General features: G+C 70.5%; 47 protein-coding genes and 2 tRNA genes (1 of these 49 cut by a window edge). 38 read left to right on the top strand and 11 right to left on the bottom strand.

Annotation, left to right across the window (positions count from 1 at the left end):
* The 9 genes from hisS to D7X30_RS38405 form a co-directional block, all read left to right on the top strand.
* Positions 1 to 230, top strand: the end of a protein-coding gene (gene hisS / locus D7X30_RS38440; protein ID WP_233592074.1) for a histidine--tRNA ligase. 1,033 nt of this gene lie to the left of the window's left edge; the window shows 230 of its 1,263 coding nt (coding positions 1,034-1,263); its start codon lies beyond the left edge, outside the window; its stop codon occupies positions 228 to 230.
* 173 nt (positions 231 to 403) lie between these two features.
* Positions 404 to 814, top strand: coding sequence for a S24/S26 family peptidase (locus D7X30_RS38435; RefSeq protein WP_255424227.1), 411 nt, complete (start codon positions 404 to 406; stop codon positions 812 to 814).
* Positions 811 to 1,125 carry a PqqD family protein gene (locus D7X30_RS38430; RefSeq protein WP_120567955.1) on the top strand — a complete coding sequence of 105 codons (315 nt, stop codon included), beginning with the start codon at positions 811 to 813 and terminating at the stop codon, positions 1,123 to 1,125. Before D7X30_RS38435 ends, D7X30_RS38430 begins: the two co-directional genes overlap by 4 nt.
* Positions 1,122 to 1,697, top strand: coding sequence for a hypothetical protein (locus D7X30_RS38425; protein WP_120567954.1), 576 nt, complete (start codon positions 1,122 to 1,124; stop codon positions 1,695 to 1,697). The genes D7X30_RS38430 and D7X30_RS38425 overlap by 4 nt, the downstream gene beginning before the upstream one ends.
* A 13-nt stretch (positions 1,698 to 1,710) precedes the next feature.
* Positions 1,711 to 4,761: a PQQ-binding-like beta-propeller repeat protein gene (locus D7X30_RS38420; RefSeq protein WP_120567976.1), complete on the top strand. Its 3,051-nt coding sequence runs from the start codon at positions 1,711 to 1,713 to the stop codon at positions 4,759 to 4,761.
* A 12-nt stretch (positions 4,762 to 4,773) separates the two neighbouring features.
* The gene (locus D7X30_RS42120) at positions 4,774 to 4,938 is read left to right on the top strand and encodes a hypothetical protein (RefSeq protein WP_158616729.1); all 165 of its coding nucleotides are present in this window, start codon (positions 4,774 to 4,776) and stop codon (positions 4,936 to 4,938) included.
* On the top strand, positions 4,926 to 5,771 hold the full coding sequence (locus D7X30_RS38415) for a hypothetical protein (RefSeq protein ID WP_120567953.1): 846 nt from the start codon (positions 4,926 to 4,928) through the stop codon (positions 5,769 to 5,771). Before D7X30_RS42120 ends, D7X30_RS38415 begins: the two co-directional genes overlap by 13 nt.
* A gap of 75 nt (positions 5,772 to 5,846) precedes the next feature.
* Complete coding sequence (miaA, locus tag D7X30_RS38410) at positions 5,847 to 6,728, top strand: tRNA (adenosine(37)-N6)-dimethylallyltransferase MiaA (protein ID WP_233592073.1); 882 nt, start codon at positions 5,847 to 5,849, stop codon at positions 6,726 to 6,728.
* 181 nt (positions 6,729 to 6,909) lie between these two features.
* Positions 6,910 to 7,503 carry an HdeD family acid-resistance protein gene (locus D7X30_RS38405; RefSeq protein ID WP_233592069.1) on the top strand — a complete coding sequence of 198 codons (594 nt, stop codon included), beginning with the start codon at positions 6,910 to 6,912 and terminating at the stop codon, positions 7,501 to 7,503.
* A gap of 229 nt (positions 7,504 to 7,732) precedes the next feature.
* Here the strand turns inward: D7X30_RS38405 and D7X30_RS38400 are convergent, their stop codons facing one another.
* The 3 genes from D7X30_RS38400 to D7X30_RS38390 form a co-directional block, all read right to left on the bottom strand.
* Positions 7,733 to 9,469 (bottom strand): two-component system response regulator, encoded by a 1,737-nt coding sequence (locus D7X30_RS38400; protein WP_120567950.1) that lies wholly within the window; start codon positions 9,467 to 9,469, stop codon positions 7,733 to 7,735.
* Between the two features lie 26 nt (positions 9,470 to 9,495).
* A complete protein-coding gene (locus D7X30_RS38395) occupies positions 9,496 to 10,452 on the bottom strand; it encodes a diguanylate cyclase (RefSeq protein WP_120567949.1) in 957 nt (318 codons plus the stop codon).
* A gap of 539 nt (positions 10,453 to 10,991) precedes the next feature.
* Positions 10,992 to 11,738, bottom strand: coding sequence for a M48 family metallopeptidase (locus tag D7X30_RS38390; protein WP_120567948.1), 747 nt, complete (start codon positions 11,736 to 11,738; stop codon positions 10,992 to 10,994).
* Positions 11,739 to 11,837: 99 nt separating this feature from the next.
* Here D7X30_RS38390 and D7X30_RS38385 point away from each other — a divergent pair.
* From D7X30_RS38385 to D7X30_RS38365, 5 genes are all read left to right on the top strand, one after another.
* A tRNA-Leu gene (locus tag D7X30_RS38385) sits at positions 11,838 to 11,923 on the top strand.
* Between the two features lie 92 nt (positions 11,924 to 12,015).
* The gene (locus D7X30_RS38380) at positions 12,016 to 12,681 is read left to right on the top strand and encodes a response regulator (RefSeq protein WP_120567947.1); all 666 of its coding nucleotides are present in this window, start codon (positions 12,016 to 12,018) and stop codon (positions 12,679 to 12,681) included.
* 15 nt (positions 12,682 to 12,696) lie between these two features.
* Positions 12,697 to 14,076: an RsmB/NOP family class I SAM-dependent RNA methyltransferase gene (locus D7X30_RS38375; protein ID WP_199724672.1), complete on the top strand. Its 1,380-nt coding sequence runs from the start codon at positions 12,697 to 12,699 to the stop codon at positions 14,074 to 14,076.
* 60 nt (positions 14,077 to 14,136) lie between these two features.
* Positions 14,137 to 14,535 carry a hypothetical protein gene (locus D7X30_RS38370; protein ID WP_120567946.1) on the top strand — a complete coding sequence of 133 codons (399 nt, stop codon included), beginning with the start codon at positions 14,137 to 14,139 and terminating at the stop codon, positions 14,533 to 14,535.
* Between the two features lie 69 nt (positions 14,536 to 14,604).
* A tRNA-Ala gene (locus D7X30_RS38365) sits at positions 14,605 to 14,677 on the top strand.
* An 83-nt stretch (positions 14,678 to 14,760) separates the two neighbouring features.
* On the opposite strand, the gene D7X30_RS38360 is transcribed toward D7X30_RS38365, so the two are convergent.
* Both D7X30_RS38360 and D7X30_RS38355 read right to left on the bottom strand, forming a co-directional pair.
* Entirely contained in the window at positions 14,761 to 18,567 is a 3,807-nt protein-coding gene (locus D7X30_RS38360; RefSeq protein WP_120567945.1) for an ATP-binding protein, read from the bottom strand.
* Positions 18,568 to 18,744: 177 nt separating this feature from the next.
* On the bottom strand, positions 18,745 to 19,665 hold the full coding sequence (locus D7X30_RS38355) for a class I fructose-bisphosphate aldolase (protein ID WP_120567944.1): 921 nt from the start codon (positions 19,663 to 19,665) through the stop codon (positions 18,745 to 18,747).
* A gap of 232 nt (positions 19,666 to 19,897) precedes the next feature.
* On the opposite strand from D7X30_RS38355, the gene D7X30_RS38350 reads away from it, so the two are divergent.
* Together D7X30_RS38350 and D7X30_RS38345 are read left to right on the top strand one after the other, a co-directional pair.
* Positions 19,898 to 21,697: a TolC family protein gene (locus D7X30_RS38350; RefSeq protein ID WP_120567943.1), complete on the top strand. Its 1,800-nt coding sequence runs from the start codon at positions 19,898 to 19,900 to the stop codon at positions 21,695 to 21,697.
* Positions 21,698 to 21,763: 66 nt separating this feature from the next.
* Positions 21,764 to 22,399, top strand: coding sequence for a phospholipid-binding protein MlaC (locus D7X30_RS38345; RefSeq protein WP_120567942.1), 636 nt, complete (start codon positions 21,764 to 21,766; stop codon positions 22,397 to 22,399).
* An 81-nt stretch (positions 22,400 to 22,480) separates the two neighbouring features.
* Here the strand turns inward: D7X30_RS38345 and D7X30_RS38340 are convergent, their stop codons facing one another.
* On the bottom strand, positions 22,481 to 23,659 hold the full coding sequence (locus tag D7X30_RS38340) for an N-acetyltransferase (RefSeq protein WP_120567941.1): 1,179 nt from the start codon (positions 23,657 to 23,659) through the stop codon (positions 22,481 to 22,483).
* 9 nt (positions 23,660 to 23,668) lie between these two features.
* Positions 23,669 to 25,222: an aminotransferase class I/II-fold pyridoxal phosphate-dependent enzyme gene (locus D7X30_RS38335; protein ID WP_120567940.1), complete on the bottom strand. Its 1,554-nt coding sequence runs from the start codon at positions 25,220 to 25,222 to the stop codon at positions 23,669 to 23,671.
* A 430-nt stretch (positions 25,223 to 25,652) separates the two neighbouring features.
* Here D7X30_RS38335 and D7X30_RS38330 point away from each other — a divergent pair, with 430 nt between their 5' ends.
* The 5 genes from D7X30_RS38330 (at position 25,653) to D7X30_RS38310 (ending at position 32,091) form a co-directional block, all read left to right on the top strand.
* Complete coding sequence (locus D7X30_RS38330; RefSeq protein ID WP_120567939.1) at positions 25,653 to 28,124, top strand: RND family transporter; 2,472 nt, start codon at positions 25,653 to 25,655, stop codon at positions 28,122 to 28,124.
* A complete protein-coding gene (locus tag D7X30_RS38325) occupies positions 28,121 to 29,101 on the top strand; it encodes a phosphatase PAP2 family protein (protein ID WP_199724671.1) in 981 nt (326 codons plus the stop codon). Before D7X30_RS38330 ends, D7X30_RS38325 begins: the two co-directional genes overlap by 4 nt.
* A 62-nt stretch (positions 29,102 to 29,163) precedes the next feature.
* Positions 29,164 to 30,363, top strand: a complete 1,200-nt coding sequence (locus D7X30_RS38320; RefSeq protein WP_120567938.1) for an aminotransferase class I/II-fold pyridoxal phosphate-dependent enzyme — start codon at positions 29,164 to 29,166, stop codon at positions 30,361 to 30,363.
* A gap of 13 nt (positions 30,364 to 30,376) precedes the next feature.
* On the top strand, positions 30,377 to 31,096 hold the full coding sequence (locus D7X30_RS38315) for a class I SAM-dependent methyltransferase (protein WP_120567937.1): 720 nt from the start codon (positions 30,377 to 30,379) through the stop codon (positions 31,094 to 31,096).
* 20 nt (positions 31,097 to 31,116) lie between these two features.
* Positions 31,117 to 32,091 carry a hydroxymethylglutaryl-CoA lyase gene (locus tag D7X30_RS38310; protein WP_120567936.1) on the top strand — a complete coding sequence of 325 codons (975 nt, stop codon included), beginning with the start codon at positions 31,117 to 31,119 and terminating at the stop codon, positions 32,089 to 32,091.
* A 24-nt stretch (positions 32,092 to 32,115) separates the two neighbouring features.
* On the opposite strand, the gene D7X30_RS38305 is transcribed toward D7X30_RS38310, so the two are convergent.
* Complete coding sequence (locus D7X30_RS38305; RefSeq protein WP_120567935.1) at positions 32,116 to 34,110, bottom strand: TIM44-like domain-containing protein; 1,995 nt, start codon at positions 34,108 to 34,110, stop codon at positions 32,116 to 32,118.
* A 104-nt stretch (positions 34,111 to 34,214) separates the two neighbouring features.
* Between D7X30_RS38305 and D7X30_RS38300 the strand changes: the two genes are divergently transcribed.
* Positions 34,215 to 34,991, top strand: coding sequence for an enoyl-CoA hydratase-related protein (locus tag D7X30_RS38300; RefSeq protein WP_014397059.1), 777 nt, complete (start codon positions 34,215 to 34,217; stop codon positions 34,989 to 34,991).
* Positions 34,992 to 35,083: 92 nt separating this feature from the next.
* Here the strand turns inward: D7X30_RS38300 and D7X30_RS38295 are convergent, their stop codons facing one another.
* Positions 35,084 to 35,464, bottom strand: coding sequence for a YtxH domain-containing protein (locus D7X30_RS38295; protein ID WP_014397058.1), 381 nt, complete (start codon positions 35,462 to 35,464; stop codon positions 35,084 to 35,086).
* 216 nt (positions 35,465 to 35,680) lie between these two features.
* Between D7X30_RS38295 and D7X30_RS38290 the strand changes: the two genes are divergently transcribed.
* From D7X30_RS38290 to D7X30_RS38225, 14 genes are all read left to right on the top strand, one after another.
* Positions 35,681 to 37,210: an acyl-CoA carboxylase subunit beta gene (locus D7X30_RS38290; RefSeq protein WP_120567934.1), complete on the top strand. Its 1,530-nt coding sequence runs from the start codon at positions 35,681 to 35,683 to the stop codon at positions 37,208 to 37,210.
* Positions 37,211 to 37,253: 43 nt separating this feature from the next.
* A complete protein-coding gene (locus D7X30_RS38285; protein ID WP_120567933.1) occupies positions 37,254 to 38,399 on the top strand; it encodes an acyl-CoA dehydrogenase family protein in 1,146 nt (381 codons plus the stop codon).
* Positions 38,399 to 39,262, top strand: coding sequence for a hypothetical protein (locus tag D7X30_RS38280; protein WP_199724670.1), 864 nt, complete (start codon positions 38,399 to 38,401; stop codon positions 39,260 to 39,262). Before D7X30_RS38285 ends, D7X30_RS38280 begins: the two co-directional genes overlap by 1 nt.
* Before the next feature lie 14 nt (positions 39,263 to 39,276).
* The gene (rnc, locus tag D7X30_RS38275) at positions 39,277 to 40,050 is read left to right on the top strand and encodes a ribonuclease III (protein ID WP_199724675.1); all 774 of its coding nucleotides are present in this window, start codon (positions 39,277 to 39,279) and stop codon (positions 40,048 to 40,050) included.
* A 67-nt stretch (positions 40,051 to 40,117) separates the two neighbouring features.
* Positions 40,118 to 40,786 (top strand): peptidylprolyl isomerase, encoded by a 669-nt coding sequence (locus D7X30_RS38270; protein ID WP_120567930.1) that lies wholly within the window; start codon positions 40,118 to 40,120, stop codon positions 40,784 to 40,786.
* Positions 40,783 to 41,340: a peptidylprolyl isomerase gene (locus D7X30_RS38265; protein WP_120567929.1), complete on the top strand. Its 558-nt coding sequence runs from the start codon at positions 40,783 to 40,785 to the stop codon at positions 41,338 to 41,340. The genes D7X30_RS38270 and D7X30_RS38265 overlap by 4 nt, the downstream gene beginning before the upstream one ends.
* 83 nt (positions 41,341 to 41,423) lie before the next feature.
* The gene (gene era / locus D7X30_RS38260) at positions 41,424 to 42,377 is read left to right on the top strand and encodes a GTPase Era (protein ID WP_120567928.1); all 954 of its coding nucleotides are present in this window, start codon (positions 41,424 to 41,426) and stop codon (positions 42,375 to 42,377) included.
* Positions 42,378 to 42,447: 70 nt separating this feature from the next.
* The gene (gene der, locus D7X30_RS38255) at positions 42,448 to 43,857 is read left to right on the top strand and encodes a ribosome biogenesis GTPase Der (protein ID WP_120567927.1); all 1,410 of its coding nucleotides are present in this window, start codon (positions 42,448 to 42,450) and stop codon (positions 43,855 to 43,857) included.
* 95 nt (positions 43,858 to 43,952) lie between these two features.
* Positions 43,953 to 44,762, top strand: a complete 810-nt coding sequence (locus D7X30_RS38250; protein ID WP_370052050.1) for a tol-pal system YbgF family protein — start codon at positions 43,953 to 43,955, stop codon at positions 44,760 to 44,762.
* A gap of 46 nt (positions 44,763 to 44,808) precedes the next feature.
* Complete coding sequence (locus D7X30_RS38245) at positions 44,809 to 45,948, top strand: PQQ-binding-like beta-propeller repeat protein (RefSeq protein WP_233592071.1); 1,140 nt, start codon at positions 44,809 to 44,811, stop codon at positions 45,946 to 45,948.
* Positions 45,945 to 46,382, top strand: coding sequence for a (deoxy)nucleoside triphosphate pyrophosphohydrolase (locus D7X30_RS38240; protein ID WP_120567925.1), 438 nt, complete (start codon positions 45,945 to 45,947; stop codon positions 46,380 to 46,382). The genes D7X30_RS38245 and D7X30_RS38240 overlap by 4 nt, the downstream gene beginning before the upstream one ends.
* Positions 46,382 to 47,257, top strand: coding sequence for a ribonuclease H-like domain-containing protein (locus D7X30_RS38235; RefSeq protein ID WP_120567924.1), 876 nt, complete (start codon positions 46,382 to 46,384; stop codon positions 47,255 to 47,257). The genes D7X30_RS38240 and D7X30_RS38235 overlap by 1 nt, the downstream gene beginning before the upstream one ends.
* Positions 47,258 to 47,277: 20 nt before the next feature.
* Positions 47,278 to 48,333, top strand: a complete 1,056-nt coding sequence (locus tag D7X30_RS38230) for a hypothetical protein (RefSeq protein WP_120567923.1) — start codon at positions 47,278 to 47,280, stop codon at positions 48,331 to 48,333.
* A gap of 69 nt (positions 48,334 to 48,402) precedes the next feature.
* A complete protein-coding gene (locus D7X30_RS38225; RefSeq protein WP_120567922.1) occupies positions 48,403 to 49,284 on the top strand; it encodes a DUF3014 domain-containing protein in 882 nt (293 codons plus the stop codon).
* Between the two features lie 3 nt (positions 49,285 to 49,287).
* Here the strand turns inward: D7X30_RS38225 and D7X30_RS38220 are convergent, their stop codons facing one another.
* Positions 49,288 to 49,845 carry a hypothetical protein gene (locus D7X30_RS38220; RefSeq protein WP_120567921.1) on the bottom strand — a complete coding sequence of 186 codons (558 nt, stop codon included), beginning with the start codon at positions 49,843 to 49,845 and terminating at the stop codon, positions 49,288 to 49,290.
* A gap of 738 nt (positions 49,846 to 50,583) precedes the next feature.
* Between D7X30_RS38220 and D7X30_RS38215 the strand changes: the two genes are divergently transcribed.
* Complete coding sequence (locus D7X30_RS38215; RefSeq protein ID WP_233592067.1) at positions 50,584 to 50,976, top strand: DsbA family protein; 393 nt, start codon at positions 50,584 to 50,586, stop codon at positions 50,974 to 50,976.
* A 103-nt stretch (positions 50,977 to 51,079) separates the two neighbouring features.
* Here D7X30_RS38215 and D7X30_RS38210 read toward each other — a convergent pair whose 3' ends face one another.
* Positions 51,080 to 53,443: a PKD domain-containing protein gene (locus tag D7X30_RS38210; protein WP_120567920.1), complete on the bottom strand. Its 2,364-nt coding sequence runs from the start codon at positions 53,441 to 53,443 to the stop codon at positions 51,080 to 51,082.
* A gap of 950 nt (positions 53,444 to 54,393) precedes the next feature.
* Here D7X30_RS38210 and D7X30_RS38205 point away from each other — a divergent pair.
* On the top strand, positions 54,394 to 56,769 hold the full coding sequence (locus D7X30_RS38205; RefSeq protein WP_147443420.1) for a kelch-like protein: 2,376 nt from the start codon (positions 54,394 to 54,396) through the stop codon (positions 56,767 to 56,769).
* Positions 56,770 to 57,010: the final 241 nt, after the last annotated feature.

Raw genomic sequence — 57,010 nt, 5'->3', positions numbered from 1 at the left:
GCCTCAAGGTGGACTTCGACACGCGCGGCGGCAGCCTCAAGAGCCAGATGAAGCGCGCGGACAAGTCTGGCGCCCGCTTCACGCTGGTGCTGGGCGAGCAGGAGCGCACCAGTGGCCAGGCGAAGCTCAAGCCCATGGCGGGCGGTGAGCCCATCCCCGTGGCGCTCGACAGCGTCGCCGCCACCGTGCGCGCGCAGCCGGATGCCCCGGCCCCGGCCCCCGCGGCCTGATCCAACTCCCCCTCCGGCGATGACGCGCCAGGCCGGAGGGGAGGGGGGCGGCCCGTCTTCCCTGAAAACCCAGGAGTAAAGGTGTTAAGCATCGTAAGTCCTGGGAATCGCTGGGGGATTGAGTCTTCGGAGATTCGCGGACATTGAGAGGGTGGAGTAGAATTCCCTCCGCGATGCCGAGCGCTCTCCAGCCCGTTTCCGTGATCGATGGCCCTCGTTGGATCCCTGTCGCCGGGGACAGCATGTGGCCGTCGTTGCGTGCGGGTGACGTGGCGGAGGTGGAGCCGCTGGTGGAGGCGCCGCGCCCGGGTGAGGTGGTGCTGGCGCGCTTCGAGTCCTCGCTGGTGTTGCACCGGGTGCGGTGGTGCGACGGCAGCTTCTGCGCGCTTCGCGGGGACAATGGCGCCATGGAAGATCCGCCGCTGCCTCTCGTCCGTATCCTGGGACGTGCGCGGCGTGTGCGCCGGGGTAGTGCGCTGCTGGAGATGGACCGTTGGGACGTGGGGCCCCGGCGGCTGGGCCGCTGGCGCGCGACGCTGAAGCGCCAGGTGGCCGCGTGGCTGGGAAGGACGGGCCGCGCATGAGCTTTCAGGAAGGCAGCGTTCCCCGGCGGCGTGCGGGGACCTCGGGGGAGGGCTTTGGCGCGGACTTCCTGGTGCTGGACGCGGAGGGGCGCACGCTGCGCGGGCTCAACCCGACGGCGGCGCGCATCTGGGCGCTGTGCGACGGACAGCGCACGGCCCGGGCGGTGGCGGAGCAGGTGGCTTCCGAGTTTTCGACCGACGTCGGTCCGGTGCTGACCGACACGCTGCGCTTCCTGGGGGAGCTTCAGCGGCGGGGTCTGTTGGACGAAGTGCGCGCGTCGGCCGGTGCCGCGCCTCTGGAGGAGACATGATGCGGGCGCTCGTGGCCGTGCTGGCGGGGGCGATGGTGCTGTCGGCGTGTTCGGAAGGGGTGTCCCCCCTGCCGCCGGCGGCCGTGAAGCCAGGGCAGGGCAGTGGCTCCGTCACCCCCGTGGATCCGACCGACGTGCTGGCCGGTGGCGGGAGCGTGGCCCGGCCGCCGCCTCCGGCCCCCGCGGGCGAGGAGCCGCCTCCGGAAGAGCCGCCTCCGGAAGAACCGCCTCCGGTGCCGCTGCCGCCCCCGACCGGGAGCGCGGAGGTGGTGGGCGTGGGCTCCGAGCCCACGGCCCTGTCCGAGGTGCAGCAGGTGGACGTGGACTTCGTGGTGAGCGGCGTGCGGAACAAGGGCCTGGTGGACGTGGAGTTCATCGCGCCGGGCGGGCGTCCGTACGAGAAGCGGAGCGCGACGGTGGAGGCGCCGCCGGAGGAGACGCGCACGCTGCGCTATTCGCTGCCGGTGGCGGGCACGCAGGTGTCCATGACGCGCATGACGGGCACCTGGCAGGTTCGCTTCTTCCTGGATGGGGTGCAGCTGGCCGCCACGTCCTTCACCCTGGAGCCGTGACGTGAGGCACGCCATGAACGTCCGCATCCTCGCGCTCGTCGCCGCGCTGCTGCCCGCGGTGGGCTTCGCGCAGAACGAGCCTCATACCTGGACCGTGCGCCTCATCCCCACCGCCGGAGAGACGGCCGCGCGGGTGGTGATGGGTGAAGCGTCCGAGCTCGTCGTGGAGGTGACCAACACGTCCACGTCCACGAACGACGCGCGCCTGTCGGAGGTGTCGTTCGTCCTCCCGACCGGCTACCAGCTCCTGGGTGGCCTGCCGGCGGAGGAGAACCCGAATTGGAAGATCGAGTACATCGACTCCACCCAGCGGCGCATCACCTTCCAGTCCACGCTGGGCTGCATCGATGAAGGACGCGGCCTGGCGCGGACCCAGTCCGCGCGCTTCGTGCTGAGCGTGGTGGCCCCAGCGGGCACCAGCGACGTCACCACCGAGCGCTTCGCGACGGGCACGAGCGGCCGCGACCAGTGCGATGGCACGAACTACGGCATCACCGTGGGCAACATGACCCCGTGGACGCGCAGCACCCTGTCCGCGAACGTGACGCTGTCGCCCCGGCTGCTGGCGGTCAATGGCACGACGGTGGCGCGCGTCGTGGTGGAGAACCGGGGCACGGCTTCGGCCTCGGTGCTCTTGGACAACCCCGCCACCACGAGCAGCGTGCCCCTCACCACCGTGAGCAAGAGCCCCACTGGCAACGCGACCGTCGCGGTGCGGTCCGCGGGCATCTTCGTGGCCAACCTGCGGCCCACCGCCGCGGGTGCCGTGGCCGCGCGCGTCCGGGCGCGCACGAGCAACAATGCCGTCAACGCGCCGCTGGCGGACTCGCCCGTGGCGGACGTGGGCAACCTGGTGGCGGCGGCGGACATGGACATCGTGGATGCGTTCGCCGGTGATCAGGTGGCGCTGCGCCTGACGGTGCTCAACACCTCCACCACGAACACGTACACCCAGGTGCGCCCGCGCGCGCCGGTGCTGCTGGGTCGCGCGACGGCGTCGCTCGTGGCCGGGCCGTCGCCGGAGAGCGTGGCGCAGCTGGCGCCGGGGGCCTCCGCGCAGTTCACCTGGCGCTACCAGGTGTCGGGCACGCCCGGCGCCCGCTACCAGTTCCAGGCGCAGGTGGACGGGACGCTCAACGGTTCGGCGGTGGCGGGGGATGTCGTCACCGCGCGCAAGGGCCGCATCGTGGAGCACCGCGTGCGGCTGAGCCAGGAGACGATGTCCACCGCGGCCACGGGCGTGACGGTGGCGTACACGGTGCAGAACCGGGGCACGCTTCCCATCTACGAGGTGAAGCTGTTCAGGCCCGCCGTGAACTACTTCTCGGTGGCCGCGTCGGGCCCGCAGGCATTCGGCGACTGGAACGTCACCACGGACACGGCCGGCTTCCTCTGGGAGTCGGAGACCGGCATCCCGGTGGGCGGCGAGGCCACCTTCCGCATCACCTATTCGGGCTTCACCGCCGTCACCGCGGACACGGCGTTCCGTCACCGGCTGGAGCTGAACCAGGGCTGGAACGATCCGCGCATCTACGTGGAGGGGACGATGACGCTGCTCTCGGTCGCCGCGTCCCCGGACGTGGGGCGCCTCACGGGCGTGGCCCGCGACGGCAGCGTGACGCTCACCTGGGACAACCCCTTCAACCACGGCGGCACCCTGGTGCTGCGCGCCGAAGGGACGAGCCCGCCCAACCCCGCGCCGACGAGCGGCGTGCGCTACGCGGTGGGCGACGTGCTGGGCAACGCGACGGTGGCCTACGTGGACGAGTTCAGCTCCGCGTCGTCCATGACGGACACGGCGGTGACGAACGGCACGACGTACACCTACCGCGTGTTCAACGTGGATGATCAGCTGCGGTACGGGCCGGGCAACCAGCCCACCTCGCAGGGGCTGTTGGCCACGCCCCGGGCTCGCGTGGCGGGCAACCCGCTGTGGTGCTACTCGGTGGGGTTGGACACGACGCTGCAGCCGGTGACGGAGCTGGGCGTGGGCATCTTCAGCTCCTTCAACGACTCGGTGGTGGCCACGCGCACGAACACCACGAACCCGTCCGAGGACGGCGCGGAGCGCTTCCGGCCGGTGAAGATGGCGGGAAAGATCGCCACGCGCTTCCCGGTGGTGCCGCTGCTGGGCCGGCCCGGGCAGCAGTGGATCGTCGTGGGGGATCAGACCGGCGTGCCGGCGGTGCTCAACGCGGCCACGGGCGAGTTCCTGTGGCGGAACACCACGCTGGGCCTGGGCAACATCAGCTCGTTCCCGGTGACGCAGCTGCTCGACTACGCGAACCCGGAGTACCGGACGACGTACTCGAACGTGGACCTGGCCATCTTCGCCACGCGCAACACGTCCGCGCAGAACCAGGTGGTCGCGCTGAACGCGGCCACGGGCGCGCTCATCTGGCGCTACCGGCCCGGGGACCTGGGCATGGTGAGTGGCGGCATGATGGTGGACTACACGACGAACCGGCTCTACGTGCCGACCCGGTCGGGCACGAGCGCGGCCACGCTGCGCGTGCTCAACAGCCTCACGGGCGCGGAGGTGGCGCGGCTGTCGCTGGGCGACCTGGAGTTCAGCGTGGTCCGCAACGCCACGACCAACCAGATCCTGATCACCGCCAATGACGGCCGGGTGCACGGTGTGAGTCCGGCCACGTACGAGATTGTGTGGACCGTCCAGGTCGCGGACGCCACGCAGCGGACGTTCACCCACTTCGTGCGGCCCCAGGGCCGGGGCTTCGTGGTGAGCCGGACCAATGACACGGTGGAGCACTACTCGGTCGATGCGGCGAACACGACCAACGTGCCGGCGTGGAAGTGGAAGACGCCCATCATGAACCCGTCCGGCCTCTTCACCCTCAACGTGAACGGCGTGCCGCGCGTCTACGTCGGCAGCGCGGACGGCAAGGTGCACCAACTGGAGCTGGAAAATAATGGGACGGACACCGGGCAGGTGACCGTGGGGCCGGCGCAGCTCATCGGCGTGCCGACCATCGATCACACCGTGGGCCGGTTGCATGTCGGTACCGCGGATGGTCGAATCTGTGCCTTTCCGGTGCCCTTCTAGGTGGGCCATCACGTGAGCCAACGTCCTTCACAGCCGCCCGCGGGGCCCGCCGTGCCAAAGCCGCCGGCTGCGTCCGCCGTGTACGTGCCGCCCGCCATCCTGTGGGAGCAGCCCTTCGTCGCGCTGGCGCAGCTGTCCATGTGCACCATCCCCGGCGAAGGGGAGTGCGTGCCTTGAACGGCGGGGACCCCCTGCCGGGTCCCCGTGACGGCGCGCTCCGGATCACCCTGGCCGGGTGGACCGTGGCGCTCGACGTGGAGGATGACGCGCTCGCCGGTCCGCTCCGGCGCGTGTTCGGCGCGTTCCTCGCTCCGGAGGCCGTGGCTCCCGATGCCCGGCTGGTGATGCGGAACCCCCCCAGCCCCCTTGCTCCGCCTGAGATGCAGGAGCTGCCCCGGCTTACGCCCGGTGACTCGGGGACGCTGCGCGTGGAGGGCGCCGGGTACTCCGCGGTGCTCTCTCCGGACCGGCGCCACGCGGACGTCATCGGGTCCGGGCGGTACCCGGTGGAGAACGTGATCAAGGTGATGCTCGCGTCCGCGCTCGCGAAGCGATGCGGGCTGCTCATCCACGGCGTGGGGCTGGTGCACGAGGGCCGGTCCGCGCTGTTCGTGGGGCACTCCGGCGCGGGCAAGAGCACCCTGGGCGGGCTGTGGCGCGAGGCCGGCGGGACGGTGCTCGCCGACGAGCTGGTGGCGGTGTGGCCCGTGGAGGGTGGAGGGTGGAGGGCGGCGGGAACGCCCTGGAACGTGCCGGTCCGGACGGCGGAGGCCGCGCTCGTCGCGGTGGGCACGCTGGGTTGGGACGCGGCTTCGCGGTGGGAGGCGCAGGGGGCGGGGGAGGTGGCCCGCGTGCTGCTGCTGAATGCGCTGTTGCCCGAGCCCACGCCCGCGGGCCGGGGAGCGCTGGTGGGCGCGGCCGGACGCGTGCTGTCGTCCGTGGAGACCGCCCGGCTCGTGTTCGCGCGGGATGCCAGCGCGGTGCGGGTGGTGCGGGCGCGGCTGGCGTAGCGGCGGGGGCTCGCGCTCGCCTCGCGTCTGCGTTACAGCGGGCGTGGGAGGCGGATGCTGGTGGCTGAGACGCGGGTGCCGTTGACGGTGATCGCTGGGCCCACGGCGTCGGGGAAGACGGCGTTGGCCATCGCCTGGGCTCGCGACGCGGGAGGGGAGATCGTCAGCGCGGACTCGCAGCAGGTGTACCGCGCCTTCGACATCGGCACCGCGAAGCCTTCCGCCGGGGAGCTGGCCGCCGTGCCGCACCACCTGGTCTCCTGCGTGGATCCGCTCGAGCCCTTCTCCGCCGCCGAGTACCAACGCCGCGCGGACGCGGCCATCGCGGACATCGCCTCGCGGGGGCGGCCGGTGTTCGTCGTCGGTGGCACCGGCCTGTACCTGCGCATCCTGCTGCACGGCGTGGTGGACGCGCCCGGCGCCCTGCCTTCGCTGCGCGCGGAGCTGGAGGCGCTCGCGGCGGAGCAGGGGAGGGAGGCCGTGCATCGCCGGCTGGCCGAGGTGGATCCGGAGACCGCGGCGAAGCTGCCCACCCAGGACCTGGTGCGCGTCGTCCGCGCCCTGGAGATCCACGCGCAGACGGGCGTGCCCGCGTCCGAGTTCCGCCGCGCCCATGCCTTCGCGCCGGACCGCTATCCCTTCCAGCTCAACGTGTTGGAGCCGCCGCGCGAGTCCCTCTACGCCGCCATCAACGCGCGCACGGAGGCGCTCTTCTCGCGGGGGCTCGTGGAGGAGACTCGGGCCCTGCTGGAGCAGGGCTACGCGGACGCGGCCCCCATGCGCAGCGTCGGCTACGTGCAGGCCCGCGCCGTGGTGGAGGGGCGGATGACCCGCGAAGAGGCCATCACCGACACCGCGCAGCAGACCCGGCGCTACGCCAAGCGGCAACTCACCTGGTTCCGCAAGGAGCCCGGCGCGGTGTTCCTGGCGCCGCCGTACACCCGTCCTGCCCTCTAGGCGTGGCAGGCCGCCCTGGCCCCTGCTTGGTGTTCCGCCTCATTTCGTCGGTCGGCGCCGATTGTTCGCGCCCGGTCGCGCTCCCATCTTCCACGAGGAAGCGCTACCCCCACCACGTCCACTCCCGGACCGACAGGCGGCCGAGGGCCCGAGGCGGGCAGCCATCACCGTGGAGATCGCCATGCGAACGAACGTTGAACGCGCGCCGGAGACCCGGCCGGACCGTCCCCCCCGGGGAGCCTCCGCCATGTGGGGCGGCCCCTTCATCCTGGGCCTGTTGACGGCGATCGCGGGGGTCGTGCTGCTGGGCGCCACGTTCTTCACCAGCATGGTCACCGTCTTCTTCGTGGGGATGATGCTGGTGATTGGCGGCGTCCTGGAGATCGCCGCGGCCGTCCGCTCACGCAGCGAAAGCCGGAGCGCCTTCTGGTCCTTCATGCTGGGAGGCGTCCTCACCACCGTGGTCGGCATCCTCACCGTCATGTACCCGGCCGCGGGGCTTGCCTCCCTCACGCTGCTGATCGCCGGCTACTTCTTCGCCAGCGGCCTCTTCCACGTCATCACCTCCGTCATGGACCGCTACTTCCAGTGGGGATGGGACCTGGCCTATGGCCTCATCTCCCTGGTCCTGGGCCTCAGCGTCATGGCCAAATGGCCCGCGTCCTCCGTGTGGCTCGTGGGCACGATGGTGGGGCTCGCCGTCTTCTTCCGAGGCATCTCCATGATGTCCGGCTCGCTCATCCTGCGGCGGGGACTGCATCGCGTGGAGGCTTGAGCGCCAGGACGACACCCCCTGGCGTTCGTTCACTTGGGGTGAAGTAGGGATGTCGGCGGGTGAAGTCTGGACCGGGGGGACCGGCGCCGGTGCCTGGCGCCGGACCCGCGCGCGGCCTCCTTCGTGAAGCCGGGCCTGGTCGCGAATCCACGCCGACGTCCGCCAGGAACCGAACTGGTTGAAGACGTCCCCGCCCTTCGTGTCGCGCGCCGGGTGGTGCAGTCAGGTGTCAGGACGCAAAACGGTCTTCGCCAAATGCATCCACGACCGGGTGCCGGATGACGTCGCGCGGCGAGCCGAGCGGGTCCGGCACGCGGCCGGTGAGCTGGCACAGGAGGCGGTCCGGGTTCACCGGCTTGGGCAGAAAGGCCTCCGCGCCCGCGTCGAGCGCGCGCTGACGCACGTGCGGACGGTTGAGGCCGCTCATCACCAGCACGCGCGTGTCGCGGGTGAGCGGGTGCTGCTTGAGGCCTTCACACAGACGCAGGCCGTCCACCCAGTGCAGCACCACGTCCAACAGGATCGCGGTAGGCGGACGGCGCGCCACCGCGCAGAACAGCGCCAGCTCGTCGGCGAAGGACACCACGCGCGCGCCGGTGCTCTCCAACAGCAGCGTGAGCGCCTCGCGCGTGTCCGCGTCGTCGTCCACCACGTAGTAGAGGTCCGGCTCCACCTCCGGCACCAGCGTGGGCACGGGCTCGATGGGCGTGCGCAGCCACGAGCCCACCACTTCCCGCACGCCCGACCAGCGCGCCGCGGACAAGAGGCCCAGCGGAGTGGGGGAGCTCAAGCCCAGCACGCCACCGCCGTACACGCCGCCCGCCGAGTGCTTCGCGCGCGCCGCGACGAAAGCCGCCGGAGCCCGCTTGCCCGCGCGGCGCAGCCAGGTGAGGGAGCGCGCTCCCGCCGCCGCGTCCTCCATCAGCTCGCCCAGCCCGTCGCGCACGTAGCGGCGCTCCAGCGACGGCGCGTCCAGGCCGCCATCCAGCAGCGCCACCGCGGCGCGGCTGCACGACGCCAGCGTCTCCGACAGGCCCACCTGCAGCGGGTGGCCGAAGGCCGCGGGGCCCACCGCCAGCTGCCCGGGCGCCACCAGCGTGCGGCCGGGTCCGAAGGGCAGGCGCGTCGTCTCCAGCGTGGTGAGCTCGAAGCCCTCCTCCAGCAGGCCGTCGCGCGCGGCCATCATCAGCACCTGGCACAGGTCCGCGGGTGTCACCGCCGCGCCAAAGGCCAGCGCGTACACGGACGACGCGCCCGGGATGAGGAACAGCGCATCCACGGTCGGCAGCGGCGCCACCCACAGCCTCGCGACCGGCGCCAGGTCCCGGCCCGGCATCCCGCCCTGGATGCGCGCCTGCACCGCCGGCATGGACGGCGCCGGCTTGAAGCCCTTGAAGAAGGCGTCACCCAACAGCGGCCCCGCGCCCGCGGCCATCGCCACCGCGTGGAAGCGCTCGCCGCTGCCCTGCGCCCGGACGACCAGGGGGCCCGCATTGCGCACCGCCGTGGGCGCGTCCGGGGCGGGCGCCTGCCGCTCCACGCGCTCCACGTGGCGGTTCACGAACCGGGCGCCCTGCGCGCTGGCCGCCGTGGACAGCACGTGGCGCACCATGTCCAGGCCGCCTTCGCCCCGGGGCCAGCCATCCACGACCCAGAGGCCGCCGGCCGCGCAGGGCAGCAGCTCGCGCTCACCCTGGGAGATGACCTCCACGCCGCGCAGCTCGTGCGCGCGCCACTCCGGGGGAATCCGGCAGCCCAGCGCGGCGAGCCGCGAGCGGCACTCCGGCGTGAGCAGGGCAGGGGGCGCGGTGCGCTCCTCGGTGCCCCCCGCGTAGACGCGCACGTCCAGGGCCACGCCCCGCGCGCGGCCGTTGAAGAGAAGAGAGGCCGCGAGCCCCGCCCCGGCGATGCCGCCGCCGACGATCGCCACCCTCGAACCACTCGCCAGCTTGCTGGTCCCGCTCATCGCGCGCCCTCGTTCCCTTCCCGCCGTCAGTGCCGCTGCGCCGCCGGTGAGTGGGCCGACTGGCCGTACACCACCACCCGGTCGCGCCCCTCCCGCTTGGCCTCGTAGAGCGCGGCGTCCGCCGCCTTCAGCAAGGCCTCCGTGCTCTCACGCGGGGAGTCGGCCGTGTGGTCCGCCACGCCCACGCTGATGCTCAACCCGAAGGGCGCCGGGCGCCCGTCACCGCGCTGCACGTTCACGCCGCGCAGCTCCGAGCGCAGGCGCTCCGCGAACACCGCGGCCTCCAGCGACGTCTGGTGCGGCAGCAGCACGACGAACTCGTCCCCGCCGAAGCGCGCCGCGAAGTCGGACTCGCGCAGGTTGCCTTGCATCAGCGTGGCCAGGGCCAGGATGGCGCGGTTGCCCACGTCGTGGCCCATGCCGTCGTTGATGGCCTTCAGGTGGTCCAGGTCGATGACCACCACGCTCAGCGCGTAGCCGTAGCGCTGGGCGCGCTTGAACTCGTCCTCCAGCCGCACGGACAGCGCCCGGAAGTTCGCCAGGCCCGTGAGCGCGTCCGTCTGCGCCAGCACCTGGAGCTTGCGCTGCTGCTCGCTCTGGCGAACCGCGCGGTCGATGCGGGCGAGCAGCTCGCGCGAGCTCGCCGGCTTGTGGATGAAGTCCACGGCGCCCATCTCCAGGCATCGCTCCAGGGTCGCCTCGTCCGCGTCCCCCGTGAGGAAGATGACCGGCACCATCTCCGTGCGCACGTCGCCCTGGAGCGTCTCCAGGACCGCCAGCCCATCCCCGGAGGGCAGGAAGCGATCCAACAGCACCAGGTCCGGGCGGTGCTCGCGCGCCAGCTCCACGCCCGCGTCCGCGTCCGAAGCGGCCAGCACGTCGAAGCGCGGGGCGAGCAGGTCCATCAGGCCTTCGCGCACGCCGATGTCGTCCTCGATGATGAGCAGGAGCGCGCGCTCACTGCTGCGGCCGTGCCGTTCCATGAACTGGTTCGCTCCGCTCGCCTGACCCGAAATGGCAGGCCGAAAGTCTCGGGCGCCACGCCCTTCCAGGTGCTCCCCACGCCCTTGCGCCCCACGCGCACCCGCCGCCGCCTCGTCCTGCAAGCACCCACCCACCCATCCAAACTTCACCCGAGACCTCCGGCTGCCAAGCCCGTCCGCCTCCGCGGGGGCTTTGGGAACCCGCTGTTCCGATTGCCCGCGTGCCCCTGCCCGAGAGCAAGCCCTGTGCCCCGCGCTTCACACGCGGGGCTGCCTCTTTTCAGGGGGTTGCATGGGGGCCGGTGAGACAGCCAACAAGACAGCCGGAAGACGTTGCAGCGTGGGTCCCACGCGCACGGTAGGAATTGCCGGACGCGGGCCGCTCGCGAACGCGTGCCCCGAGGGGGGATGGAGCGGCTGATCCGTTGGAAACTCCCCGGAAGCGCGCACCTGGCGGCGCCTCGACGGGGTTGCTGCGAGCAGCGGAAGGGGGCCCTGGCGCCATTGCATTGGCGCCGGGCCGTCACTCCGCCGGGACTTCAGCGCCGGTTCGTGAACTGCACGCGACGCCCGCCGCCCTGGGGCGGCATCATCGGCGGCGCCTCCAGGCCGAACTGCCACCAGAGCGGCTCGTAGGGCTTCATCTTCAGGCGCTTGTCGTTCTGCAACTGGGCGAGGCTGCCCTTGAGCTTCTCGTCGGAGGGGTTCAGCTCCACGCCGCGCGCGAGCACGCGCTGGGCGCTGTCCTTGTCCTTCAGCTGCAGGAGGCACCACGCGTACACGGCCCAGACGATGGACTCCTTCTTGCCGCTCTTCACCGCGGCCTCGAAGGAGGTCTTCATGGCGGGCACGTCGTTGCGGCGGAAGTGCAGGGCGCCCGCCATGGCCTTGGCCATGTAGTTGCGGCCGCTGGCCTTCTCCAGGTGGGGCTTCGCGCCGTCCAGGTCCTTCACCATGTACTTCAGCATCCCGATCTGCGCGTGGATCTCCGGGCCGATGAGGAACTGCCACTTGTCCCAGACGAGGCCCTGCTCCAGCGTCTTGACGGCGCGGTCCACGCGCCCCTGGGCCTCCTTCTGGTTGGCGGGCTGGCCCTGGAGATCATTCTGCACCGTCGTCATCAGCGCCTGGACCCGGGTGGAGACCCGGCGGGCGAGCACGATGTAGGTGGCGAAGAAGACGATGACGCCGGGCACGATGCCGGCCCACCAGGAGAAGCCGCCGGCGAACTTCACCAGCACGCCGACCGCCAGCCCGATGGCCAGGGAGATGAGGAGGTTGTACATGCGCTGCCCCTTTAGCGGTGTGCGTGGACAGCCGCAATCTTCGGATGCACACGAACCGAAGGCGCGATATACGTTCGGCCGCCTCGCTCACACCCAAGGGGCCCTCTGTCGAAATTGGTAGACGAGGCGGACTCAAAATCCGCTGCGGCTGACCCCGCGTCCCGGTTCGAGTCCGGGGAGGGCCATCTTCAAACGCAGACCCGGCGCCCGAGATGCCGTCCCTTCCGGGCCGCCCGAACGTGAAAGCGCTCCCCTGTTCCCCGCGCTGGAAGATGCGATGAAGGTCCTGCTTGTCGAGGATGATCCGAGCCTCCGCGAGGGAATGGGAGAGCTGGTCTCCGAGCTGGCGGACGTGCAGGCGGTGGGCACCCTCGACGAAGCGCTGCGCGCCCTGGCGGCGGACCGCTTCGAGCTGGTGATGACCGACATGCGCATCGCCGGAGGCCACACGGACGGCCGGGGTGTCCTGGAGGCCGCGCGCCGGCAGCGCCACCCGGTGGCCATCGTCAGCGCCGCCAGTTCGGACGAGGTCGCCCAGGTCCTGCACCCCTCGGTGCCGGACGCGCTGTTGATCAAGCCCTTCCAGGTGGACGACATCATGGAGCTGGTGGAGCGCTTCCTGGAGCTCAAGCGCCAGGTGGTCGCCGCCGCCCGGGAGCCCGTGGCCGGGGACTCCTCGGAGTGGATTGAACTGTCACCCGGAGTGAAGGGTGCCGGTTCGGAGCCGGACAGCGCCCGGACCTGGATGCGGCTGGCTGCTGAAGCGGCCTTCCCCTGGAACCGTTCCCGGTCCGCCCATGGGGTCCTCCTTTTGGAGGGCGACCTGGAGCTGGACAGCGAGCGTTATGCCGCGCCGTGCTACCTGTTCCTCTCCCAGGGCGCGTCGCCCCAGGTGAAGACGCGGGCCGGTGCGCTGGCCGTGTGCGTTCCGCTGCGCGGCTAGGCGAAGAGGTCATCCGTGGACATTCCCCTCTGGCCCACGCCGCATGAGCCGTCACGTCTGGGGCGTCCGTCCCGGCGCGCGGCCACCGCGGCGGTGGAGACGCACATCGCCGTCCTCAAGGGCGAGCCGCTGAAGGCCGCGCTCGCCACCGCGCTGCGGGAGGCGGAAGGGCTGGGCGGGCAGGAGCGGCGCTTCGTGGCCCTGGCGGCGCGCGAGCTGTCCCGGCACACGCGGCTGTTGGACCTGGCGGCGCGGCAGCTGGGGCATTCCCCCGGCAAGCACGCGCTGACGGAGGATCAGGCGCTGGTGCGCTACACGCTCTGGCGGCGCCTCTTCTGTGGCGAGGGCTGGGCGCGCATCGGGCCGGAGGTGAAGCTGCCGGGGCCGGTGCGGCCGCGCACGCTGCATGACGCGGTGCTGGAGGGGCTGGCGACGAAGCCCCTGGCGGAGCCCGCCGCGGCGGAGGGCTCGGAGGCTGTCGTCGAGCGGCTGGCCACCCGGTACTCGTTCCCCGGTTGGCTCACGCAGCGGCTGGCGCAGGTGTATCCGGAGGCGACGCTCGCGGGGCTGATGGCGTCCTTGGACGAGGAGCCGTCGCTGCACTTCCGCGCGCGGCCCCCGGGCACTCGGGACGCGGTGCTCGCGGCGCTGGCGGAGGAGGGCGTGGCGGTGGAGGCGGTGCCCTGCGCTCCGGACGCGCTGCGGGTCGCGGACTCCAGCCACCGCATCTTCGAGTCTCGGACGATGAAGGCCCGGCGGCTCCAGGTGCAGGACGTGGGCAGTCAGCTCATCGTCCTCGCGTGCCTGCCTCCCGGGGCGACATTGGATGGGCTCACCGTGGCGGACGTGTGCGCGGGGGCCGGCGGCAAGACGCTGGGGCTCGCGGATCTGGTGGGCGCGAAGGGGAAGGTGCTCGCGGGGGACCGCTCCAAGCGGCGGCTTTCGGACGCGCGCGAGCGCGTGCGCGAGTTCGGCCTGAAGCAGGTGGCGTTCCCGCACCCGGTGCCGCTGGAGGCGGTGGACGTGGTGCTGGTGGACGCGCCGTGCAGCGGCACGGGTTCCCTGGCGCGCGAGCCGGATCAGAAGTGGAAGCTGTCCGCGAAGGCCATCACGGAGTTCCAGGCCACGCAGTCCAAGCTGCTCGCCGAAGTGGCCGCGCAGGTGAAGCCCGGGGCGCGCATCGTCTACGCCACGTGCTCCGTGCTGCCGGAGGAGAACGACGCGGTGGTGGAGGGCTTCCTCCAGAAGCACCCGGGCTTCGCGCTGGAGCCGGTGGGGGAGGGCTGGGCGCCGGAGCTCCAGGTGGGAGTGGACGGTCCCTACCTGCGCGCCCTGCCGCCCCGGGTCCCCGGCGGGGGCTTCTTCGCCGCCCGGCTGGTCCGCAAGGCGGGTTGACAGTCGCCGAGCCGCCACGTTACGCACGAACGACCTTCTCCTCTCCCGAGGGTGACAGCCGTGGCGGCAGATCCGAAGCAGACTGAAGTGATGCGGCAGATCAACGAAGCCTTCCAGGCGGCCGAGGCCAAGCTGGCCAAGCTGCGGGAGGCCGTCGAGCGCAACACGGAGCTGGCGCGGGCCAACGGCAAGGCGGCCTTCCTCAAGGACAAGAAGGAGCAGACCCACCGCGAGCTGGGCGAGGCCGTCTGGCAGTCCGTCCAGGCAGGCCGGCTGGAGCTGCCCGCGAGCTTCGCCCGGCTGCTCCAGAACATCGCGGCGGCGGAGAAGGCGGCGGCGGACCACGCCGCGTCCCTCACCGACCTGCTCCGGGAAGGAGAAGAGGTGGCGGATCGTTTGAAGGTAAAAACCGTCGCGAGGCCGCAAAAAGTTGTGGCGTCCGGGACGAAGAAGCCGTAGAAGTCGCGCCGCCTCACGGCACGGACCGCCCCCCACGGCGGACCGGGCAGCACGCAGCAGCAGCAAGACGGGGCTATAGCTCAGCTGGGAGAGCGCTTGAATGGCATTCAAGAGGTCACCGGTTCGATCCCGGTTAGCTCCACACTGAATTGAGAGAGGCCCGCGAGAGAAATCTCGCGGGCCTTTCGCTTTTGGGGCGTCCGCCAGAGCGCCCCGGCGCCCTCGCTACGGGTTCGCCGGGACGTCGCGGGGCAGCCGGACGGTGAAGGTGGTGCCCGCCTCGGCGGTGGACTCCACGGTGATGATGCCCCCGTGGGCCTCCACCAGCTTCTTCACGATGTAGAGCCCCAGGCCGATGCTCCGGCTGCTGTGGTCCACCTCGCCGCTGGGGCGCTGCAGCGGCTGGAAGAGGCGGCCCATCCGCTCCGGGGGGATGGGAGCCCCCGCGTTGTGGATGGACAGCGTCACGGCGTCGGTCCCTCCGTGGGTCTCCACCAGGACGGCGGTGTCCCGGGGGCTGTACTTCAGCGCGTTGGTCACCAGGTTCTGGGCCAGCTGCCCCAGCCGGTCCGGATCCCACGCGCCCAGGCCGTTGCCGCTCCGGCGCCGGCGGATCTCCCGGTCCGGGTGCGTGGCTTCAATCTCCTCCAGCACACCGTCCACGATTTCGTGCAGGTCCGACGCGCGCCGCTGGATGTGCAGCCCGCCACCCAGGCGCGCCTGGGTGAAGTCGAGCAGGTCGCGGATCATCCGGTGGGCCCGCTCCGCGGCGGATTGGATCCGGCTGACGGCCTTGGTGCTGCGCTCGTCCAGCTCCTCGCGGCGCATCAGGCTGGCGGCGCCCAGGAGGATGGCGCTCACGGGGTTGCGCAGGTCGTGGCTCACGATGCCGATGAGCTGCTGTTCGAAGTCCGCGCGCTGCTGCTGCTGGGCCTGGGCCTGGCGCAGCTCGTGGACGTCCATGGACGTGCCCACCCACTTGATGACCCGGCCCTCCGCGTCCTTCACGGACAGGGCGCGCACCAGGTGCCAGCGGTACAGGCCGTCCCGGTAGCGCACCCGGTGCTCGGACTGGAAGCGCTCGCCATGCGTGAGGGCCTCCACCCAGGCCCGGCCGCTGGCGGCAAGGTCGTCGGGATGGATGACGTGCCGGTAGCCCCGGTCCAACAGCGTCTCCGCGCTCACGCCGGTCTGCTCCGTCAGCACGCCGTTCACGTAGGTGACCGAGCCATCCGGAGCGGTGACGAAGACGGCCTCCGGCAGCGCCTCCGCGAGCGTGCGGAACTCCTCCTCGCTGCGGCGCAGGGCGTCCTCCGCGGCCTTGCGCAGGGTGACGTCCTGCATGGCGCCCACCATGCGCAGCGCCGTGCCGGCGGCATCGCGCACCACCCAGCCCCGGTCCTCTACCTGGGCATAGGTGCCATCCGCCTTGCGGAAGCGGTACTCGGCATGCCAGTCCTTGCCACCGGGTGCGGCCGCGATGGAGTGGAGGCCTTCGATGGCCTGCGCGCGGTCCTCCGGGTGGACGGCGTCCGTCCACCAGTCCAGTTCGGGGGGCACCGTGCCGGGCGCGTAGCCGAAGAGGGTGTGGATGCCCTCGCTCCAGGTCACCTCCTGGGTGCTCAGGTCCAGGTCCCAGACGGCGTCCTTCGTGGCCCGGGTGGCCAGCCGGTAGCGTGCCTCCGACAGCTGGAGGGCCTTGAGCAGCTCCTCGCGCTGGGCGCGGGCCCGCGCGGCGTTCACCGTTCCCTCCAGGCGGGCCACCAGCTCGCGCACGCCGAATGGCTTCACCAGGTACTCGTCCGCGCCGGCGGTGAGGCCCTCCACCTTCGCCTCCTCACCCGCGCGCGCGGACAGGAGGATGACGGGGACGGAGGCCGTGCGCGGATCCGACTTCAGCGCGCGCATGAGCCCGAAGCCGTCCAGCCCCGGCATCATCGCGTCCGACAGCACCACGTCCGGCGGGTGCTGCCGTGCCAGCTCCAGCGCGGCGTGGCCGTCCGCCACGGTCGTCACCTGGAAGCGCCCCTCCAGCGACCGCCGCACGTATTCGCGCATGTCCGCGTTGTCGTCCGCCACGAGCACGTGCCCCCGCACGACTCCCGGGGGCGCCTCCGGGAAGGGCGCGGGCACGGGTGCGGCGTCCGCGTCCGTCAGCCACTGCGCCGCCTCCTGCACGAAGATCTCCGGATTCGGCGCCCGGACGGCCTCCCGCGAGGAGTCCCTCCGCTGCTCGGGCGGCAGGTGCGCCGTGCCGGTGGGCAGGGACACGGTGAAGGTGCTGCCCCTGCCCAGCGTGCTCTCCACGGAGACGTGGCCGCCGTGCAGCTCCACCAGCTCCCGCACGAGCGCCAGCCCGATTCCGCTGCCTTCATGGCTGCGCCCCCGCGCGCCCTCCACCCGGTGGAAGCGGTCGAAGACGCGGGGCAATTCGTGGGTGGGGATGCCCGTGCCCGTGTCACTGACGGACAACTCCACCCGGCCGTCCTCTTCGCGGAGCCGGACGGTGAGGGTGCCCTGGAAGGTGAACTTGAAGGCGTTGGAGAGAAGGTTGAGGACGACCTTCTCCCAGAGATCGCGGTCCACCCAGACGGGGGTGGACAGGGCAGGGCAGTCCACCTGGAGCCGCAGCCCCGCCCGCTTCACCAGCGAGTCGAACGCGCTCGCGAGTCCCGCGGTGAGCGGCCCCAGGTCCGTGGGCTCGAAGGTGGCCCGCATGCGGCCCGCCTCCAGGCGGCTGAAGTCGAGCAGGCTGTTCACCAGCTTGTGCAGCCGCTGGCTGTTGCGCTGCACGAGCGCCAGCCGCTCGCGGTGCACGGGCTCCAGCGGGTGCTCCCTGTCCGCGAGCACGTCCCCCAGCGGCCCCAGCATCAGCGTCAGCGGCGTGCGGAACTCATGGCTGACGTTGGAGAAGAAGGCCGTCTTCGCCCGGTCCAGCTCCGCCAGGGCCTCCGTCTGCCGCCAGGCGTCCTCGTGCCCGCGGGCTCCGGCGATGGCCGCGCCCAGCCCGCTGGCGGTCAGCTCCAGGAAGAAACGGTACGAGGCATCCGCGGGCACCCGCGGAGACATGCCCAGCACGAGCACACCCGTGGGAGCCGGCTCCCCGGGGCGGGACATGGGCACGACGAGCGCGGAGCCCGGCTGCGGCACGCCTTCTCGCAGGGGGAGGGGACCGAAGCGGGCCTCGAGTCCCTGGACCTGCTCGGCCTGCCCGGAGCGGATCACCTGGGCCAGGGGCCAGGGAGAGGCCTCGCCCGGCTCCAGGCCGACCTCCTTGGGACAGAAGGGGCAGTCCCCCTCCAGGCCCATGCGCCCCTCCAGCCGCGCCCGGAGGCCGTCCGCGTCCACGAGGTAGAGCAGCGCGAACGGGAGGTCCGCGGGGTTGGTGGCGAGCGCCTCCAGGCCGCGCGTGGCGGCGTCGTGGACGCGGAGGCTCCCGCCCGCGCGTGAAGCCACCTCCTGCAGCGTCCGGAGGCGGCGCGCGTCCAGCACCTGGCTGGTGGTCTCCACCACCGTGTCGAGCACGCCGTTGACGGCCCCGGATTCGTCGCGGACGGGGCTGTAGGAGAAGGTGAAGTAGGTCTCCTCCAGGAAGCCGTTGCGCTCCATGAAGAGGCACTGGTTCTCCGCCATGATGGCGCGGCCCTCGCGGCGGACCTGCTCGACCCAGGGACCGATCTCTCCCCAGATCTCCGTCCAGACCTCGCGTCCGGGCCGCCCCAGGGCGAAGGGGTGCTTGTTGCCCAGGATGGGCTGGTAGGCGTCGTTGTAGAGCTTCACCGCGTCCGCCCCCCAGAACACCATCATGGGGAAGCCCGAGTTCAGGCAGACGCTGGCGATGGTGCGCAGGGACTGCGGCCAGGAGGACACCGGACCCAGCGGCGTCTTGGACCAGTCCATGGAGCGCATCAGGACGCCCATCTCGCCGCCTCCGGCGAGCACGTCCTGGGCCGCCGCGCGGTCGGCGTCGTCCGGCAGCGGCGCGGGTGCGTCCGCGCCGTGCCCACCGGACGTCCTGGAGCCGTGATTCATGTTCGTTCCGTAATCGAAGCCCCTCTGGGAGGCCAGGGGAGGAACGCGGGAGGCCGGCCGCTTCAGAGCCTGGCAGCCCGCCAGCGTTCACGGCGAAACGCTCCCGAGCGATGGCGCCCGTCCCGCGAAGAGCCAGGCCGGGAAGGGCGCCACGCCACGGATGACACGCGCGGAGGACTACTTGCCCGCGAAGACGTTCATCACGTCCTTGAGCAGCTTGAGCGACTCGCCGTGGGGACGCTGGAAGGCGTTGCGGCCCATGATGGAGCCGAAGCCGCCACCCTGGTGGATCTGCTTGATGTCCTCCATGAGGGCGGACGTCTCCTTCGCCTCGCCGCCGGAGAAGATGACGATGCGCTTGCCGTTGAACGCGGAGCGCACCACCTCGCGCACGCGGTCCGCGAGCGTCTTGGTGGAGATGTTCGCCTTCTCGAAGGCCTTCTTCGCCTCCGCCTGCTCCAGGAAGTCCGTGGGCGGCTTCACCTTGATGATGTGCGCGCCCATCTGCGCGCTGATCTGCGCCGCGTACGCCACCACGTCGATGGCCGTCTCACCCTCCTTGGACAGCGCGCCGCGCGGGTAGGCCCAGAGCACCGTGGGCAGGCCGTAGGACTTGGCCTCCGCGATGATGTCGCGCAGGTCTTCATACTGCTCGTTGCGGGCCGCGGAGCCCGGGTAGATGGTGTAGCCCACCGCCGCGCAGCCCAGGCGCACCGCGTCCTTCACGGACGACGTGACCGCGGACATGGGCGCGGCCGTCTTGGCCAGCGAGTCGGAGTTGTTCACCTTCAGGATGAGGGGAATCTCACCGGCCAGCTTGCCCGCGACGGCCTCCAGGAAGCCCAGCGGCGCCGCGTACGCGTTGCAGCCGGAGTCGATGGCCAGCTGCGCGTGGTAGTCCGGATCATACCCCGCGGGGTTGGGACCGAAGGAGCGCGCGGGGCCGTGCTCGAAGCCCTGATCCACCGGCAGGATGACCAGCTTGCCCGTGCCGGCGAGCGTGCCGTGATTCAAGAGGCGCGCCAGGTTCGTCAGCGTGCCGGGATTGTCGGAGGGATACCAGGAGAGGATCTGCTTGACGCGGTCGGTGTAGGCCATGGGGTTTCCTTGAAGGAAGGCGTCGAAACTGGCGCGGGATTCTGCGTTCCTTGCCCGCGCCCACCAAGCTTTGTCTGAACGGAATGTCCGCGACTGTCACGCCCTCTACGCGCCTTGCCGCGCGAGCCGACTGGAGGGAAGCCGACATCCGGACCCCCGGGAAGGTGCACAGAAATGCTGCGCCGTCGCGGGCTTCCGGATATGCCCGGCCGCACACGAGGCGGACCACAGCATGGGCACAGAAGTCGGCAAGGTCGTCGCAGTGGCAATGATGCTCACCGGTGGCGTGGCGGGCGCGCAGATCTCGCCCACGACGGCTCCCTCGAATGCTCCTGGAACGGGCGCGCCGGGGACCGCGGCTCCCTCGCCCGGCAGCCTGTCACCGGGCACCGTGCCCGCGCCCTCGCCCGGCACCACCCCGGCCCCCGGCCCCACCGGCACCGGGTCCTCCGCCGCCAACCCCACCCCTGGCACACGCGCGCCGCTGCCTGGCCCCGCCGCCGTGAACCCCGGTCCGGCCGCCGAGCCGGGCAACGCCGCCCAGGGCGCCACCACCGGCACGCCCAGGCCGGCCGCCGCCACCCCGGGCGCGCAGGACCTGGGCACGTCCCCCATTGCCCCCGGCTCGGGTGACGGAGCACGGGGTGACCTCACCCCTGGCGCTCCCAGGGGCCCTCCGGAGGAGGCCCAGGCCCCGGGCACCTCCCAGGCCACGAAGCCCCTGAAGGGGCCCATCACCCTGGCCCAGCTGGTGGCGCGGGCGCGCACGCAGGACGCGCGCGTGGCGGAGGCCTCCGCGGAGCTGCGCAAGTTCCAGGCGCTCTACGATCAAGCCCGCTGGGCCTGGTTCCCCCGGTTCGAGATCACCCTGGGCGCGGGCGGTCCCGTCCCCGAGGCGCGCAACAACGGTCTGGGCGGCCCGCCCACCACGGAGGCGTCGCTGGAGGGCGACTGGAACTTCGGCAATATGGGCGTGACGGTGTTCTCCACCGGCAACGCGGTGCTGCCGCTGTACACCTTCGGCAAGCTCTCCGCGCTGGAGAAGGCGGGCGAGCAGGGCCCCAAGGTGGGCGCTGCGCTGCGCGAGCGCGTGCGCGCGGAAGCCGGCTTCCAGGCCGCCCAGGCGTACTACGGCTACCAGCTGGCCCGGGCCGGGCTGAAGCAGTTGGAGGACGTGGCCAAGCGCCTCAAGGACGCGGGCGACAAGATCGACGCGCTCCTCAAGGAGGACTCGGATCAGGTGACGAAGCTGGACACCTACAAGCTGGGGTACTTCCGTCAGCTGGTGGAGTCGCAGCGCGCCACCGCCATCCAGGGCGAGCAGTTCGCGCTCACCGCCATCCGGCTCCTCGCCAACGCGGGCCCGGACGAGCAGGTGGAGGTGATGGAGGAGGACCTGCCGCTCCAGGGCGACGTGAACGTGCCCGACCTGGAGACCTCGCTGAAGCAGGCCAACGAGCGCCGACCGGAGCTGAAGGCCATCGCCGCGGGCATCATCGCGCGCGAGCAGGAGGTCATCATCCGCGAGCGCAGCTACTACCCGGACCTGGGGCTCGCGGGCTACTACGACGTGCGCTGGACGAGCAGCGCCACGCGCCAGCGCAGCCCCTTCGCGTACGACCCCTTCAACGACCGCACCGCGGGCCTGGGCCTGGTCATCCGAGGCACCTTCGACATCCCCATCAAGGACGCGCAGCTGGAGCAGGCCCGCGCGGAGCTGGACAAGATGCACGCGCAGGAGCTGACGCTGAAGGCCGGCATCCGGCTGGAAGTCACGCAGGTGCAGAGCCAGCTCGCCGCGTCCTACGCGCGGGCGAAGTCCTTCACGGAGGCGGAGAAGAACGCGAAGCGCTGGGCCACCGCCGCCTACGCCGCCTTCGACCTGGGCACCGGCGACACGCGTGAGCTGGTGGACGCCTTCACCGCGCTGGCCCAGGCCTCCGCCGAGCGCGGCAAGAGCTGGCACGACGTGCGCGTCGGATTGGCGTCACTCGCCCGCGTCACCGGTGCCGTCCCCACGGCGGATGAATAACCCTTCCAGGCTGCCAGTCCTCACAGGTGTCGTCACACCTGAACTTCAACCCGGAGCTTCATCCCTATGATTGCTTCCCTGCTTGCCGCCACGCTGCTCGCCGCCGCCCCCGTGAGCCCGCTCAACGTGGTGAAGAACGGCAACGCCGCCGTGCAGAAGGCGGCCAACGCCCCTGGCGCCAGCGTGCAGTCCCTGGCGACCGTCGTGGAGTCCTTCGTGGACTTCGAGGAGCTCGCCAAGCGCGCCCTGGGCGAGAAGGCCTGGACGGGCCTCACCGCCGCCCAGCGCAAGGAGTTCACCGACACCATGACGGGCCTGCTGCGCGCCTCGTACGCCCAGAAGGCCATCGGCCAGGCAAAGGCGGACGTGAAGTACGGCAAGGAGAGCGTGCAGGGGAGCGAGGCCACGGTCGACACGGAGCTCACCGTGAAGACGGATCAGGTGCCCGTGAACTACCGCCTCTACAAGGCCACGCCCAAGGCCGACTGGCGCATCTACGACGTGATCACCGACGAGGTGTCGCTCGTGGACACGTACAGCGGCCAGTTCAAGAAGATCCTCTCCACCAAGGGCTTTGACGGCCTGCTGACGACGCTCAAGTCCAAGCGCGCCCAGCTGGAGAAGGAGAACGCCGGCACCAGCGCGGCGTCCGTGAAGGAGTCCGCCGCCGGTGGTTCCGGCGCCGCGCCGCAGGCGAAGTAGGGCAGGGCGCTTCCAAACGGCTTCAAGCAGTGACCTTCCGCCCGGGTGCCACCAGCGCCCGGGCGGAAGTGTTTCGGGACGTCAGACGGGCCGCTGGAACACGCGGTACGTCTTGGAGCGCTGGCCGCCCATGGACTCGATGGCGCGGTTGACCAGGTGGTTGTCCTCCAGCGTCCAGGAGATTTCCCCGCCCGTGTACCCCAGCTCCTTCGCGGTGCGCAGGGTGTCCAGGTAGAGGATGGCGTCCAGGCCGCGGCGCCGGTAGCCCTCCTTGATGCCCAGCGTGAGCAGGCGCAGCCGCTTGAGCTTGCGCGACGCCAGCACCAGCTTCACCAGGCCAATGGGCAGGCCGAACGTCGTGAGCCGTCCGTTGGCCGCCTTGAACGCCGCGTTGGCGTCCGGCAGCGTCATGGAGAAGGCGACGGGCTCGCCCTTCACCTCCGCGATGAGCACCAGCTCCGGACGCACGATGGCCTTCATCTCCTTGGCCATGTGCTCGAACTCGCGGTCCGTGAAGGGGATGAAGCCCCAGTTCTTCTCCCAGGCCGCGTTGTAGATCTGCTTGATGCGGGCGACCTCGGCGGGGAAGTCCTTCAGGTTCACCGGGCGCACGGTGACGCCCTCGCGCTGGCGGATCTTCTCCGCGATGCGCGCCACCTTCTCCGGCGGCGGCGTGGACGCGGACAGCTCGAAGGCGAACAGGTCCTTCGCCTTGGTGAAGCCGCACGTCTCCAGCAGGCCCGCGTAGTACGCCGGGTTGTAGGGCATCATCAGCGCGGGAGGGCTCTCGTAGCCCTCCACGAGCAGGCCCCAGTCCTGGTTGGAGGAGAAGTTGGCCGGCCCCAGCACGGTGTCGATGCCGCGCGCCTTCAGCCACGCGCTGGCCGCGTCCAGCAGGCCCCGGGCCACGCCCGCGTCGTTCACGCACTCGAAGAGGCCGAAGAAGCCCTCCTTCGTGCCGTGGAACTCCATGTGGCGCGGGTTCTTGATGGCCGCCACCCGGCCCACCACGTCCTGCCCGCGGCGCGCGAGGAACAGCTCCACCTCCGCGTAGTCGAAGAAGGGGTTCTTCTTCGGGTCCAGGAAGTCGCGGCGCTCCATCTCCAGCGGCGGCACCCAGTTCGGGTCGTCACGGTAGAGCGAGTACGGCAGCCGGATGAACGCAGTCCGGTCCGCCGCGCCGCGCACAGGGGTCACCTGCACGTCGGAGGGCATGGAGGAAGCAGGGGAGGACGCTTCGTGCTTGGCTGGGTGGGCCATGAGGGGGGCTCAGTTCCTTTCGGCCTGGTTGCCGTCGGAACTGTCGCTGCCGTTGCGCATGAAGAGCTGGGCGCCCTTCTCCAGGAGCACGCCACCCAGCTCGCTGCGCTTCTCCCACAGCTTCTTGGGCGCACCGCCCAGCCGCCGCAGGTCCTCCGGCTGCAGGTTCGCCGCGCGCCAGGTGAGCTGCTCCACCGCGTCGAAGAACTTCCCGGCCATCTCCCGCGAAGACATCCGCGACAGCTGCTCCAGGGAGAAGCCCTTGTCCGCGAGCAGGCCCGCGCTGCCCGCCGCCCACGTCTCGCTCGCCTTGTTGCTGCGCACCGCGCTGCCCGGCCGGGCGATCTTCACCGGCTCGTACACCGTGGGGCGCGTCTCCGGGATGACGTTGAGCTTGCGGCCGATCTTCTCGAAGGTGTCCAGCACCTGATCCAGCTGCGCGTCCGTGTGCGTGGCCATGTAGCTGGTGCGGATGAGCGCGTGGCCCGCCTCCACCGCCGGCGGAATCACCGGGTTGGCGAACACGCCCGCCTCGTGCAGCGCGCGCCAGAAGCGGAAGCACTTCACCTGATCGCCAATGTGCACCGGCACCACCGGCGTCACCGACACGCCCGTGTCGAAGCCCATGGCGCGGAAGCCGTTGTGCATCTTCTCCGCGATGTCCAAGAGGCGCTCGCGGCGCTGCGGCTCCGCCTCGATGATCTCCGTCGCCTTCAGCGCCGCCGCGATGGACGCGGGCGTCATGGACGCGGAGAAGATGACCGACCGGGCCTTGTGGCGGATGTAGTTGATGACCTCGAAGGGGCCCGCGAGCACGCCGCCCAGCGACGCGAAGCTCTTGGAGAACGTGCCCATCACCAGGTCCACGTCCTTTTCCAGGCCGAAGTACTCGGAGGTGCCGCGGCCCAGCTCGCCCAGCACGCCCATGGCGTGGGCGTCATCCGTCATCACGCGGGCGTTGTACTGCTTGGACAGCTCCACGATGCGGGGCAGGTTGCAGACGTCGCCCTCCATGGAGAACACGCCGTCCGTGACGATGATCTTCCCGGCGCCCGGCTCCGCCGCGGCGAGCAGCTGCTCCAGGTGCTCCATGTCGTTGTGGCGGAACTTGCGCTCGGTCGCGAACGACAGGCGCACGCCGTCCACCAGCGACGCGTGGTTCGCGCGGTCGCTGAACACGATGTCGTGCCGGCCCAGGATGGACGCCAGCGCCAGGTTCGTCTGGAACCCGGTGGAGATGACGATGGCCGCCTCGCGGTTGAGGAACTTCGCCAGCCGCGCCTCCAGCTCCTCGTGCAGCGCCAGGGTGCCGTTGAGCAGGCGCGAGCCGGAGCACGTGGTGCCGAACTTCTCCGTCGCCTTGATGGCCGCTTCCTTCACGCGCGGATCCGCCGCCAGGCCCAGGTAGTTGTTCGAACCCACCATGATGACCCGCCGTCCCTCGATCTCCACCTCCGTGGAACCGTGCGACGCCTCGATGGCCCGGAAGTACGGGTACAAACCCGTGGCCTTGGCGATGCGGTAGTCCTTCCAGGTACGGCACTTGTCGAACACGTCGCTCATGGTGGTCTTTCTTACGCGTCGGAGGGTGTGATCCGAGCCGCTTTCCATGTGCAGGGCGCGTTCCAGGTTCGGATTGCCCGGCCGCGCGAACACCCAGGGGGACGACGCGAGGGGGTCAATAAAGAGGGAAAACCGCACTGTCAAGGCGGGGACGGTCCCATTGCACCGGGTGTGGGGCATCCGTGTCAGGGCGCGCCTTGACAGTCATGCCGCATTGGTGGCACGCCGCGCCCCCGGACCTTCGTTCGCCAGTGGATGCTTCTGCACCCAGGGCACACATGGGTTCACACGGGGAATGGGTCGAGAGGGGCCGTCTGTTCCGGGGGCCTGGATCATGGCTGGGTTATTGCTTCGCCGGCCAGCATCAGAGGAGCAGACGGTGTCTCAAGCACGACGGCAGCGGTGGTTCGAGGGCTTCATCCAGGCAGCGATGTCGCGCCCCTGGCAGGTGCTGCTCGCTGTCGCCCTGGTGACAGCCGCCGCGGGCTTCTTCGCCTCGCGTCTGGAGTTCCGGGGGTCCTTCGTGGAGCTCCTCCCGGAGGGTGCCCCGGAGGTCCGGGACCTGACACGCGTGTCAGAGAAGGCGGGTGGAGACGGCTACCTGGTCATCATGGCCAAGGGGACGGCCCCGGAGGCCCTGAAGGCCTACGCCACGGAGTTCCAGAAGCGCCTGGAGGCCCTGCCGACGGTCCGCTACGTCGAGCACCACTATGACGTGGCCTTCTTCCGCCGCCACGGCCTGCTTCTCCTGCCCACGGCGGAGGTCGCCTCGCTGCGTCAGGACCTGGAGGCCCGCGTCCGCTACGAGAAGGAGCGCGCCAGCCCCCTCTTCGTGGACCTGGAAACGGAAGAAGCGCCGCCCACCTTCGAGGAGATCGCGAAGAAGCACACCCCGGACACGACGGCGCTGCCGGAGACGCTGGTGAACAAGGAGGGCACCGAGGTCTACCTGATGATCAAGCCGTCGGGGACGGCGGGGGACCTGGAGTTCGCGCGGAACTTCGTGGCCACGGTGTTCGACACCGGCCGCCAGCTCGCGGCGGAGAAGTACCCGGGCGTGACGCTGGAGGCGACGGGCAACTTCCAGAACCGCATCGAGGAGGACGCGGTGATGCGCCGCGACCTGTCCAACGCGGGCCTGTTGTCCGCGCTCATCGCCGTGGGGCTCATCCTGCTGGCCACCCGGCGCATCTCCGCGCTGGCGGTGGTGGGCGTGCCGGTGATGGTGGGGCTGATGCTGACGTTCGCGTTCGCGCAGGGCGCCATCGGCCACCTCAACATCGTGACGGGCTTCCTCGTCGCCATCCTCATCGGCCTGGGCATCGAGTACGGCGTCCACCTGGCCATGCGCTACTGGGAGGAGCGCGAGCGGCACGGCGTGAAGGAAGCGCTGACGGCGGCGGTGCGCGGCACCTTCAGCGGGGCGCTCACTTCCGCCTTCACCAACGCGGCGGCGTTCTTCGTGCTGGTGCTGGCGCAGTTCCACGCCTTCCAGCAGTTCGGCCTGCTCGCGGGCGTGGGCGTGCTGATGGCGGTGCTGTCCGCGTACGCGCTGGGCCCGTCGCTGCTCGCCATCGCGGAGCGCATCCGGCCGTTCCGCCGCGATGCGGCGTCCACCGCCCAGGCCTCCGCGCCTGCCGAGGCTCCCGTCGCGGCTCCGGCGAAGGAGTGGCGGCGCTGGCCCACGGGCGTCATCGTCGCGGTGGCGCTGTCGGTGGTGGGCTTCGCGGCGTACTCGGTGGGCATCGCGCCCCGGCTGGGCTTCGAGACCAACCTGCGCAACCTGAAGGGTGACTCGCCGGCGTCGCGGCTGGACGACCACATCACGGAGCAGATCGGCTCTCCGCTCAACCCGGCCATCCTCGCGGTGGACACGCTGGAGCAGGTCCGCGAGGTGGAGGCCGTCATCGCCCAGGTGAAGGCGAAGAACGGCGCCAACTCCGTGTTCCTGCGCACCGCGTCGTTGAGCGACCTGGTGCCCTCCGACGTGGCGGGCCACGAGACGGAGATGGGCCGCATCCGGGCGCTGCTGGACGGGCTGCCGAAGTCCGCCCAGGAGGACCCGCGCGTGAAGGACCTGCGGGAGATGGTGGACGCGAAGCCCTACGGCCTGGATCAGCTGCCGGTGGAGGCGCGCCGCCGCTTCGAGGCGCTGGATGGCAAGGGGATGTTCCTCCTGCTGTTCCCGTCCGTGTCCAACTACGACACGCAGGACCTGAACCGCTGGGCGGGGCAGCTGGATGAGGTGGTGGCCGGGGCGAAGGCGAAGGGCATCGACCTGGCGGTGCTGGACAGCAACCGCATCGCCGCGCGCATCTTCTCGCTGGTGCGCATGGACGGGCCGTTCATCCTCTGGTCCGCGGCGGTGGTGGTGTTCCTGGTCATCCTGGCCAGCCTGCGCAGCTTCAAGCGCGCGCTGCTGGTGGCGGGCCCGTTGTTCCTGGGCATGACGTGCCTGGCGGGCGGGATGTACCTGTTCGACGTCCAGCTCAACTTCATCAACGCGGTGGTGCTGCCCAACCTGTTGGCCATCGCGGTGGACAACTCGGTGCACCTGTTCCACCGGTACGAGGAGGAGGGCCCCGGGTCGCTGGGCCGGGTGGTGCGCAACACCGGCTTCGCGGCGGTGGTGGCGACCCTGTCCAACGCGGCGGGCTACGGAGCGCTCCTCGTGGCGAACCATCAGGGCTTGCGCAGCATCGGACAGATTGCCCTACTAGGGGTCGTGAGCACCTTCCTGGGAACGACGGTGTTCTTCCCGGCGATGCTGGCGCTGTTGGAGCGGTGGAAGGGGCGGCGGTCCGCGGTGGCGCCGGAGTCGGGCGCAGTGGTGCGGAGCCTCAATCTCGGGGGGGCCGGCGAGCTGCCGGCCGAGTCGCCGGGGGAGCGCAAATCGGCGTGAGCATCTGGTCATTCAGCGAAGGCCGCGTGCGGCCCCTCGTGACGTCGTCGGACGAAGCGCTCGTGCGCTTCCGGCAGGTGGACCTCGTCCTCATGGTGGCCTGCTCGGTGGCCGCCCTGGTGTGCGTGGGGCCGGCCCGCTGGGCGCCGCACTCCGGCCGCAACGCGCTCCTCTTCCTCTTTTTCGCGCTGGGCCTGCCGGCCATGCGCATGCTGGAGGCGCGCTTCCCGCGCCAGCCGCTCATCGCCATCGTGGCGGACTTCTGGCTCCTGCCGGTGTCGGCGCTGGCCCACGGGTGGCTGGGTCCCATCGTGGACTGGATGAACCCGGTGGTGAAGGACGCCCAGCTCATCGCGGTGGATCAGAAGCTGTTCGGCTTCCAGGCCGCGGTGGCGCTGGCGCACGTGATTCCGCCCTGGGCCAACGACGTGCTGATGCTCTGCTACTACGGGCACTTCATGTGGCCGCTGCTCCTGGGCATCTACCTGTACGCCCGGGGCAGGGGGGCCACGCCCGGCTTCGACGAGTACCTGCTGGGACTGGGCCTGCTCCTGGGCTTCAACTACGCGGCGTACTCGCTGGTGCCCGCGGTGGGGCCCCGGTACTTCCTCATCGGCGCGTTCGACGGGCCGGCGACGCAGGGGTGGATCCTCACGCCGCTGCTGGAGTCCATGATGCGCACGCCGGTGTACACCCGGGACTGCTTTCCGTCCGGGCACACCGGGGTGATGCTGGTGGTGCTCTTCTACGCGTTCCGGTTCGCCCGGCGCTTCTTCTGGGTGATGCTCTTCCCGGGCATGGGGCTCATCTTCGCGACGCTGGCGGGGCGGTTCCACTACGCCATCGACCTCATCTGCGCGGTGCCCCTGGTGATGGTGGTGACGGGGCTGGCGCTGGCCCTGTCCCGCTCCGCCCGTCAGCGCGCGGTGGAACAAGGCGCGCGTTCCGTGCCCGCGGACGCTATCGTCCGGCCCTGAACCGCCAGCCGGTCGCCTCGGGGTTCGGGGTGGACGTGCGCTGGCCTCCAGAGGCCTGCCCCATGTCCCCCCGGCCCGTGCTCGCGCAACGCGTCTCCCGCTTCGGCACCACCGTCTTCTCCGAGTTCAGCGCGCTGGCCCTGAAGCACCAGGCCGTGAACCTGGGGCAGGGGTTCCCGGACTTCGACGGGCCGGACGCCATCAAGGAAGCGGCGTGGAAGGCCATCCAGGGCGGCGTCAACCAGTACGCCCCGGGCATGGGCGCCAAGGACCTGCGCAACGCCATCTCCGAGCACGCGCAGCGCTTCTACAACCACGCCGTGGATCCGGACACCATGGTCACCGTCACCAGCGGCGCGACGGAGGCCATCCTCGACGTCATCCTGGGCCTGGTGGATCCGGGCGACGAGGTGGTGTCCTTCGAACCGTTCTACGACTCGTACGACGCCAACATCGCCTTCGTGGGCGCCACGCCGCGCTACGTGCCGCTGCGCCCGCCGGACGCGGAGCACACGACGTGGTGGTTCGACCGGGACGAGGTGCGCGCCGCCTTCGGTCCGAAGACGCGGCTCTTGATCCTCAACTCGCCGCACAACCCCACGGGCAAGGTCTTCACGCGCGAGGAGCTGGAGTTCCTGGGCAACCTCTGCGCCGAGCACGACGTGAAGGTGCTGGCGGATGAGGTCTACGAGCACATCGTCTTCGCCCCCGCGAAGCACCTCCGCGCGGCCACGGTGCCGGTGCTCGCGGACCGCACGGTGACGGTGAGCAGCGCGGGCAAGTCCTTCAGCCTGACGGGGTGGAAGATCGGCTGGATCATCGCGCCGCCGCCGCTGCGGGACGCGGTGCAGCGCGCGCACCAGTTCGTCACCTTCGCCACCGCGTCGCCGTTCCAGGCCGCCATGGCCGTGGCGCTGCGGCTGCCGGACAGCTACTTCCAGGAGCTGACGGCGCTCTACACCGCCAAGCGCGAGCGGCTGCTCACGGGCCTGCGCGAGGCGGGGCTCCAGGCGTACTCGCCGGAGGGCAGCTACTTCATCCTCGCGGACATCCGCGGCTACGGCTTCGAGGACGACGTGGCGTTCTGCCGGCACCTGGTGACGGAGGTGGGCGTCGCGGGCATCCCGCCCAGCGTCTTCTACGGCCCGGAGCACCGGCACCTGGGACAGCGCTTCGCGCGCTTCGCCTTCTGCAAGACGGAGGGCGTGCTGGACGAAGCCGTGCGCCGCCTGCGCGAGAAGCTGCCCACCCTCAAGCGCTGAAGCGCGCACGGCCGTGAGCGACTTCTTCGGAGAGCTGTACCTGCGCAGCACGCTGCCGTACCTCTCCGAGGCGGTGACGGCCCGGGAAGTCGAGTACCTGTCCCGGGCGTTCGCGGACGTGGAGGGCCCGGTGGTGGACCTGGGCTGTGGCCACGGCCGGCACGCGGCGCGGCTCAACACCGAGGGTGCGCTCGCCGGCAGGGTGGTGGGCCTGGAGCTGGATCCGCTGTCCCTGCGCCTGCGCCGCCCCGGCTTTCCGGTGGTGCGAGGCGACCTGCGGGCGCTGCCCTTCCAGGACGCGACCCTGGGGGGCGCCTACGCCTGGTATTCGACACTCTTCGCCTTCAGTGACGCGGAGCACGTCCAGGTGCTGCGCGAGGTGGCTCGGGCGCTCAAGCCCGGCGGACGGTTGGTGTTCCAGACGGTCCCCTACGAGCGGCTGGCCGGAAGTCCGGGCGCGTCGTTCCGCGAGCGGTTACCGGATGGGAGTCTCCTGGAGGAGGAGAGCCGCTTCGACGCGACGCGTGGAAGGGATGTCGGGCAGCGTCAGCTCACCTTGCCGGACGGTCGCGTGCTGCGAGCGGCGTACACGCTTCGTTACTATCCTCTTGCGGAACTGAAGGGGCTGTTGGAAAGCACGGGCTTTTCGGTGCAGTGGGTGCACGGCGGCCTGGATGGCGCGCCGATGTCACCCGAGTCGACCGACCTCATCGTGGGAGCCGGGCGCCGGTGACGGAGCCCCGGACACGTCCAGTGGATCCGAAAGAGACATCGCGAACGCGGGTCGGCCTGCTGGGGCAACTGCCCCGCCGGGTCGACGTGTACGAGGTCGGCCCCCGCGACGGCCTGCAGAACGAGCTCCGCACGCTGCCCACCCGAGACAAGGCGCGCCTCATCAACGCCCTGGTCGCCGCGGGGGAGAAGCGCATCGAGGTGACGTCGTTCGTGTCACCCAAGTGGATCCCCCAGCTGGCGGACGCGGAGGAGCTGCTCAAGCAGGTGGGCCGCCGCCCCGGCGTCGTCTTCTCCGCGCTGGTGCCCAACCTCAAGGGGCTGGAGCGCGCACAGGCGGCGGGCCTGGAGGAGGCCGCGGTGTTCATCTCCGCGTCGGAGGCCCACTCCAAGAAGAACATCAACAAGACCATCGCGGAGGCGCTGGCGGGCGCGAAGGAAGTGACGGCCGCCGCCCGCAAGGCCGGGATGCGCGTGCGAGGCTACCTGTCCACCGTGTGGGGCTGCCCCTACGAGGGCCACGTCCCGGTGGAGCGCGTGGTGGACATCTGCCGCCAGCTGGTGGACGCGGGCATCTACCAGCTGAGCCTGGGCGACACGATTGGCGTGGGCACGCCCCGGCAGACGGAGGAGATCCTCACGGCGCTCCTCCAGCACATGCCGGTGGACACGCTGGCGCTGCACCTGCACGACACGCGAGGCACGGCGCTGGCCAACGCGCTGGTGGGCCTGTCCGCGGGTGTCACCACGTTCGACGCGAGCATCGGCGGGCTGGGCGGCTGTCCCTACGCGCCGGGCGCCGCGGGCAACCTGGCCTCCGAGGACGCCGTCTTCATGTTGCACGGCATGGGCGTGGACACCGGCATCGACCTGGACAAGCTGGTGGAGGCCGGGGAGATCGCCCAGGAGCTCATCGGCCGGAAGCTCGCGGGCAAGTACCTCCAGGCCGCGCTCGGCGAGCGGGACAAGAAGGCCACCCGCCGCGCGCAGACCTGAGCCGTACCACCGGGGACCACTGACTCAGTGGTCCCCGATCAGCGCCGGGAGCTTCTCCTCCAGGCCCAGGTGCTGGGCGGCGATCTGCAGCATCTTCCGCTCCTTGCGGTCGATGCGGCCGTCCACCAGGGCCATCTCCACGATGTGGCGCAGGAACACCTCCGCCTCCGGGCTGCCGCGCGGCACCAGGCGCTCGAAGAGCTGCGGCCCGGCGTTGAGGGCCATCTCCACGTTGGCCCACGACACGCTCCAGCGCTCCGCGCACAGCTTGAGCAGGCGGCGCTCGGCGTTGGAGACCTCGCCGTCCGCGGCGGCGATGGACGCCATCATGTAGAGCAGCCGCTCGCGCTCCTTCACGTCCGTCACCACCCGGTCGCCGTCGTCATGGCCTTGGCCATTGCCATGTCCACCGACGTCCACGGGCGGGGGCGCGACAGTGCCGCGCTCGGCCCGGCGGGACTCCTGGTAGCGGGCCGCGTTCCGGGACGTGCGCTGCGCGTGGTGGACGTTCCAGGACTCGAAGGGCAGGGCGGACGCGAGCACCCAGTCGCGCTCGCCGTTGCCCAGCACCGTGCCGCAGAACTCGCAGGTGTTGGCCGCGCTGTTGGTGGTGGGCGCGTTGCACTGCGGGCAGCGGTCCGTGGACATACCGGTGTCCGTGTTCGTCTTCGCGCCATGGCGGCGCAGCAGCGTGAAGACCCAGCGCTGCGGCACCGTGGGCAGGCTGGGCGGCCTCTCATTCGCGGGGCCAATGCCCATGCGGGCGCTCCAGCGGAGCTCCACCTGCGCCTCGTCGAAGGACTCGGGGCGCACCTCCAGCGCGCGTACGTCCACCGCGCCCACCGCGCACTCCAGGAAGACGCGACGGCGGCCCTGCTTCGCCAGTTGGCCCAGCTCCGCATCTAGCTTCGTGAGCGCGTCCGCGTTGGCGACCTTGGACAGGCGCTGCGTCTCGTTGCGGCTCTGCGCGTCGATCCACTTCCAGAACAAGAGCGACGCGCGGTCCTCCAGCATCTCCAGGTTGAGCGCCGGGTCGTCCGCGCGCGCCTGCATCAGGCCGTCCACCTGCTTGTGGTGGCGCACGTGCTCCACGCCCTGCGTGATTTCGGAGAGCGTCCAGTCGTAGTTACCGGAGTTCACCACCGCGTTGCAGAACTCGCAGGTATTGGACGCGCCGCCCTTGTAGGGCGCGCCGCAGTTGGGGCACTTGCCCTGGAACAGGTCCTCACCGATGCGCGTCTGCGCGCCGGGCTTGCGCACGAAGGTCCACACCTCCGTGAACGTCTCCGGCGCCACCTTGCTGGCGGCCGCCATGGCCTGCGCGTCCGTCTGGTTCGCGGGCACGTCCGTGTCGCGGATGCTGGCGCGCACGCGCACGTGGATGCTGTCGTACCACTCGGTCTGGTGCAGGCCGATGAGCTGCACGTCCAGCACCTTCATGTCCGCGAGCGCGTCGCGCACGCCCTGCGCCTGCATCAGCCCGAGCTGCACGTTGAAGCGCTGCCACGTCGCGTCCGACAGGAAGGGGCGCACCGGCGTCATGTCCCGGCGGAACCACGACTTCTGCAATTCGATGAAGAGCCAGCGCACCTTCTGCAGCGTGGGCTCGAGTTCGAAGGACGGATCCTTGAGCTTCAGCGCGTTCACCCAGCCCGACACGTCGCGGCCGGACACCTCCGTGCGCACTTCGGCCTCGCGCTGATCCAACGCGCGCTGGGTGGTGGCGGTCGGGTGCAGATTGCGCTTGTAGAACCACCAGGCGACGCCGCCGATGATCAGCAGCGGGACGGTCACCTTCGGGTAGAGGAAGATGAGGCGGATCAAATCGAAGAGCAGCCAGATGGGCAGGCCGTCGCCCCCGCCACCGCCGTTCCCGCGGTCTCGGCCGGACGTGTAGTGCTCGCCTCCACCTCCGCGTGCCAGGGCCACGAGCGGCAGGGCGAGCACGAGCAGGGCGGACACGGTGAGCAGGCCGGGCAGCCACCGCCACGGGCGTTTCGCTGTTGAGCACGAAGGCATGGGCAGGATCCTATCCGTTTACGGCTTGCCAGACTGGGGAACAGGTTTCAGGCTGCGCGCCATTCACGCGGGTCGCCCAGCGCGGCCCGTCACGGGGAGCGAAGATGCCGGAGTTCAAGGTCGAGGCCCGAGGGGCCATCGAGATCTGGACCATCGACGGGGAGAGCCGCCGCAACGCCATCAGCCGCGCGATGCACCAGGAGCTGGATGCGCTCGTATCCCGCGTGTCCTCCGGCCGCGCCGTGCGCGCCGTCATCCTCACCGGCGCGGGCGACAAGGCCTTCTGCGCGGGCGCGGACCTCAAGGAACGCACCACCATGTCGGAAGACGAGGTGCGCGCCTTCCTCAACGGCCTGCGTGTCACCCTGCGCTCCATCGAAAAGAGCGACTGCGTCTTCATCGCCGCCATCAACGGCGCGGCCTTCGGCGGCGGCACGGAGCTGGCCCTGGCGTGCGACCTGCGCGTCGCCTCGCCCGCCACGGAGATGGGCCTCACGGAGGTGAAGCTGGGAATCATCCCCGGCGGCGGTGGCACGCAGCGGCTCGCGCGGCTCATCGGCCCCGGGCGCGCCAAGGACCTCATCCTCACGGCCCGGCGCGTGAACGCGGCGGAGGCCTTCAGCATCGGCCTGGTGAACCGGCTGGCCCCGGAAGGGCACCTGCTGGAGGTCGCCTTCCAACTCGCGGAGGCCGTGGTGGAGAACGCCCCCGTGGCCGTAGCCACCGCCAAGCACGCCATCGACGAGGGCACCGGCCTGGAGCTGGACGACGCGCTGGCGCTGGAACTCAAGAAGTACGAGGAGGTGCTCAAGACGGAGGACCGGCTGGAAGGGCTCCGCGCGTTCGCGGAGAAGCGTCCCCCTGTCTATAAAGGCCGTTAGGCCCGCCGAAAGCGACAGGGGCGGCAGGCCCGCGGTTGCCCGCGGACCCTGCTGCCCCCGCCTGCTTCCCTCAACTCAGCTTCAGGTCAGCTTCAGGCGCTCGCGGTCTTCTCGCCGCCGATGTTCACGCCCTGCTTGTTGATGTAGCCCATCGCCTTGTCCTTGACGGTGGTGCGCAGCTCCGTGCCGCGGCTCGGGGCCATCAGCAGGGCCACGATGCTGCCCGCGGCGGCGCCCAGCAGGAACGCCCCCAGGCCGCCCATGCCCGCGCGCGCCGGCTTGTACGTCGTCAATCCCACATAGCGCAGCGCGTCGTCCGGGTCGAAGTTGTCCCAGGACTTCCGCGCGACCTTGCCTGCCTTGTCCGCGTAGTCAGGCAGCTGGTCGAGCAACTGGTGCGCCAGGAACTGACGGTACAGCTTGCTCTTGGCCAAAGCCTTCGCCTGCCACGTCGCCTTCTTCGCTCTGAACATGGGTCCCTCCTGGGCCGGATGCGGTTCACGGGGCGAGTGTGGCCCGCCTGGGTGCACACCCCCCGTGCAACATGAAGGTAGGCAGGGAGGCCCCAGGCGACACCCCCCGAAGCGCTCCGCCGTGGCCCCATGCGTCGTCCTTTGGACGGCACGGCCGGTGCTTCGGCTGGCAAGAAGGCAGCCAGGCCAGGGGTTTCTTGGTATGGGACGACGGCCATGTCCTCAGATCAGAAACTGCTCGAGAAGGTCTCCCAGGTGGAGAAGGGCGGCGCGCCCAAGTACCACTCGAAGAACGCGGAGACGGGCAAGCTCTTCGCGCGTGAGCGCATCCGGTTGCTCGTGGACGCGGACTCCTTCGTGGAGGACGGCAAGCTCGCCAACAACCTGGACCCGGAGCTGCCCTCCGACGGCGTCATCACCGGTGTCGCGCGCATCGACGGGCGCGCGGTGGCCATCATGGCCAACGACTCCACGGTGAAGGCGGGCAGCTGGGGCGCGCGCACGGTGGAGAAGATCCTCCGCATCCAGGAGACGGCGAAGGCGCTGCGCTGCCCGCTGCTCTATCTGGTGGACAGCGCGGGCGCGCGCATCACGGACCAGGTGGAGATGTTCCCCGGCCGCCGTGGCGCGGGCCGCATCTTCTACAACGAGGTCCACCTGTCGGGCTTCGTCCCTCAAATCTGTCTGCTCTTCGGCCCGTCCGCCGCGGGCGGCGCGTACATCCCCGCGTTCTGCGACCTGGTCATCATGGTGGAGGGCAACGCCTCCATGTACCTGGGCAGCCCCCGCATGGCGGAGATGGTCATCGGGGAGAAGGTCACCCTGGAGGAGATGGGCGGCGCGAAGATGCACTGCTCCGTGTCCGGCGTGGGCGACGTGCTGGTGAAGACGGAGCACGACGCCATCGCCGCGGCGAAGCAGTACCTGGCCTTCTTCCCGGAGAACTTCTCCAAGGCCCCGCCGCAGGTCGAACTGAAGGCGCCCAAGCACAGCGGCAAGCGCGTGGACGAGATCGTCCCGCCGGATCAGAACAAGCCGTTCGACATGCACGCCCTCATCGCGGAGCTCATCGACGAGGGCAGCTGGTTCGAGGTGAAGAAGCTCTTCGCGCAGGAACTCATCACGGGCCTGGCGCGCATTGGCGGGCGGCCGGTGGGCATCGTCGCGAACCAGCCCAAGTACAAGGGCGGCGTGCTGTTCGTGGACAGCGCGGACAAGGCGGCCCGGTTCATCTGGCTGTGTGACGCGTTCAACATCCCGCTCTTGTACCTGGCGGACGTGCCGGGCTTCATGATCGGCACCAAGGTGGAGCGCGCGGGCATCATCCGCGCGGGCGCGAAGATGATCTCCGCGGTGTCGGAGGCCAGCGTGCCGCGCATCTGCGTGGTGGTGCGCAAGGCCTACGGCGCCGGCCTCTACGCCATGAGCGGCCCCGGCTTCGCCCCGGAGGCGACGCTCGCGCTGCCCCAGGCGATGATCGCCGTGATGGGCCCGGAGGCGGCGGTGAACGCCGTCTATTTCAACAAGATTCAAGAGCTGCCGGAGGCCGAGCGGCCGGCCTTCGTCCAGAAGCTCCGCGACGAGTACAAGCAGGACGTGGACATCTTCAAGCTGGCCAGCGAGCTCATCATCGACGCCGTGGTCCCCGGCGACTCCCTGCGCGGGGAATTGATGCAGCGTTATTCGCTTTATGCGGACCGGTTCCAGCCCCGTGCGGAGAAGAAGCACGGCGTCCACCCCGTCTGAAGTTCCCCCACCAGCATTCACGCTCTAGATTCCGCACCCGACCATGGACTTCGAACTTCCTGAAAGCCACCGCGCCCTGCAGGCCTCCCTCCGTGAATTCTGCGAACGCCGCGTGAAGCCGTACGCGCGCGAGTGGGACAAGGACGAGAAGTTCCCCATGGAGGTGGTGAAGGAGCTGGGGCAGCTGGGCGTGCTGGGCATGCTCGTCTCCGAGGAGTACGGCGGGGCGGCCATGGACTCGCTCGCCGTGGCGGTGGCCGTGGAGGAGATCGCCCGCTACGACGGCTCGCTCGCGCTCACGGTGGCCAGCCACAACGGCCTGGGCACCAGCCACGTGCGCGTGTTCGGCAACAAGGCGCAGCACCAGCGCTACCTGCCCAAGCTCGCCTCCGGTGAGTGGCTGGGCGCGTGGGGCCTCACCGAGCCGGGATCCGGTTCGGACGCGTCCGGCATGCGCACCACCGCCGTGCGCAAGGGCAACAAGTGGGTGCTCAACGGCGCGAAGATGTTCATCACCCAGGGCACGGTGGGTGACGTGTTCGTGGTGCTGGCGCTCACGTCGCCGGAGAAGCGCCAGAAGGGCATCACCGCCTTCGTGCTGGAGAAGGGCATCCCCGGCTTCAGCCAGCGCTCCATCCACGGGAAGCTGGGTATGCGCTCGTCGGACACGGCCGAGCTCATCATGGAGAACGTGGAGGTCGGTGACGACGCCATCGTGGGCGAGGTCGACCGCGGCTTCATCGACACGCTGAAGATCCTCGACAAGGGCCGCATCACCATCGGCGCGCTGTCGGTGGGCCTCTTGCGTGGAGCGCTGGAGGAGTCGGTGGCGTACTCCAAGGACCGCACCGCGTTCGGTCAGCCCATTGGCGAGTTCCAGGGCCTGCGCTGGATGATGGCGGACATGAAGACGGAGCTGGAGGCGGCGCGGCTGCTGGTGCACCGCGCGGCGCGGCTCGCGGACGCGGGTCAGCCGTACTCGGAGGAGGCCTCCATGGCGAAGCTGTTCGCGTCGGAGGCGGCCATGCGCGGGTGCAACAAGGCCGTGCAGATCCACGGCGGCTACGGCTACACGCGCGAGTTCCCCGTGGAGCGCTACCTGCGCGACGCCAAGCTCTGTGAGATTGGCGAGGGCACGAGCGAGATCCAGCGGACCATCATCGCTCGCGAGACCTTCAAAGGCGCCTGATGGATACCGCTCGGCTGCGAGAGCTGGGGCTCCAGGTCCGTGAGGAGCCGTCCGGCGTCGAAGTGGTGTTGGACCTGGAAGCCGCGTCCCTGGTGAACCCCATCACCAAGGACTTCATCACCGAGATCACCTTCCAGGTGATGGGGGACCGGCTCATCCCCATCGCGCCGCCAGCCGTGGTGGGCATGACGCCCATCCTCCTGTCCGCCATCGACGCGGCGGAGGAGATGCAGGCGCTCCTGCTGGACACCTTCAGCGACCACGTCTTCCACCTGCAGCGCCGCTCGGAGGAGCTGCAGCTGTTGGGCCTGCCCGCGGACGTGGATCCGCAGTCGCTGGAGCTGTCCACGGACGTGAGGGAGGGCCAGCTCGCGGTGAAGCTGGTGGCGGACCGGCAAGGCAACTTCCGCATCGCGCAGGCCATCCGCGGGCGGGAGGAGCTGGCCACCGCCGCCGGGCACGTCATCGAGCTGTCGGAGTTCCGCGAGAAGGCCGCGCTGACGGGCTACCTGGCCGCGCTGCTCGGCGAGCCGGTGGCGCGCGCGCCGCAGGCGTCGTCGGGCGCGGAGCCGGTGCGCTTCGTGGAGATTGTAGAGAAGTTCGGCCCGCAGTCGCTGGTGCCGCCGCGCAGCAGCCTGGAGTTGCTGGCGCAGCTGCAGGTGGAGGGCAAGGCCTACCGCTTCGCGGCAGCGCGCATCGCCGGGCGCACCTTCCGGGGCCTGCTGGCGGGCACCCAGGGCAAGGTGTGGGCGGGCCGCTTCGAACTGGATGAGTTCCCCGGCGTCGTGCAGCTGGTGGCTGAGCTGTTGAAGGTCGCTCCCGAGGCCGTGCGACTCGTGGGCCCGGACGCACCCCAGGAGTGAGCCGCGTGGAGAAGATGACCCTGGCCGAGCGGGTGCAGGCCCTGGAGGCCCGCCTGGGCGTGCAGTTCTCCAAGCGCGACCTGGCCCTGGAGGCGCTGACGCACAAGACGTACATCAACGAGAACCGCGACCAGAACCTCAAGGACAACCAGCGCCTGGAGTTCCTGGGCGACGCCGTGGTGGACCTGGCGGTGAGCCACCGGCTGATGGACCGCTGCCCCGGCGTCCCCGAGGGCGAGCTCACCAAGATGCGCGCTCGCATCGTCCACGAGGAGGGCCTGGCCCGCGTGGCCCGGAGCCTGCGCCTGGGCGAACTGCTCCTGCTGGGCCGGGGCGAGTCCCAGTCCGGAGGCCGCGACAAGAACTCGCTGCTCGCGGACGCGCTGGAGGCGGTGCTGGGCGCGGTGTACCTGAGCGGCGGCCTGGAGCCGGCGCTGGCCCTGGTGGACCGCATCTTCGGGGAGCTGGTGGAGGAGGTGGCCTCCGGCGCGGGCCGCCTGGACTACAAGACGCTCCTCCAGGAGCTGGCCCACGAGAAGCTCAAGCTGTCGCCGCGCTACCGCGTGGTGGCGGAAACCGGCCCGGAGCACTCCAAGGTGTTCGAGGTGGAGGTGTGCATCGGGGAGTCCGTGTACGCCCGGGCCACCGGCCGGAACAAGAAGGAGGCCGAGCAGGCAGCCGCTCGCACCACGCTTGAGCGCCTGAAGGAGGAGGCGGCTGTCGTGGCATCCCCGGATGTCGTGGCGCCCGTCCCGGGAGGTCCTTCACCGGACGACCCTCCGGCGTGAAAGCCCTTGGAGCGGGAGGGGGGTGGGGGGTAGGGTCCGCGCCTTCCTGCCCTGGAGCCTGTCCCGTATGCACCGTCTTCTCGGTCTCACCGTGGCGCTCGCCGCCGTCGCGGCGTTGGCCGCCGAGCCCGCCGCGGGCCCGTGGACGAAGAAGGTCCAGGCCGGCAAGGACCTCTACGCGACGCTGAAGACGAGCCAGGGTGTCATCACCGTGAAGCTCTTCTCCAAGGACGCGCCCCAGACGGTGGCGAACTTCGTGGGCCTGGCCACGGGCGAGAAGGCCTGGACGGATCCGACGACGGGCGAGCAGGTGAAGGGCAAGCCGCTCTACGCGGGCACCGTCTTCCACCGCGTCATCCCTGGCTTCATGATTCAGGGCGGCGACCCCACCGGCACCGGCAGGGGCGACCCGGGCTACCGCTTCGCGGACGAGTTCCAGAGCGGCCGAAGCTTCGACAAGCAGGGCCTGCTGGCCATGGCCAACGCGGGGCCCAACACCAACGGCAGCCAGTTCTTCATCACCACCTCCACGCCCGCGAACCTCACCGGCCGCCACACCATCTTCGGCGAGGTCGTCACCGGCTACGACGTGGTGGAGAAGATCGGCAACGTGCCGCGCAGCGCGCAGGACCGCCCGCAGACGCCCGTGGTCCTGGAAACGATTACGCTGAGTGAAAAGGCCCCGAAGAAGCCGGCCGCGCCCAAGCCCGCCGCCCCCAAGAGCACCCCGCAATGAGCTTCATGGAACAGGCCCGCGCGGGCACGGAGCTGTTCGGCACCTTCCAGACCACGGAGGGGCGCATCGTGGTGCGCCTGTTCTCCAAGGACTCGCCCAGGACGGTGGAGAACTTCGTGGGGCTGGCCACCGGGGAGAAGCCCTGGACGGACCCGGTGACGTTCCAGCCCCAGCACGGCCGCCCGCTCTACGACGGGACGCTCTTCTTCCGCTGCATCAAGGACTTCATGATCCAGGGCGGGGACCCGACCAGCCGGGGCAACAACGGCCCGGGCTTCCGTTTCGAGGATGAGTTCCAGGGTGGCCGGCGTTTCGACAAGAAGGGTGTGCTGGCCATGGGCAACACGGGCCCCAACACCAACGGCAGTCAGTTCTTCATCACCGCGGCGCCGCAGCCCCACCTGGACAACCGGTACACCATCTTCGGCGAGGTGGTGGAAGGGCAGGACGTGGTGGACCGCATCGCCAATGAGCTTCCCAAGGATTCAAGCGACCGTCCCCGCCGGGATGTGCGCATCCAGACGTTGACCATCTCCACGGCGCGGCCTTCGTAAGCAGTCCGCCGCCGTACCCTGGCAGTTCCCCCGGGGCCTTCCCGTCGTCGAGGTTGGAAGGCCCACTGATCATCTCCGGAAGTATGGCCTCTCAGTCCCAGAAGAAGACCCCTCGCGCTGGCTTCGCCGCGCTCATTGGCCGGCCCAACGTGGGCAAGAGCACGCTGCTCAACGTGCTCACGGGCGAGAAGATCGCCATTGTCTCGCCCAAGCCGCAGACCACCCGCAACCGCATCCTGGGCGTGGTGACGCGCCCGGAAGGGCAGGTGGCGTTCATCGACACTCCCGGCATCCACCAGGCCAAGGGAGAGCTCAACCGCTACATGGTGGAGGCCGCCCTCTCCGCGGCAGAGGAGGTGGACCTGGTCCTCTTCCTCATCGAGCCCCCCCAGGGCGAGACGCTGGACGTGACGCCGGGCAACCGCGCCATCCTCGAGCGGCTGCAGAAGGTGGGCAAGCCTACCTTCCTGGTCATCAACAAGATCGACTCCATCCCCAAGGCGAAGCTGCTGCCGCTCATCGCGCTCTACGGCCAGCAGTTCCCCTTCGCGGAGGTGGTGCCCATCTCCGCGCGGGAGAAGGACGGCGTGGAGAACCTGTTCCAGGTCGTGCTGGGCCACATGCAGGAGGGCGAGCCTCTCTTCGCGGAGGACATGCTCACGGATCAGCAGGAGCGCGTGCTGGTGGCGGAGTACATCCGCGAGCAGGTGCTGCGGCACTGCCGCCAGGAGATCCCGTACTCCACCGCGGTGCTGGTGGACGTGTTCGATGAATCCGAGCGCGAGCCGCGCCCCGGCACGCCCCCCGGCCAACTGGGCGGCCTCATCCGCATCGCGGCGTCCATCTACGTGGAGCGCGACAGCCAGAAGGCCATCCTGATTGGCAAGCAGGGGCAGATGCTGAAGCTCATTGGCACGGACGCTCGCAAGTCCGTGCAGCGCCTCTTGGGCGCGCATGTGTACCTGGACCTGCGCGTGCGCGTGGAGGCCCGCTGGAGCGAGCGCGCCGCGGGTTTGAGGAAGCTGGGTTACGAGTGATGTCGCCGCGGAAGTTCGTGTCGCTGACATCGTTGCATTCGAAGTCGTCGTCGCTGTCGAAAGAGACTCCATGAAGCCGCTGGTCGCCATTGTCGGTCGCCCCAACGTGGGCAAGAGCACGCTGTTCAACCGCCTGGTGGGCCGGCGTATCGCGCTCGTGCAGGACGAGCCGGGTGTCACCCGCGACCGGCACTACTCCGACGCGGAGTGGGAGGGCCGCGCCTTCACCCTCATCGACACGGGCGGCTTCGTCCCCGGTGAGAAGGACACGCTGCTCAAGCAGGTGCGCGAGCAGGCGCAGTTCGCGGTGGAGGAGTGCGACGTCATCATCTTCGTGGTGGACGCCCGCGCGGGCATGACGACGGCGGACGAGGCTGTCGCCAACTACCTGCGCAAGTCGGGCAAGCCCGTCGTCGTGGCGGCCAACAAGCTGGACAACGAGTCCGGGCAGATGCAGTCGCTGGCCGGCGAGTTCTTCCGCCTGGGCCTGGGCGACGTGAACGCCATGTCCGCCGAGCACAACCTGGGCATGGGCAGCCTGATGGACTCCGTGGTGTCCAAGCTGCCGGAGAAGCAGGAGGGCGAGGACTCGGAGGCGCCGCCGGACGACGGGAAGATCCGCGTGGCCATCATCGGCCGGCCCAACGTGGGCAAGAGCACCCTGGTCAACGCCATCCTCAAGGAGAAGCGCGTCGTCACCAGCGAGGTCGCCGGCACCACGCGTGACCCCATCGACTCGGAAGTCACGTACAAGGGCAATCAGCTCATCCTCACGGACACCGCGGGCATCCGGCGCAAGAAGACCATCGCGCACCAGGTGGAGCAGTACTCCGTCATCGCGGCGCTGAAGGTCCTGGAGCGCAGCGACGTGGCGGTGCTCCTGATGGACGCCACGGAGCCGGCGGTGGATCAGGACGCGAAGCTCGCGGGCCTGTCCATGGACCGGGGCCGCGCGCTGGTCATCGTCGTCAACAAGTGGGACCTCATCGCGGAGGACAAGCGCCGCCAGGAGGCCTTCCGCGAGGACCTCAAGATCGCCCTCAAGTTCGTGGGCTACGCGCCGGTCATCTTCACGTCCGCCCTGCACGGCTCCAAGGTGGAGAAGGTCGTGGACGTGGCGGTGGAGCTGGCCAAGCAGTTCCGCTTCCGGGCGCCCACCCCGCAGCTCAACAAGCTGCTGGACTACATGGTGGACAACAACCCGGCGCCCATTGTGAAGAGCAAGCCGCTGCGCCTGTACTACATCGCCCAGGTGGCGGCGGCCCCGCCGACCTTCACCCTCACCTGCAACGAACCGCAGGGTGTGCCGGACATGTACAAGCGGTACATCACCAACCAGATCCGCAAGACGTTCGACTTGCGGGTCCCCATCCGGCTGCTCTTCCGCGAGCGGCCAGGCAAGGCCAAGCGCGAGGCGCGCAAGAACCCGCACCTTGCGGGCAAGGGTGGCAAGGGTGGGAAGCGGGCAGGGCGCGACTGACCGCGCACACGCGTTGACACTCCCAGCGGGCGCTCTTTACAGTGCGCCGCTTTCCCAGAGCGAAGAGCACCGTCGAGCCGGAGAGAGGTCCCTTCATCGTGGCCCAGCAGAAGACCGAGAAGATTCGCCAGCAGGAGCTTCGTCAGCCGGACGCCTTCCAGAAGGTGGGCGCGGATGCGCGCGACTGGCTGATGCAGCGCCAGAAGTTCCTCGCCATCGGCGCGGGCGTGCTGGTTTTGGGCGCGGTGGGCGTGGCCATCGCCAGTGAAGTCTCCAGGCGCGGCGAGGAGACTGCCTCCATGGCCCTGGGCCAGGCCCTCACCGTCCTGGACCGCCCCGTGACGGGCGTGGACCCGGTGGACCCGTCCGCCACGGAGCCCCCGTTCCCCACGGAGCAGGCCCGCGACGAGGAGGTCGTGAAGCAGCTGGCCGCCTTCCGCAAGGAGCACGGCGGCACCCGCTCGGCGACGACGGCCGCCCTGCCGCAGGCCAAGGCCGAGTTCCGGCTGGGCCAGAACGACGCCGCCCTGGCGTCCCTGGACGTCTTCCTCAAGGGCGCCCCGGAGAACGACGCCCTGCGCGCGAGCGCCCTGGAGGGCCAGGGCTACGCCTACGAGGCCAAGGGTGACTACGCCCAGGCCATCACCTCCTTCGAGGCGATGGAGAAGGCGGACACCGGCGAGTACCTGGTCGGCATGGGCGCGTACCACAAGGCGCGCATGCTGATTCTCCAGGGCAAGAAGGACGACGCCGCGCAGGTGCTGTCGAAGATTCCGACGGACCACCCGAGCAGCGCCGCGGCCCGTCAGGCCACCGAGCGCATGGCGGTGCTGGCCGCGGAGGGCGTGAAGGTGCCCACGCCGGCGCCTCCCGCCGCGCCGGCCACGGACTCGGGGCAGCCGTAGCGCGCTCATGACCATGCGGCTTGCTCGGTGGAAGCGGTGGGTGGGAATGGTGGCCGGGGCAGGGCTCCTGGCCGGGTGTGCGACGGCGCCGCTGTACGGCAACCCGGAGCTGCCCGCGGCGCCCCGTCAGCCGCCGGTGGACTACTTCCAGGTCAACTGGTGGACGGGGCTCGTCGAAAAGGTCCCGCTGCTGGAGTACTCGCCGCGCGAGCCCGCCTCCCCGGTGTACGACCCGGAGAGCCGGAACGTCATCGTGCAGACGCGTGACGGCTACGTGCGCGCGGTGGGGCCGGACGGGAAGGTGGCCTGGTCGCTGCGCACGGGGGCCCGGGCGCTCGCGGGCGGCCTGGTCAGCGAGGGCGTCGTCTACCTGCCGGGCGGTGACGGCGTGCTGTACGCGCTGGATGGCCGCACCGGCGCGGTGAAGTGGAAGTACGCCACCAGCGAGTCCCTGGCCACGGTGCCGGTGCTCGCGGACGGCCTGGTGCTGGTGACCTCGGACACCGACACGGTGTTCGCGGTGAAGGCGACGGATGGCGCGTGGGCGTGGCAGTACCGGCGCGACCCGCCGTCGGGCTTCACCGTCCGGGGTGCCTCCGCGCCACGGGTGGACCAGGGCACCGCGTACGTCGGCTTCTCCGACGGCTTCCTCGTCGCCCTCAAGGTGGAGGACGGCGGCGTCGTCTGGGAGAAGTCCCTGTCTGGCTCGGGCACGGAGTTCCTGGACGTGGACACCACGCCCGCCATCGACTCGGCGGGGCGGCTGTATGTCGCATCGTACAAGAACGGCCTGTACGCCCTGGAGGCGGACTCCGGCGCCGTCATCTGGAACGCCAGCGTGGGCGGCCTGACGTCGCTGCTGGCGCGGGGCGAGGTGGTGTTCGCCACCGGCGACGGCCGCGTGGACGCCTACCTGGGAGAGACGGGAAAGCTCATCTGGTCGCTCCCTCTCAAGAACAGGACGGCGCTCGCTCCGGTGTTGGCCAGGGGAATGCTGCTGGTGCCCAACGAGCGTGCGCTGCTGTTCGTGGACCCGACGACGGGCAAGTCGCGCATGGCGTGGAACCCGGGCGTGGGCATCTCCGCGCCGCCGTTCGTGGTGGGCTCGCGGGTGTACGTGCTGTCCAACAACGCGTACCTGTACGCGCTGGACCTGAACGACGTGAAGAAGGGGCCGCGCGGGTGACGCGCGCCGTGCCCCGGACGGTGCGGGTGGTGGCCGCGCTGATTCCCCGGCCCGGTCCGGAAGACGGCGGGCCGCGGTACCTGGTCCAGCAGCGCCTGCCCGGTGGGAGCCGCGCGCTCCTCTGGGAGTTCCCCGGCGGCAAGGTGGAGGCGGGCGAAACCGACGAGGCCGCCCTCGCGCGCGAGTGCCGCGAGGAGCTGGACGTGGAGCTGTCCGTGGGCCGCCGCCTGTGGGAGGGCCGGCACATGTACCCGGACCTCACGGTGGAGCTGGTGCTGTTCGCGGCCACGCTGGTGTCCGGCGAGCCGAAGCCGCTGGGCGCGCACCAGCTGGCGTTCCACACGCCCACGGAGATGCAGGCGCTGCCGTTCTGCGAGGCGGACGTGCCGCTCCTGGATGATCTGCTGGCGGGAAGGCTGGGTGCGCTCGATTGATGCTGCTGCACACGTTCCAGCTCATCCCCGGCGTGGGGCCGTGGCGCGAGAAGGACCTGTGGTCCAAGGGCATCCGGACCTGGGATGACTTCCCGGACGGCGGCATCGTCATCAGCCGTAAGGCGGACACGGCGGCCCGCGAGCGCATCGCGGAGGCGCGGGCGGCGCTGGCCCGGAGGGACCTGAAGGACCTGGCCCGCATGGTGCCGCCGCGCGAGCACTGGCGCCTGTTCCCGGTGTTCCAGGACGACGCCGTCTACTTCGACATCGAGACGGACGGCAGCCAGACGCAGGTGCCCACGGTGGTGAGCCTGTTCGACGCCGCGGGGCTGCACGTCTTCATCCAGGGCCGGAACATGGACGCGCTGCCGGAGGCCATGGCGAAGCGGCGGCTGTGGGTGACGTTCAACGGCTCGTGCTTCGACGTGCCGGTGCTGAAGGAGTACTTCGGCGAGAAGCACTTCCCGGTGCCGGAGGCGCACATCGACCTGCGCTTCGTCACGCGGCGGCTGGGGATGGGCGGCGGGCTGAAGGAGATTGAAGACAAGCTGGGCGTGGGCCGGCCGCCGCACCTGAAGGGCGTCAACGGCTACGACGCGGTGCTGCTGTGGCGCGCGTACCTGCGGCGCGGCGACGTGGAGGCCCTGCGCTACCTGGTGGAGTACAACCTCTACGACTCGTTCCAGCTCCGGTCGCTGATGGACCTTGCGTACAACAAGGGCGCGGACGACCTGAACCTGGACGTCCCCCGGCTGAAGGTGTTCGAGCGCGGGGAGCTGCTCTACGACGTGAGCCGGCTGCTGCTGGAGCTGGGCCCCACCGAGCGCGACCTGGACACGCTCGCGCGCGTGCGGGCCATGGAGCAGGATTCCTGAGCGGCCAGGTCGTGCCTTGGGTGGGCAGGCCGCGGCCCGGCACGCCGTGGGGCATTCCCAGCCGCCGCGTGGCGCTCACTCGAATCACGACGCTGCCGGTGACGGACGCGGAGTGGGCGGGCGACGGCTTCGTGCTGCCTCCCTCGGGCTCGGGCTCGGACGCCGCGGTGGGGTTGGCCGTGGGCGTGCGGCGCCTGGCCGTGCTCGGAGCGCTTGAGTCCTGGCCGCCGGGGCGCGCGCTGGAGCTGCCTCGGACCGCGGGGCTCGTGGCGCTGCATCCGTCGCTCGGGTGCGCGGCGGTGCTGGGGCCGGGGCGCATCGAGGTGGTGGGCCGGGCGCTGGATGGGAGTCCGGTGGAGACACCCGCGCGGGCCTGGACGCGGAACACGCAGGCCCTGGGGTTCGACGTCACCGGCGAGGGCCTGTGGACGAGCGGCGTCGAGGATGGGCGGGCGTCGCTTCGCGTCCTGGATGCCCGAACGTTATCAGACGTGGCGGGGACGGAGGCGGGGCTCGAGCTCGGCACGCCGGCGCTGGGTGAGGACGACCTGGACGGGCTGCACGAATGGATGCCGCATCCGAGCCTTCCGGTGATGGGCGTGGCGGTGAGCCTGGGCCAGGAGGGCACGTGGCTCACGTTCGTGGAGCGCGGCGCCGCGGGGCTCGTGCGTGGCGCGGCGGTGGCTTCGGTGGAGGCGCCGTTCTATCCGGCGGGGTTCCTTCCGGACGGTTCGGGTTTCATCGGCGTGGGCGGCACGTGGGTGCGGCGCTGGACGTACCCGGAGGCCACGCTGGCGGCGGAGTTCCTGCTGCCGGAACAGGGCACGCTCGCCACGGGGTACAGCGGGCTGGTGACGGAGCGCGCGGTGCTGGTGGCGGTGGAGGACCTGTTGGAGGCGGGGGAGTGGTACCTGCTTCAACTGGACCCGGACTCGCTGCGGCCCGTGTGCGCGTGGGAGCTGCCGTTGTCCACGGAGGCCGTCACGTCGGTGCACCTGCTGCCCGGTGGCTTCATTCTGTCGCCGGAGGACGGCCAGCTCTGGCGCCTGCCTGACGAGCTCCTCTCCGCGCGGTGAACACAGACGGCGCGGATTGTTCACGCGCGCGTGGAATGGCTCGGAGGCCTGTCTGTAAGGTCCGGGACCATGAGCGATCCGAACTTCGTGAATCAGGGCCCTGGAGCCATTCCGCCGCCGCCGGAGGCCGAGCCGCCCAAGGCTCCGTCGCGGGGCAAGGTCCTGGGCATCCTGATCGCGCTGATGGTGGTGGGGGTGGTGGCTTCGTACTTCGGCATGAGGCGCCAGTCGGAGGCGCCGCCCGTGGTGACGGCGCCGCCCGTGGTGGACGCGGGCGTGGCGGAGGTGCCTCCGGAGGTGTCGCTGCCGGAGAGCGACGGGCGCATCCGCGACCTGGTGGGCAAGCTGTCAGTGGACCCGGAGCTGGCGAAGTGGCTCCAGGAGCGCGACCTGGCGCGCCGGTTCACCGCGTCCGTGAGCAACATCGCTGACGGTGAGAGTCCTCATGCCTCGCTGTTGTTCATGGCGCCCGTGGGGGCGTTCCAGGTGGGCGCGGCCGGGGCGAACGGGCGCTCGGAGATCGCGCCGCTGAGCTACGCGCGCTACGACCTGGTGGCCCGGGTGTTGGGTTCGATGGACGCGTCCGGCGCGGCGATGGTGTACCGGGAGCTGAAGCCGCTCATCGACCAGGCGTACCGGGAGATCGCGCCGCCGGACCAGGGGTTCGAGACCGCGTTTGGCCGGGCCATCCAGCACCTGCTGGCGGTGCCGGTGCCGCGGGGGCCGGTGGAGGTGGAGCCCAAGGGCGCGCTGTATGTCTATGCGTCGCCGGAGCTGGAGGGGCTGAGCAAGGCCCAGAAGCACTTGCTGCGGATGGGCCCGGTGAACATGCGGCTCATCCAGGCGAAGCTGCGGGAGCTGCGCACGGCGCTGAACCTGCCGACCCCAGCGCCGGCCACGCCCGAACCGTTGCCGGACCAAACGCCGGGGCAGTCAGAAACCCAGGAATGACGGCTACTTGGACTTCTTCTTGCCGCCCTTGGCGGGCGCCGGAGGCGGCTTGGGCTTTTCCTTGTCGCCGATGATCTGGAACGAGGCCCGGAGGTCCTCGACGTCGCGGCCGCGCGAGTCCTGGAACGACGAGCCGGTCTGCGAGTCGACGACGAGGGTGTACGAGTAGCCGGTCTTGAGCGGCTGCGGCAGGTGGATGCGGTACACGAGGCCGTCATCGGCCTCGGACACGGAGTCGTCGGAGACCATGGCCCGGTCGGCTTCGTCCATGAGCCGGACGCGGTAGTTCTTGAGGCCCAGGGTGCTGCGCAGCTCCAGGTCGGAGGTGGGCTCCACGAGCGGTTTTTCCTCCAGGGCCAGGGGGATGAGCGCGGAGCCGCCGTCTGGCGACAGGTACTGGAGCGTGAAGACCACGGCCTCGGGGCCCGAGTCCGGGGCCGCCGTGGCGCCGGTGACGCCGCCGTCCACGGGGGCCTGGGGCGTCTTGTCGGGACAGCCCGTCAGCAGGGCCGCGGTGAGGCCGCAAAGCGCGGCGAGTCCGGTTCGTCGGAAGAGGCGCATGGGGCGGCAAGGTACGTTCCGGAACCGGGCTCGGGAAGCACGAGATTCCAGGGCATGGCGGCCGGAGGTTGGTGGCCGACGGTGGCGTGTATGGCGGCAATGGCCGTTCGACATGTGCGGGCCTGGGGGCGCGGTGACGTCCGATGATTGGCGGAGGGTGATCGACCTGGGCCTGGCGCTCGCGAACGGTGCGGAGCTGCCGCAAGACCCCGGGATGCCCGAGCTGCTGCGCAGGATGGCTCCCCAGGTGGGAATGACCTGTTCGGGCGGGCATTCGGAGCGTCCGACTCGCTCAAGGCGAGCGGGGACAAGGCCGGGGCCCGGAAGGTGCTTGAGGACTGGACCACGTCGATGAGCCCGACGACACGTGGATGAGCCCGACGACACGTGAACGACGGACCCGGGCCGGTTACGCGGACGTCCGTGGAGGTTCTGGGCGGGCCGGGGAAGCGCCTGGAATCCTTGGGGAACCCCCAGTCGAAACGTCTGATAAACGTCTGATAAGAAGCGTTATGTAAACTGGGCCTCTGGGGTCCCAGGTGGGGTTCGTTGAGGCCCGTTCCCTGCCCGGCGCCGTGGCACCATCCACCGCGATTCCGCCGGTTCCGGCTCATCACGAGGCTCCTTCGGCGCATGGACTCCCCTCATTCCGACGGCGTAACCCGGGGTTCGTCAACGCGGCCTCGCTGGCCCTCATGGCCGTGGTGACCTGGCAGCTGGGCCGAGCGGCCCTGGTAGATGGCTGGAGCGTGCCGCGCGTTCCTCGTCATGCGCGGGATGCTCAAGGAAATGCCGGGACCGGAGACGCGCGCGTACGACGTGTTTGCCTCCATCCAGCGGAAGTTCTACGCCGATGGGGAGGACCCGACCGTGGCGTCCTTCTACGAGAGCGTTTGCGCCGCGCACGGACTCGACTTCAAGGTGTTCCTCAACCGGTTCGACCATGCGGACGCGAAGCGGGCGACGGCGAACGAGTTCCAGGAGGTCAGGGCCCTGGGCGTGAGCGGGTTCCCCACCGTGCTCTTCCGTGGCGGCGCCGGCCTCGAAGTGCTCGCGAGCGGCTTCGTGACCGGACCGCGCATGGTCGAGGCGCTCGCTCGGGCGACGCAGCGGGCACGAGGCGAGGCCTGACATTCCGGGGAGACCGGGCTGGGGTTCATTGGGGCCTGTCCCCCGCCCGGCTCCGTGGGTACAGCTCAAGGGCGCCTGCCAAACGCAGGCGCCCAGCGCCTCGTCAGAGGCTCAGGCCCGGCACCTGCACGGGCGTGAGGCGCTGGGTGGTCGTCCCGTCGCCGAGTCGGCCATACATGTTGAAGCCCCAGGCCCAGACGGTGCCGTCCTGTTTCAAGGCGAGTGAGTGGGAGGCGCCACCCGCGAGGGTCGCGACGCCCGTCAGGCCCGGCACCTGCACGGGCGTGAGGCGCTGGGTGGTCGTCCCGTCGCCGAGTCGGCCATAAGTGTTGTCGCCCCAGGCCCAGACGGTGCCGTCCTGCTTCAAGGCCAGCGAGTGGGAGTTGCCACCAGCGAGGGCCGCGATGCCCGTCAGACCCTGCATCTGCACGGGCGTGAGGCGCTGGGTGGTTGTCCCGTCGCCGAGCTGGCCCTGGGTGTTGTCGCCCCAGGCCCAGACGGTGCCGTCCTGCTTCAAGGCCAGCGAGTGGGAGTTGCCACCAGTGATGGCCGCGACGCCCGTCAGGCCCGGCACCTGCACGGGCGTTCGGCGTTGGGTGGTTGTCCCGTCGCCGAGCTGGCCCTGGGTGTTGTCGCCCCAGGCCCAGACGGTGCCGTCCTGCTTCAATGCGAGCGAGTGGAGGGAGCCAGCGGCGAGGGCTGCGACGCCCGTCAAGCCCTGCACCTGCACCGGCGTGAGGCGCTGGGTGATTGTCCCGTCGCCGAGTTGGCCCTGGCCGTTGTAGCCCCAGGCCCAGACGGTGCCGTCCTGCTTCAAGGCCAACGTGTGGTGGATGCCAGCGGCGAGGGCCGCGACGCCCGTCAAGCCCTGCACCTGCACGGGTGTAAGGCGCTGGGTGGTTGTCCCGTCGCCGAGTTGGCCATTGTTGGTCCCCCAGGCCCAGACGGTGCCGTCCTGCTTCACGGCGAGCGAGTGGAGGGAGCCAGCGGCGAAGGCCGCGACGCCCGTCAAGCCCTGCACTTGCACGGGCGTGAGGCGGTCGGCGCCTGTCCCGTCGCCGAGCTGGCCCTGGCCGTTGGAGCCCCAGGCCCAGACGGTGCCGTCCTGCTTCAAGGCCAGCGTGTGGCCGCTGCCCGCAGCGAGACGAGCCCCGCTGCTCGCTGTGCATGGCGCTCCACCCTGGAGGGCGAAGGCGAAGCGGGTGGAGAGGCCGAGCGCATTGGTGACAGTGGCCGTCACCGAGGGCGGGTTGCCCACCGGCACGCACGCGGGCGCCGTCCAGAGGACTTCGCTTGTCGTGGCCGCGCTGGTGGCCGTGCCCAGCAAGCCAGTGCTGGTGGCCCAGGTGAAGCTCAGCGCGCTGCTCTGCGGGTCCTTCGCCTTCACCCGGAAGACAATGGTGCCGCCGGACGCGGGCACCGAGGCAACGGACTGGAACGTCTCCACCACCTCGGGCGGGAACTGCGCGGTGGTGGGCGACGTCGAAACGTAGAGGGTGAGACTGCCCGTGCCCTGCCCGCCCCGGCCATCCTGTACCAGGACCGTCAGCTTGCAGGTGCCGCCGGAGGGCTGGGCCGAGGGCGTGAAGCTGGCGCTGGCGGAAGCGGCATTCGTCCACGTGCCCTCGCAGTTGGCCGTCCATTGGTAGTTGAGGCCGTCCCCATCCGCGTCGCTGGCGGAGGCCGTCACCTGGGTGGACTGGCCGACGGCGATGGATGACGGCAGGGCCGTCACGCCGACCACTCGAGGCCAGGTGTTGAAGGAAACGTTGACGGCCGCGCTTCCGTTGCCGGTGCTCACCGTGATGGTGACGCTGAGGGAGGCACTGGCGCCCTTCGAGTCCGTCACCGTCAACGTCAGCATCACCTGGCCCGCGGAGGCTGGCGCCGTCCAGGTAGTGGTGAGGCTGGAAGCAGCGCTGAAGCTGCCGGAGGGCGAAGTCCACGCGTACGTGAGCGTGTCACCCGCGTTGGGGTCGTCCGCGGTGGCCTGCAGCGCGACCTGTCCGCTCGGGGCGACGGTGCCAGGGCTGGCCACCAGGGAGAGAATGCGAGGCGCCACGTTCTCAAAGGGCGCCGGCGCATTCACCTCCTGGAGCAGCAGCGTCACCGCCGTCGTCTGTCCGGCCTGGATGGTGACGGACGTCACATGGCCAGAGTAGCGCACGGTGTTGGAGGCATCGAAGGCCTGGGCGCTGAAGAGGCGGCCGCCGCCTGTGGGCAGCTGGCCCAGCACCCCACCCCACTGCCCGCCTGTCTTCACCAAGGCGTCGGTGCGCGTCGTCATGCCGGGGCCGGAGGTGGTGAGCTCCACGCGGGTGACGTCGCTGGCGCTCAGCGCTTGGGGCAGCGTCACCACGGCCTGGGCGCTGCCCTCTTGTGCTGGCTGTGCGCCTCCGCAGCCTGTCAGTGCCAGCACCAGGCCCAGGGCCAGCAGTGCCAGCCTGCTTCGACTCTCTCTTCTCATGGACGACTCCAGCGCGTGGGACGGGGGCCTTCCGCCAGAGAGCGGGCCTGTCCGGCCACGCCCCGGTGGCCCACCGGCGGAAGGTGCGCCGGACTCTATGGGGCGTCCTCGCGCCCGCGCTCCTGAGTCGCCGCCGCGCCGGAGATGTCGCTCAGCACTCCCCTGCGCCTTCCCCCTCCATGCTACCCAACGGGGTGAGGTCGCACTCCCCTGCCACTTCTGCCCCGCGTTGTCCGGGCGCCCGGACAACGACTGTAGGAAGCACTGCCTCTTCCCCCGTGGCGGCCCCCGACGACGCTCCAGGCACTCCCTACCCTCCTCCTGCCCCTGGGCCCCTGCCGCAGACGTCTGCGGGTGGATTGGCCGGTTAAATGTAAACTAACTGGATAATCCAGCCGGTCCCGACCGCCCGGCTACATCTCGTCGCCGGCCTCGCGGATCCGCTTCAGCCGCTTCACCAGAAGCTCCGCGCGGTGACGGGCTTCGGGGTTGTCCCCTGCTCGCTTTTGGACCCATCGGATGCTGAGGGCGTCACCGTCCGAGTCGCTGGCGGAGGCCGTCACCTGGGTGGCCTGGCCGACAGCGACGGAGGTCGCGCGCCCGGCTCCTCAGGGGCGCCGCATTCTCGAAGGGAGCGGGAGCATTCACTTCCTGCAGCAGCAGGGTGACAGCCGCCGAGCAGCCCTTTGCCCGCGCTCCTGAGTCACTGCGGCGCAGGCGCCCGCAGTCCTGCACCATCCTCCGACGGCGCAGCCGGAGTTAACCGGCCAATGGCAGCCGTCCGCGCAGGGATGTCGGGTTGGACCGCCGTGGCGCTGGGGTGACTCAGGAGCGACGGGTAGGGACTCTCGTTAGAGTCCTGCGCTCCTCTCCTGAGTCAGGCCCCCGTCCGCGTGGGCGCGGAGTGCCTCTCGGGGAGGCCCAACCAGTTGCACCCGGGGGAGAAGTCCATGAGAAGAGAGAGTCGAAGTGGGCTGGCGTGTCTGGCCTTGGGCTTGGTGATGGCATTGGCCGGGTGCGGTGGGGCGCAACAGCCGGAGGAGGCGGAAGGCAGTGCGCAGGTGGTGGGTACGCTGCCGCAGGCCCTCAGCGCCAGCGACGTGGCGCGGGTGGAGCTCACGGTGTCGGGCACCGGCATGACGACGCGTACCGAGGTGCTGGTGAAGTCCGGCGCTCAATGGGGCGGCGTCCTGGGGCAGTTGCCCGCCGGCACGGGGCGCACCTTCAGCGCCCAGGCCTTCGACGCCTCCAACACCGTGCGCTACGCCGGCCAGGTGACGCCCGTCACCATCCTCGCGGGGCAGACGACGTCGGTGACGCTGCTCTTGCAGGAGGTGAATGCGCCGCCGCCCTTCGACAACGTGGCTCCGCGGATTACCTCCCTGGTGGCCAGCCCCGGCACGGTAGCCCCGGGCGGCGTGGTGGCCCTGCAGGCCACCGCGCAAGACGCCAACGCGGGCGACACCCTCACCTCCGCCTGGACGGCCAGCACGGGCAGCTTCAGCGCCGCCTCCAGCCTCTCCACGGCCTGGACGGCGCCGGCCGCTTCCGGCCCCGTGGTGCTGACGCTGAAGGTGACGGACTCCAAGGGCGCCTCCGCGGCCCTCAGCGTCACGGTGACGGTGAGCACCGGCAATGGCAGCGCGGCCGTCAACGTCACCGTCAACACCTGGCCCCAGGTGGCCGGGGTGACAGCGCTGCCGTCCTCCGTGGCCGTCGGCCAGGCGACGGCAGTGGCGGCCGTCGCGAGCGACGCGGACGGGGACAGCCTCTCCTACCAGTGGACGGCCTCGTGCGCGGGGACGTGGACGAATGCCACCTCGGCGAGCGCCAGCTTTACGCCCTCGGCGCAACCGTCCGGCGGCACCTGCGCGCTCACCGTGGTGGCCTCGGACGGCCGCGGCGGGCAGGGGCAGGGCAGTCTGGGCATCTACGTGGGCCCAGGGACTTCAGGGCGCTTCCCGCCCGAAGTGGTGGAGACGTTCCAGTCCATCGCCTCGGTGCCGGCGTCCGGCGGCACCGTCGTCTTCCGGGTGAAGGCGCTGGATGCCCAGGGTAGTGCCCTTGGCTTCACCTGGGCCACCAGCACCGGCACGCTGGGCACGGCCACCAGCACCGCCTCCACCAGCCAGGTCCTCTGGACGGCGCCCTCCTGTGTCACCTCGGGCACGACGGCCTCGGTGACGGCCACCGTCACCAACGCCCTCGGCCTCTCCACCCGCTTCGCCTTCGCCCTCCAGGGCGGCGCCGCCTGCGCTGCGAGCAGCGGGGCTCGTCTCGGGGCGGGCGGGTATCATAGTCTCGCCTTGAGGCAGGACGGCACCTTCTGGGCCTGGGGCGACAACGGCTATGGCCAGCTCGGCGACGGGACCACCACCCAGCGCCTCACGCCCGTGCCCGTGCAGGTGCAGGGCCTGACGGGCGTCGCGGCCCTCGCCACTGGCTACAATCACTCGCTCGCCGTGAAGCAGGACGGCACCGTCTGGGCCTGGGGCTCCAACGCCTACGGCCAGCTCGGCGACGGGACCACCACCCAGCGCCTCACGCCCGTGCAGGTGCAGGGCCTGACGGGCGTCGCGGCCCTCGCCACTGGCTACTACCACTCGCTCGCCTTGAAGCAGGACGGCACCGTCTGGGCCTGGGGCCGCAACGAGTACGGCCAGCTCGGCGACGGGACCGTCACGAACCGCCCCACGCCCGTGCAGGTGCAGGGCCTGACGGGCGTCGCGGCCCTCGCTGCTGGCGGCTTCGCCTCGCTCGCCTTGAAGCAGGACGGCACCGTCTGGGCCTGGGGTTACAACGGCAATGGCGAGCTCGGCGACGGGACGACCACGAACCGCCCCACGCCGGTGCAGGTGCAGGGCCTGACGGGCGTCGCGGCCCTCGCTGCTGGCGGCTACCACGCGCTCGCCTTGACGCAGAACGGTACCGTCTGGGCCTGGGGACGCAACGTCGAGGGCCAGCTCGGCGACGGGACAGTTACGGACCGCCTTACGCCCGTGCGGGTGCCGGGCTTGACGGGCGTCGCAGCCCTCGCCGCTGGCACCTTCCACTCGCTCGCCTTGAAACAGGACGGCACCGCCTGGGCCTGCGGACGCAACGTCGAGGGCCAGCTCGGCGACGGGACCGTCACGAACCGCCCCACGCCCGTGCAGGTGCCGGGCTTGACGGGTGTCGCGGCCCTCGCCGCTAGCCACAACCACACGCTCGCCTTGAGGCAAGACGGCACCGTCTGGGCCTGGGGCTGGAATCCCTACGGCCAGCTCGGCGACGGGACCACCACCCAGCGCCTCACGCCCGTGCAGGTGCCGGGCCTGAGTCTCTGACAAGCGCCTCCTCACCCCCGTCTGGACGGGGCGAAGGAGATGCGCTCATCCAGCGCGCCTTCGCCGCCCTTTCAAAATGTCTCGAGGAAGGTCTTCATCTCGCGCAGCACCTCATCATGGTTGGTGAGCCAGACGTAGTGCCGCGCGTGCTCGAGCTTGATGCCCTTCCAGTTCGGCATGCTCATCACGCTCAGCATTTCGGCGTCCCGCTGGAGCGCCCTGGCGCTCAGGGTCCTCAACT

Source organism: Corallococcus sp. AB011P (assembly GCF_003611605.1).
Classification (GTDB): domain Bacteria; phylum Myxococcota; class Myxococcia; order Myxococcales; family Myxococcaceae; genus Corallococcus; species Corallococcus coralloides.
This window is presented reverse-complemented; position numbering and strand designations above follow the sequence as displayed.

Excerpts from the sequence above, each read along its gene's own strand:
- D7X30_RS38205 (WP_147443420.1), top strand. The coding sequence starts at position 54,394 with ATGAGAAGAGAGAGTCGAAGTGGGCTGGCGTGTCTGGCCTTGGGCTTG.
- D7X30_RS38320 (WP_120567938.1), top strand. The coding sequence starts at position 29,164 with ATGTCCCCCCGGCCCGTGCTCGCGCAACGCGTCTCCCGCTTCGGCACC.
- D7X30_RS38210 (WP_120567920.1), bottom strand. The coding sequence starts at position 53,443 with ATGAGAAGAGAGAGTCGAAGCAGGCTGGCACTGCTGGCCCTGGGCCTG.
- D7X30_RS38420 (WP_120567976.1), top strand. The coding sequence starts at position 1,711 with ATGAACGTCCGCATCCTCGCGCTCGTCGCCGCGCTGCTGCCCGCGGTG.
- rnc (WP_199724675.1), top strand. The coding sequence starts at position 39,277 with ATGACCCTGGCCGAGCGGGTGCAGGCCCTGGAGGCCCGCCTGGGCGTG.
- D7X30_RS38425 (WP_120567954.1), top strand. The coding sequence starts at position 1,122 with ATGATGCGGGCGCTCGTGGCCGTGCTGGCGGGGGCGATGGTGCTGTCG.
- D7X30_RS38430 (WP_120567955.1), top strand. The coding sequence starts at position 811 with ATGAGCTTTCAGGAAGGCAGCGTTCCCCGGCGGCGTGCGGGGACCTCG.
- D7X30_RS38330 (WP_120567939.1), top strand. The coding sequence starts at position 25,653 with ATGTCGCGCCCCTGGCAGGTGCTGCTCGCTGTCGCCCTGGTGACAGCC.
- D7X30_RS38390 (WP_120567948.1), bottom strand. The coding sequence starts at position 11,738 with ATGTACAACCTCCTCATCTCCCTGGCCATCGGGCTGGCGGTCGGCGTG.
- D7X30_RS38280 (WP_199724670.1), top strand. The coding sequence starts at position 38,399 with ATGGATACCGCTCGGCTGCGAGAGCTGGGGCTCCAGGTCCGTGAGGAG.
- D7X30_RS38245 (WP_233592071.1), top strand. The coding sequence starts at position 44,809 with ATGGTGGCCGGGGCAGGGCTCCTGGCCGGGTGTGCGACGGCGCCGCTG.
- D7X30_RS38380 (WP_120567947.1), top strand. The coding sequence starts at position 12,016 with ATGAAGGTCCTGCTTGTCGAGGATGATCCGAGCCTCCGCGAGGGAATG.
- der (WP_120567927.1), top strand. The coding sequence starts at position 42,448 with ATGAAGCCGCTGGTCGCCATTGTCGGTCGCCCCAACGTGGGCAAGAGC.
- D7X30_RS38215 (WP_233592067.1), top strand. The coding sequence starts at position 50,584 with ATGGCTGGAGCGTGCCGCGCGTTCCTCGTCATGCGCGGGATGCTCAAG.
- D7X30_RS38400 (WP_120567950.1), bottom strand. The coding sequence starts at position 9,469 with ATGAGCGGGACCAGCAAGCTGGCGAGTGGTTCGAGGGTGGCGATCGTC.
- D7X30_RS38285 (WP_120567933.1), top strand. The coding sequence starts at position 37,254 with ATGGACTTCGAACTTCCTGAAAGCCACCGCGCCCTGCAGGCCTCCCTC.
- D7X30_RS38270 (WP_120567930.1), top strand. The coding sequence starts at position 40,118 with ATGCACCGTCTTCTCGGTCTCACCGTGGCGCTCGCCGCCGTCGCGGCG.
- D7X30_RS38295 (WP_014397058.1), bottom strand. The coding sequence starts at position 35,464 with ATGTTCAGAGCGAAGAAGGCGACGTGGCAGGCGAAGGCTTTGGCCAAG.
- D7X30_RS38225 (WP_120567922.1), top strand. The coding sequence starts at position 48,403 with ATGAGCGATCCGAACTTCGTGAATCAGGGCCCTGGAGCCATTCCGCCG.
- D7X30_RS38435 (WP_255424227.1), top strand. The coding sequence starts at position 404 with ATGCCGAGCGCTCTCCAGCCCGTTTCCGTGATCGATGGCCCTCGTTGG.
- D7X30_RS38350 (WP_120567943.1), top strand. The coding sequence starts at position 19,898 with ATGGGCACAGAAGTCGGCAAGGTCGTCGCAGTGGCAATGATGCTCACC.
- D7X30_RS38340 (WP_120567941.1), bottom strand. The coding sequence starts at position 23,659 with ATGGCCCACCCAGCCAAGCACGAAGCGTCCTCCCCTGCTTCCTCCATG.
- D7X30_RS38290 (WP_120567934.1), top strand. The coding sequence starts at position 35,681 with ATGTCCTCAGATCAGAAACTGCTCGAGAAGGTCTCCCAGGTGGAGAAG.
- D7X30_RS38300 (WP_014397059.1), top strand. The coding sequence starts at position 34,215 with ATGCCGGAGTTCAAGGTCGAGGCCCGAGGGGCCATCGAGATCTGGACC.
- D7X30_RS38360 (WP_120567945.1), bottom strand. The coding sequence starts at position 18,567 with ATGAATCACGGCTCCAGGACGTCCGGTGGGCACGGCGCGGACGCACCC.
- D7X30_RS38355 (WP_120567944.1), bottom strand. The coding sequence starts at position 19,665 with ATGGCCTACACCGACCGCGTCAAGCAGATCCTCTCCTGGTATCCCTCC.
- era (WP_120567928.1), top strand. The coding sequence starts at position 41,424 with ATGGCCTCTCAGTCCCAGAAGAAGACCCCTCGCGCTGGCTTCGCCGCG.
- D7X30_RS38405 (WP_233592069.1), top strand. The coding sequence starts at position 6,910 with ATGCGAACGAACGTTGAACGCGCGCCGGAGACCCGGCCGGACCGTCCC.
- D7X30_RS38335 (WP_120567940.1), bottom strand. The coding sequence starts at position 25,222 with ATGAGCGACGTGTTCGACAAGTGCCGTACCTGGAAGGACTACCGCATC.
- D7X30_RS38395 (WP_120567949.1), bottom strand. The coding sequence starts at position 10,452 with ATGGAACGGCACGGCCGCAGCAGTGAGCGCGCGCTCCTGCTCATCATC.
- D7X30_RS38265 (WP_120567929.1), top strand. The coding sequence starts at position 40,783 with ATGAGCTTCATGGAACAGGCCCGCGCGGGCACGGAGCTGTTCGGCACC.
- D7X30_RS38235 (WP_120567924.1), top strand. The coding sequence starts at position 46,382 with ATGCTGCTGCACACGTTCCAGCTCATCCCCGGCGTGGGGCCGTGGCGC.
- D7X30_RS38220 (WP_120567921.1), bottom strand. The coding sequence starts at position 49,845 with ATGCGCCTCTTCCGACGAACCGGACTCGCCGCGCTTTGCGGCCTCACC.
- D7X30_RS38345 (WP_120567942.1), top strand. The coding sequence starts at position 21,764 with ATGATTGCTTCCCTGCTTGCCGCCACGCTGCTCGCCGCCGCCCCCGTG.
- D7X30_RS38305 (WP_120567935.1), bottom strand. The coding sequence starts at position 34,110 with ATGCCTTCGTGCTCAACAGCGAAACGCCCGTGGCGGTGGCTGCCCGGC.